General features: G+C 62.6%; 57 protein-coding genes, 1 pseudogene and 1 riboswitch (2 of these 59 running past the window's edge). Of the genes and pseudogenes, 39 read left to right on the top strand and 19 right to left on the bottom strand.

Features of this window, described 5'->3' with window-relative positions; all coding sequences use genetic code 11:
• Positions 1–1,489, top strand: partial view of a tetratricopeptide repeat protein gene (locus tag NKH97_RS01605; RefSeq protein ID WP_352795297.1) — the 3' portion only. The gene continues 287 nt to the left of window position 1, outside the view; the window shows 1,489 of its 1,776 coding nt (coding positions 288–1,776); its start codon lies beyond the left edge, outside the window; its stop codon occupies positions 1,487–1,489.
• Between the two features lie 78 nt (positions 1,490–1,567).
• Here the strand turns inward: NKH97_RS01605 and NKH97_RS01600 are convergent, their stop codons facing one another.
• Positions 1,568–2,029: a GNAT family N-acetyltransferase gene (locus NKH97_RS01600; protein WP_023808656.1), complete on the bottom strand. Its 462-nt coding sequence runs from the start codon at positions 2,027–2,029 to the stop codon at positions 1,568–1,570.
• Positions 2,030–2,247: 218 nt separating this feature from the next.
• On the opposite strand from NKH97_RS01600, the gene NKH97_RS01595 reads away from it, so the two are divergent.
• Positions 2,248–3,168: a glycine--tRNA ligase subunit alpha gene (locus tag NKH97_RS01595; RefSeq protein ID WP_352795296.1), complete on the top strand. Its 921-nt coding sequence runs from the start codon at positions 2,248–2,250 to the stop codon at positions 3,166–3,168.
• A gap of 3 nt (positions 3,169–3,171) precedes the next feature.
• Here NKH97_RS01595 and NKH97_RS01590 read toward each other — a convergent pair whose 3' ends face one another.
• On the bottom strand, positions 3,172–3,348 hold the full coding sequence (locus tag NKH97_RS01590; protein ID WP_164755492.1) for a hypothetical protein: 177 nt from the start codon (positions 3,346–3,348) through the stop codon (positions 3,172–3,174).
• Between the two features lie 195 nt (positions 3,349–3,543).
• Here NKH97_RS01590 and glyS point away from each other — a divergent pair, with 195 nt between their 5' ends.
• Complete coding sequence (gene glyS, locus NKH97_RS01585; RefSeq protein WP_352795254.1) at positions 3,544–5,919, top strand: glycine--tRNA ligase subunit beta; 2,376 nt, start codon at positions 3,544–3,546, stop codon at positions 5,917–5,919.
• Between the two features lie 109 nt (positions 5,920–6,028).
• Positions 6,029–6,331 (top strand): ATPase, encoded by a 303-nt coding sequence (locus NKH97_RS01580; RefSeq protein WP_128302476.1) that lies wholly within the window; start codon positions 6,029–6,031, stop codon positions 6,329–6,331.
• A gap of 106 nt (positions 6,332–6,437) precedes the next feature.
• On the opposite strand, the gene NKH97_RS01575 is transcribed toward NKH97_RS01580, so the two are convergent.
• Together NKH97_RS01575 and NKH97_RS01570 are read right to left on the bottom strand one after the other, a co-directional pair.
• Positions 6,438–6,827 carry a hypothetical protein gene (locus NKH97_RS01575; RefSeq protein WP_023808652.1) on the bottom strand — a complete coding sequence of 130 codons (390 nt, stop codon included), beginning with the start codon at positions 6,825–6,827 and terminating at the stop codon, positions 6,438–6,440.
• A gap of 178 nt (positions 6,828–7,005) precedes the next feature.
• Positions 7,006–7,488: a hypothetical protein gene (locus NKH97_RS01570; protein ID WP_128302477.1), complete on the bottom strand. Its 483-nt coding sequence runs from the start codon at positions 7,486–7,488 to the stop codon at positions 7,006–7,008.
• A 192-nt stretch (positions 7,489–7,680) separates the two neighbouring features.
• Here NKH97_RS01570 and NKH97_RS01565 point away from each other — a divergent pair, with 192 nt between their 5' ends.
• The 3 genes from NKH97_RS01565 to NKH97_RS01555 all read left to right on the top strand — a co-directional run bounded on the left by NKH97_RS01565 (position 7,681) and on the right by NKH97_RS01555 (position 10,848).
• Positions 7,681–8,655 (top strand): L-threonylcarbamoyladenylate synthase, encoded by a 975-nt coding sequence (locus tag NKH97_RS01565; RefSeq protein ID WP_164892811.1) that lies wholly within the window; start codon positions 7,681–7,683, stop codon positions 8,653–8,655.
• A gap of 9 nt (positions 8,656–8,664) precedes the next feature.
• On the top strand, positions 8,665–10,095 hold the full coding sequence (locus tag NKH97_RS01560) for an FAD-binding oxidoreductase (RefSeq protein ID WP_023808649.1): 1,431 nt from the start codon (positions 8,665–8,667) through the stop codon (positions 10,093–10,095).
• A gap of 186 nt (positions 10,096–10,281) precedes the next feature.
• Positions 10,282–10,848, top strand: a complete 567-nt coding sequence (locus NKH97_RS01555; RefSeq protein WP_023808648.1) for a DUF6101 family protein — start codon at positions 10,282–10,284, stop codon at positions 10,846–10,848.
• 36 nt (positions 10,849–10,884) lie between these two features.
• On the opposite strand, the gene ubiA is transcribed toward NKH97_RS01555, so the two are convergent.
• Both ubiA and NKH97_RS01545 read right to left on the bottom strand, forming a co-directional pair.
• A complete protein-coding gene (ubiA, locus tag NKH97_RS01550) occupies positions 10,885–11,868 on the bottom strand; it encodes a 4-hydroxybenzoate octaprenyltransferase (protein ID WP_023808647.1) in 984 nt (327 codons plus the stop codon).
• Between the two features lie 68 nt (positions 11,869–11,936).
• Positions 11,937–12,848 (bottom strand): LysR family transcriptional regulator, encoded by a 912-nt coding sequence (locus NKH97_RS01545; RefSeq protein ID WP_352439997.1) that lies wholly within the window; start codon positions 12,846–12,848, stop codon positions 11,937–11,939.
• 89 nt (positions 12,849–12,937) lie between these two features.
• Here NKH97_RS01545 and NKH97_RS01540 point away from each other — a divergent pair, with 89 nt between their 5' ends.
• A complete protein-coding gene (locus tag NKH97_RS01540) occupies positions 12,938–13,753 on the top strand; it encodes a phytanoyl-CoA dioxygenase family protein (RefSeq protein ID WP_352439996.1) in 816 nt (271 codons plus the stop codon).
• A 156-nt stretch (positions 13,754–13,909) separates the two neighbouring features.
• Positions 13,910–15,187: a phosphoribosylamine--glycine ligase gene (gene purD / locus NKH97_RS01535; RefSeq protein WP_128302482.1), complete on the top strand. Its 1,278-nt coding sequence runs from the start codon at positions 13,910–13,912 to the stop codon at positions 15,185–15,187.
• Between the two features lie 14 nt (positions 15,188–15,201).
• Here the strand turns inward: purD and NKH97_RS01530 are convergent, their stop codons facing one another.
• From NKH97_RS01530 to NKH97_RS01510, 5 genes are all read right to left on the bottom strand, one after another.
• Complete coding sequence (locus NKH97_RS01530) at positions 15,202–16,311, bottom strand: glycoside hydrolase family 25 protein (protein WP_352795295.1); 1,110 nt, start codon at positions 16,309–16,311, stop codon at positions 15,202–15,204.
• Positions 16,312–16,482: 171 nt separating this feature from the next.
• A complete protein-coding gene (locus NKH97_RS01525; RefSeq protein ID WP_352439995.1) occupies positions 16,483–16,674 on the bottom strand; it encodes a type II toxin -antitoxin system TacA 1-like antitoxin in 192 nt (63 codons plus the stop codon).
• Positions 16,675–16,715: 41 nt separating this feature from the next.
• Entirely contained in the window at positions 16,716–16,934 is a 219-nt protein-coding gene (locus NKH97_RS01520; RefSeq protein ID WP_352439994.1) for a hypothetical protein, read from the bottom strand.
• A 409-nt stretch (positions 16,935–17,343) separates the two neighbouring features.
• Entirely contained in the window at positions 17,344–18,453 is a 1,110-nt protein-coding gene (locus NKH97_RS01515) for a glycosyltransferase family 9 protein (protein ID WP_352795253.1), read from the bottom strand.
• Between the two features lie 334 nt (positions 18,454–18,787).
• Positions 18,788–18,955: a hypothetical protein gene (locus NKH97_RS01510; protein WP_023808640.1), complete on the bottom strand. Its 168-nt coding sequence runs from the start codon at positions 18,953–18,955 to the stop codon at positions 18,788–18,790.
• Positions 18,956–19,291: 336 nt separating this feature from the next.
• Between NKH97_RS01510 and NKH97_RS01505 the strand changes: the two genes are divergently transcribed.
• Positions 19,292–21,061 (top strand): acyl-CoA dehydrogenase family protein, encoded by a 1,770-nt coding sequence (locus tag NKH97_RS01505; protein ID WP_352439991.1) that lies wholly within the window; start codon positions 19,292–19,294, stop codon positions 21,059–21,061.
• A gap of 20 nt (positions 21,062–21,081) precedes the next feature.
• On the top strand, positions 21,082–21,834 hold the full coding sequence (locus tag NKH97_RS01500; RefSeq protein ID WP_352439990.1) for a crotonase/enoyl-CoA hydratase family protein: 753 nt from the start codon (positions 21,082–21,084) through the stop codon (positions 21,832–21,834).
• A 9-nt stretch (positions 21,835–21,843) separates the two neighbouring features.
• Here the strand turns inward: NKH97_RS01500 and pdxH are convergent, their stop codons facing one another.
• Complete coding sequence (gene pdxH, locus NKH97_RS01495; RefSeq protein ID WP_352439989.1) at positions 21,844–22,461, bottom strand: pyridoxamine 5'-phosphate oxidase; 618 nt, start codon at positions 22,459–22,461, stop codon at positions 21,844–21,846.
• Positions 22,462–22,538: 77 nt separating this feature from the next.
• Between pdxH and NKH97_RS01490 the strand changes: the two genes are divergently transcribed.
• The 4 genes from NKH97_RS01490 (at position 22,539) to NKH97_RS01475 (ending at position 25,620) form a co-directional block, all read left to right on the top strand.
• Complete coding sequence (locus tag NKH97_RS01490) at positions 22,539–23,000, top strand: RT0821/Lpp0805 family surface protein (RefSeq protein WP_352439988.1); 462 nt, start codon at positions 22,539–22,541, stop codon at positions 22,998–23,000.
• Between the two features lie 132 nt (positions 23,001–23,132).
• A complete protein-coding gene (locus NKH97_RS01485) occupies positions 23,133–24,062 on the top strand; it encodes a DnaJ C-terminal domain-containing protein (protein ID WP_352439987.1) in 930 nt (309 codons plus the stop codon).
• 105 nt (positions 24,063–24,167) lie between these two features.
• Positions 24,168–24,986, top strand: a complete 819-nt coding sequence (gene fabI / locus NKH97_RS01480; RefSeq protein WP_023808634.1) for an enoyl-ACP reductase FabI — start codon at positions 24,168–24,170, stop codon at positions 24,984–24,986.
• A 46-nt stretch (positions 24,987–25,032) separates the two neighbouring features.
• A complete protein-coding gene (locus NKH97_RS01475) occupies positions 25,033–25,620 on the top strand; it encodes a histidine phosphatase family protein (RefSeq protein WP_352439986.1) in 588 nt (195 codons plus the stop codon).
• Positions 25,621–25,686: 66 nt separating this feature from the next.
• Here the strand turns inward: NKH97_RS01475 and NKH97_RS01470 are convergent, their stop codons facing one another.
• Positions 25,687–25,947 carry a DUF1344 domain-containing protein gene (locus NKH97_RS01470; protein WP_027035965.1) on the bottom strand — a complete coding sequence of 87 codons (261 nt, stop codon included), beginning with the start codon at positions 25,945–25,947 and terminating at the stop codon, positions 25,687–25,689.
• A 280-nt stretch (positions 25,948–26,227) separates the two neighbouring features.
• Between NKH97_RS01470 and aroC the strand changes: the two genes are divergently transcribed.
• On the top strand, positions 26,228–27,337 hold the full coding sequence (aroC, locus tag NKH97_RS01465) for a chorismate synthase (RefSeq protein ID WP_352439985.1): 1,110 nt from the start codon (positions 26,228–26,230) through the stop codon (positions 27,335–27,337).
• A 111-nt stretch (positions 27,338–27,448) separates the two neighbouring features.
• Positions 27,449–28,549, top strand: a complete 1,101-nt coding sequence (gene ribB / locus NKH97_RS01460) for a 3,4-dihydroxy-2-butanone-4-phosphate synthase (protein WP_127268178.1) — start codon at positions 27,449–27,451, stop codon at positions 28,547–28,549.
• Positions 28,550–28,586: 37 nt separating this feature from the next.
• Here the strand turns inward: ribB and NKH97_RS01455 are convergent, their stop codons facing one another.
• Positions 28,587–29,810, bottom strand: a complete 1,224-nt coding sequence (locus tag NKH97_RS01455) for an MFS transporter (RefSeq protein ID WP_128302485.1) — start codon at positions 29,808–29,810, stop codon at positions 28,587–28,589.
• A gap of 121 nt (positions 29,811–29,931) precedes the next feature.
• Here NKH97_RS01455 and NKH97_RS01450 point away from each other — a divergent pair, with 121 nt between their 5' ends.
• Positions 29,932–30,540 (top strand): TetR/AcrR family transcriptional regulator, encoded by a 609-nt coding sequence (locus NKH97_RS01450; RefSeq protein WP_027035960.1) that lies wholly within the window; start codon positions 29,932–29,934, stop codon positions 30,538–30,540.
• A 289-nt stretch (positions 30,541–30,829) separates the two neighbouring features.
• The gene (locus NKH97_RS01445; protein WP_245486021.1) at positions 30,830–31,813 is read left to right on the top strand and encodes a hypothetical protein; all 984 of its coding nucleotides are present in this window, start codon (positions 30,830–30,832) and stop codon (positions 31,811–31,813) included.
• Between the two features lie 122 nt (positions 31,814–31,935).
• Here the strand turns inward: NKH97_RS01445 and bluB are convergent.
• Positions 31,936–32,553 (bottom strand): annotated as a pseudogene (gene bluB / locus NKH97_RS01440) (5,6-dimethylbenzimidazole synthase); the annotation flags it as partial.
• A 111-nt stretch (positions 32,554–32,664) separates the two neighbouring features.
• A riboswitch (cobalamin riboswitch) is annotated at positions 32,665–32,844 on the bottom strand.
• Between the two features lie 121 nt (positions 32,845–32,965).
• Here bluB and NKH97_RS01435 point away from each other — a divergent pair.
• The 6 genes from NKH97_RS01435 to NKH97_RS01410 all read left to right on the top strand — a co-directional run bounded on the left by NKH97_RS01435 (position 32,966) and on the right by NKH97_RS01410 (position 37,971).
• Entirely contained in the window at positions 32,966–33,892 is a 927-nt protein-coding gene (locus NKH97_RS01435) for a histone deacetylase family protein (RefSeq protein ID WP_127290880.1), read from the top strand.
• 3 nt (positions 33,893–33,895) lie between these two features.
• Entirely contained in the window at positions 33,896–34,147 is a 252-nt protein-coding gene (locus NKH97_RS01430) for an exodeoxyribonuclease VII small subunit (RefSeq protein ID WP_127268720.1), read from the top strand.
• Between the two features lie 111 nt (positions 34,148–34,258).
• A complete protein-coding gene (locus NKH97_RS01425) occupies positions 34,259–34,525 on the top strand; it encodes a DUF2277 domain-containing protein (RefSeq protein ID WP_027035955.1) in 267 nt (88 codons plus the stop codon).
• Between the two features lie 39 nt (positions 34,526–34,564).
• A complete protein-coding gene (locus NKH97_RS01420) occupies positions 34,565–35,485 on the top strand; it encodes a pirin family protein (protein ID WP_352795252.1) in 921 nt (306 codons plus the stop codon).
• A 130-nt stretch (positions 35,486–35,615) separates the two neighbouring features.
• Positions 35,616–37,529, top strand: coding sequence for a 1-deoxy-D-xylulose-5-phosphate synthase (dxs, locus tag NKH97_RS01415; RefSeq protein ID WP_352795251.1), 1,914 nt, complete (start codon positions 35,616–35,618; stop codon positions 37,527–37,529).
• Positions 37,530–37,677: 148 nt separating this feature from the next.
• Positions 37,678–37,971 carry a hypothetical protein gene (locus NKH97_RS01410; protein WP_023808620.1) on the top strand — a complete coding sequence of 98 codons (294 nt, stop codon included), beginning with the start codon at positions 37,678–37,680 and terminating at the stop codon, positions 37,969–37,971.
• An 89-nt stretch (positions 37,972–38,060) separates the two neighbouring features.
• Here the strand turns inward: NKH97_RS01410 and NKH97_RS01405 are convergent, their stop codons facing one another.
• Entirely contained in the window at positions 38,061–39,212 is a 1,152-nt protein-coding gene (locus NKH97_RS01405; RefSeq protein WP_023808619.1) for a GNAT family N-acetyltransferase, read from the bottom strand.
• Complete coding sequence (locus NKH97_RS01400) at positions 39,209–40,204, bottom strand: sterol desaturase family protein (protein ID WP_023808618.1); 996 nt, start codon at positions 40,202–40,204, stop codon at positions 39,209–39,211. The genes NKH97_RS01405 and NKH97_RS01400 overlap by 4 nt, the downstream gene beginning before the upstream one ends.
• 325 nt (positions 40,205–40,529) lie before the next feature.
• On the opposite strand from NKH97_RS01400, the gene NKH97_RS01395 reads away from it, so the two are divergent.
• A complete protein-coding gene (locus tag NKH97_RS01395; protein WP_352795250.1) occupies positions 40,530–41,294 on the top strand; it encodes a TlyA family RNA methyltransferase in 765 nt (254 codons plus the stop codon).
• Complete coding sequence (locus NKH97_RS01390; protein ID WP_023808615.1) at positions 41,291–42,532, top strand: class I SAM-dependent RNA methyltransferase; 1,242 nt, start codon at positions 41,291–41,293, stop codon at positions 42,530–42,532. The genes NKH97_RS01395 and NKH97_RS01390 overlap by 4 nt, the downstream gene beginning before the upstream one ends.
• Positions 42,533–42,728: 196 nt before the next feature.
• On the opposite strand, the gene tldD is transcribed toward NKH97_RS01390, so the two are convergent.
• The gene (gene tldD / locus NKH97_RS01385; RefSeq protein ID WP_127811002.1) at positions 42,729–44,141 is read right to left on the bottom strand and encodes a metalloprotease TldD; all 1,413 of its coding nucleotides are present in this window, start codon (positions 44,139–44,141) and stop codon (positions 42,729–42,731) included.
• Positions 44,142–44,298: 157 nt separating this feature from the next.
• Positions 44,299–44,853, bottom strand: a complete 555-nt coding sequence (locus tag NKH97_RS01380; protein ID WP_023808613.1) for an invasion associated locus B family protein — start codon at positions 44,851–44,853, stop codon at positions 44,299–44,301.
• 376 nt (positions 44,854–45,229) lie between these two features.
• Here NKH97_RS01380 and coxB point away from each other — a divergent pair, with 376 nt between their 5' ends.
• The 12 genes from coxB to rnhA form a co-directional block, all read left to right on the top strand.
• The gene (coxB, locus tag NKH97_RS01375) at positions 45,230–46,129 is read left to right on the top strand and encodes a cytochrome c oxidase subunit II (protein ID WP_127257085.1); all 900 of its coding nucleotides are present in this window, start codon (positions 45,230–45,232) and stop codon (positions 46,127–46,129) included.
• A 38-nt stretch (positions 46,130–46,167) separates the two neighbouring features.
• Positions 46,168–47,820 (top strand): cytochrome c oxidase subunit I, encoded by a 1,653-nt coding sequence (gene ctaD, locus NKH97_RS01370; protein WP_023808611.1) that lies wholly within the window; start codon positions 46,168–46,170, stop codon positions 47,818–47,820.
• A gap of 75 nt (positions 47,821–47,895) precedes the next feature.
• Positions 47,896–48,840: a heme o synthase gene (locus NKH97_RS01365; RefSeq protein ID WP_023808610.1), complete on the top strand. Its 945-nt coding sequence runs from the start codon at positions 47,896–47,898 to the stop codon at positions 48,838–48,840.
• A complete protein-coding gene (locus NKH97_RS01360; protein ID WP_024503613.1) occupies positions 48,837–49,001 on the top strand; it encodes a cytochrome c oxidase system small membrane protein in 165 nt (54 codons plus the stop codon). Before NKH97_RS01365 ends, NKH97_RS01360 begins: the two co-directional genes overlap by 4 nt.
• Complete coding sequence (locus NKH97_RS01355) at positions 49,001–49,633, top strand: cytochrome c oxidase assembly protein (RefSeq protein ID WP_023808609.1); 633 nt, start codon at positions 49,001–49,003, stop codon at positions 49,631–49,633. Before NKH97_RS01360 ends, NKH97_RS01355 begins: the two co-directional genes overlap by 1 nt.
• Position 49,634: 1 nt before the next feature.
• Positions 49,635–50,516, top strand: a complete 882-nt coding sequence (locus NKH97_RS01350; protein WP_023808608.1) for a cytochrome c oxidase subunit 3 — start codon at positions 49,635–49,637, stop codon at positions 50,514–50,516.
• Between the two features lie 92 nt (positions 50,517–50,608).
• A complete protein-coding gene (locus tag NKH97_RS01345; RefSeq protein ID WP_127320373.1) occupies positions 50,609–51,100 on the top strand; it encodes a L,D-transpeptidase family protein in 492 nt (163 codons plus the stop codon).
• Between the two features lie 20 nt (positions 51,101–51,120).
• Positions 51,121–51,507, top strand: a complete 387-nt coding sequence (locus NKH97_RS01340) for a DUF983 domain-containing protein (RefSeq protein ID WP_023808606.1) — start codon at positions 51,121–51,123, stop codon at positions 51,505–51,507.
• The gene (locus NKH97_RS01335) at positions 51,504–52,259 is read left to right on the top strand and encodes an SURF1 family protein (protein WP_023808605.1); all 756 of its coding nucleotides are present in this window, start codon (positions 51,504–51,506) and stop codon (positions 52,257–52,259) included. Before NKH97_RS01340 ends, NKH97_RS01335 begins: the two co-directional genes overlap by 4 nt.
• A gap of 71 nt (positions 52,260–52,330) precedes the next feature.
• Positions 52,331–53,341, top strand: coding sequence for a 4-hydroxy-3-methylbut-2-enyl diphosphate reductase (ispH, locus tag NKH97_RS01330; protein WP_023808604.1), 1,011 nt, complete (start codon positions 52,331–52,333; stop codon positions 53,339–53,341).
• Positions 53,342–53,346: 5 nt separating this feature from the next.
• On the top strand, positions 53,347–54,309 hold the full coding sequence (locus tag NKH97_RS01325) for a homoserine kinase (protein ID WP_352628644.1): 963 nt from the start codon (positions 53,347–53,349) through the stop codon (positions 54,307–54,309).
• Positions 54,310–54,319: 10 nt separating this feature from the next.
• Positions 54,320–54,636: the 5' portion of a ribonuclease HI gene (rnhA, locus tag NKH97_RS01320; RefSeq protein WP_352795248.1), read on the top strand. 214 nt of this gene lie beyond the right edge of the window; the window shows 317 of its 531 coding nt (coding positions 1–317); the start codon lies at positions 54,320–54,322; the stop codon falls past the right edge of the window.

Below are 54,636 nucleotides of genomic sequence, written 5' to 3'. Positions count from 1 at the left end.
CGACAAGCTCAAGGAAGTGCCTGACGTCGAGCGTTTCTCGCGCTTGGCGCTCGCCGTCGATTCCTTCCACAAGAAGGATTTCACCAAGGCGCAGTACTGGCTCAAGCTGTCGCTGGAATCCGATCTCGACCGGTTGATCTCCGGGGTGATGTCCGGCTGGGCGCAGCAAGGCGCCGGCGAGCCTGCCGATGCGATGGCGTCCATCGACAAGCTGCAGGGGCCGGATTGGTTCGGCCTGTTCAAGTCGTTCCACCGCGCCCTGATCGCTGATGCATCCGGCATGCCCGAAAAGGCCGAGGCGATCTATGCCGCGACCATGCAGGATACCGCCGCCGGCGGTGCCGCTCCCGAAACCTGGATGCGCAATGCCCAGGCCTACGCCTCGTTCCTGGTCCGCAAGGGCGACAAGACCAAGGCGCTGTCGGTGCTCGACCAGGCCGAGGCGTTTTCGCCGGGCAAGCTGGAAATCGTCGCCTTGCGCGACCGAATTGCAAAAGGCGACAAGATTGCGCCGCTGGTTGCCGGTCCATCCGATGGCGCCTCCGAAATCCTGCTCGACCTCGCCACCGCGCTCAACCGTGGTGGCGGCGAGCCCTTCGTCCGCCTCTATCTGCAATATGCGCTTGCTTTGAAGCCAGATAGCGACGCTGCCCTTGTGCAACTCGCCGCCGTGTCCGAGCAATTGAAGGACGGCGAAGGTGCCATCGCGCTCTATCGCCGGATTCCCGCCGCTTCGCCGCTGAAGGAGCTTTCGGACCTGCAACTCGGCCTCAATCTTGCCGATCTCGACCGTCACGAAGAAGCGATCACCCATCTGAAAGCCTTGGTCGACGCCCATCCCAGTGACATGCGCGCCTATCTGGCGCTCGGTGGCGTCTATTCCTCGAAGGACGATTTCCGTTCGGCCGCCACTCTCTACGATAAGGCCGTCGAGGTGCTGAAGGCGCCGACCGCGGCCAACTGGAACATCTTCTACCAGCGCGGCATCGCTTATGAGCGCCTGAAGGAATGGCCCAAGGCCGAGCCGAACTTCCGCAAGGCGCTGGAACTGTTCCCCGACCAGCCGCAAGTGCTGAACTATCTCGGCTATTCCTGGGTCGACATGAACATGAACCTCAAGGAAGGCCTGGCGATGATTCAAAAGGCCGTCGACCTCAGGCCGAGCGACGGTTACATCGTCGATTCGCTGGGTTGGGCCTATTTCCGCCTCGGCAGGTTCGATGACGCGGTGCGCGAAATGGAACGCGCCGTGTCGCTGAAGCCGGAAGATCCGGTTCTCAACGATCACCTCGGCGACGCCTACTGGCGCGTCGGCCGCAAGCTGGAAGCCACCTTCCAGTGGAACCAGGCTCGCGACCTGAAGCCGGATCCCGATGTGCTGGCCAACTTGCAGCAGAAGCTGATGAAGGGCCTGCCGCCGATCGAATCCAACACGGCGCAGGAGACCCCGAAGGTCAAGCCGGAGCCGGTGCCCGCCCCGAAGGGATGAAGTCAGCCATTTGAATTCAACGCAAGCGGGGCTCTTTCGGAGTCCCGTTTTCGTTTGAACCGTATTAGGCTGGCTGTCTCAGAAGAGCTTGCGATAGACGACGAAGCCGGAGTGTTCGGCGACCTTGTCGTAAAGCTTCATCGCCGTGTGATTGGTCTCATGCGTCAGCCAGTACACGCGGCCCGAGCCGGCCGCCTGGGCGCGCTCGTAGACGCCCTCGATCAGCGCCCGTCCGATGCCTTTGCCACGCGATGCCTGCGTGGTGAAAAGGTCCTGCAGATAGCAATTCGGTGCGATCGCCGTGGTGCTGCGATGGAAGAGATAGTGCACGAGGCCGAGAAGCTGTCCCTCGCCTTCGGCCACCAGCGCGTGGACCGGCTCATAGGCATCGAAGAAACGAGACCATGTCATCTGGGTAATCTCACCCGGCAGGGCCGTTTCGCCCGAGCGGCCATAAAATGCATTGTAGCCATCCCACAGCGGCAGCCATTGCTCGAAATCCTGTCGCGCGACAGGGCGGATGACGATCGGGCTGGGCATGGCTGAAACCTGTTGTCGTTGCTGCACAGGCGAACAGAGCGCAGGCCCGAGAGATGGGCAATGGGCCAGCCCCTGCAAAGCTTTCAACATTGTCCATAATGTCGGCGCGACCGCATCGGCGTGCCTTGCTTGACGCTTCGATGCCGTGTCTCTAGGACGTGCCGGCAAGCTAGCCTGTGCTGTCGAGGCCACCCGTGACAATTGAAATCCCCGCCCATATGCATCCCAGCCGCTCGTTCCAGGGGCTGATCCTGGCCTTGCACAACTATTGGGCGGCCTATGGCTGCGTTATCCTGCAGCCCTACGACATGGAAGTCGGTGCAGGCACCTTTCATCCGGCAACAACGCTGCGCGCGCTCGGCCCAAAACGCTGGAACGCTGCCTATGTCCAACCTTCGCGTCGTCCCAAGGATGGCCGCTATGGCGAGAACCCGAACCGGCTGCAGCATTATTACCAGTACCAGGTGATCCTGAAGCCGAACCCGCCCAATTTGCAGGAACTCTATCTCGGCTCGCTGGCGGCGATCGGCGTTGATCCGCTGCTGCACGACATCCGCTTCGTCGAGGACGATTGGGAAAGCCCGACGCTGGGCGCCTGGGGTCTCGGCTGGGAATGCTGGTGCGACGGCATGGAAGTCTCGCAGTTCACCTACTTCCAGCAGGTCTGCGGCATCGAATGCGCGCCGGTGGCCGGCGAACTCACCTACGGGCTGGAGCGACTGGCCATGTATGTGCAGGGCGTCGACAATGTCTACGACCTCAATTTCAACGGCCGCGAAGGCGCCGACAAGGTCACCTATGGCGATGTCTTCCTGCAGGCCGAGCAGGAATATTCGCGCCACAATTTCGAATACGCCAACACGGCGATGCTTCTGCGCCACTTCGAGGACGCCGAGGCCGAGTGCAAGGCGCTGCTCGACGCCGGCGCGCCGGCATCGAACGACAATCTCCCGATGCACCGCATGGTTTTCCCGGCCTACGACCAGTGCATCAAGGCCAGCCATGTCTTCAACCTGCTCGACGCACGCGGCGTGATTTCGGTCACCGAGCGGCAGAGCTATATCCTGCGGGTGCGCAATCTGGCCAAGGCTTGCGGTGAGGCATTTTTGAAGACGCAGGCGGGTGGCTTGGCGGCCTGAGTCTCAGGCCCGCTTCATCATCTCGAAGGAAGCTTTGATCGGCAGTATGTTCTGGCTGCTGGCACCGTCGATCGTGCGCAATGCCTGTCGAACGCCTGGCATCGAGAAGGCACCGTGAGCCTGCGCGGTGAAGCAGGCGCCGAGTGCGAGGATCTGCAGAAGTCTGGATGCCGTTTTCATGATCGTTGAGCCAAATGTTCCCTGCCTGAGCGTGGGTCGCTTCAGCGCTGCGTTCGGTTCATGGAAATCTTTGATCCAAGGACGGGTGGCGTGGTCTCGTCCCGACAGGGCGGTCAAAATTTGTGTAAAGGGTGACAGCAGCCAGCCGAGTTGCTATGCCCCGCCCGGACCACTCTCCCGCATGAGCTGACCCCGATGCCTGACCTGCTTCTAGAACTTCGCTCCGAGGAAATCCCTGCGCGCATGCAGCGCAAGGCGGCGGGTGATCTCAGGAAGATGCTGACCGACGGTTTGGTCGAGGCGGGACTGACCTATGAGGCGGCGCGCGAGTACTGGACGCCGCGGCGGCAGACCCTCGACATCAGGGGCCTGACCGCGCGCTCGAAGGATATAAGCGAAGAGATCAAGGGGCCTTCGACATCGGCGCCTGAACAGGCGGTCCAGGGTTTCCTGCGCAAGGCCGGACTTTCCTCGATCGCCGAGGCGCATGTCCATTCCGATCCGAAGAAAGGCGATTTTTATGTCGCCCACATTTCGAAGCCGGGCAGGGCGGCGGAGGAGATCATCGCCGAACTGGTGCCGGGCATCATCCGCAATTTTCCGTGGCCGAAATCGATGCGCTGGGGGCCGGCCTCGGCCAAGCCCGGTTCACTGCGCTGGGTACGGCCGCTGCAATCGATCCTGTGCACCTTCGGCCCGGAAACAGAGGAGCCTGTCGTGGTCGATTTCGAGATCGACGGCATCCGCTCCGGCAACATCACCTATGGCCACCGCTTCCATGCGCCGGATGCCATCACGGTGCGCCGCTTCGACGACTATGTCTCCAAGCTGGAAGCGGCCAAGGTCGTGCTCGATGCCGACCGGCGCAAGGAGATCATCCTTGCCGATGCCCGCAATCTCGCCTTCGCCAACGGGCTTGATCTGGTTGAGGACGAAGGGCTGCTGGAGGAAGTGTCCGGGCTGGTCGAATGGCCGGTCGTGCTGATGGGCGAGTTCGAGGAGGCATTCCTCGCCATTCCAGCCGAAGTGATCCGGCTGACCATTCGCGCCAACCAGAAATGCTTTGTGACGCGGCCGCAGGGTTTCGACGACGCGCTTTCCAATCGCTTCATCCTCACCGCCAATATCGAAGCGAGGGATGGCGGCAAGGAGATCGCCCACGGCAATGGCAAGGTGGTGCGCGCCCGCCTGTCCGATGCGCTCTATTTCTGGACGACCGACCAGGGCGACTTGCCTGACCTGCGTGAGCTCGAGGCATCGGCGGAAAAATTCGGGCTTGATCTCAAGAAGCCGCTCGACCAGCGCATGGCCCGCCTCGACCATCTCGGCGTGACTTTCCACGCCAAGCTCGGCACGCAAGGCGAACGGGTGGAGCGGATTGCGCGGCTTGCCGAGGAACTGGCGCCGATCATCGGCGCCGATCCGGCACTGGCGCGGCGCGCTGCCGTCTTGGCCAAGGCCGATCTCACCACCGAAGTCGTTGGCGAGTTCCCAGAACTGCAAGGCGCTATGGGTCGCAAATATGCGCTGCTTCAGGGCGAGCATGCATCGGTCGCCGCTGCAGCGGAGGAACACTACAAGCCGCAGGGCCCGTCCGATCGCGTACCGAGCGATCCAGTGTCGGTCGCTGTCGCGCTCGCCGACAAGCTCGATACGCTGGTCGGCTTTTGGGCGATCGATGAAAAGCCGACCGGGTCGAAGGATCCCTACGCACTGCGCAGAGCTGCTCTTGGGGTGGTGAGGCTGGTGCTGGATAACGAGACGCCGGTAAGCCTTCTTTCGATCGTAGCTGAACATCGAAGAATCATTGAAGACCAGATCGACCGCCGGCACGCTGAAGAGCAGGTCAAGTTGGGTGGCGACTATGTGAGTGCACGGGCGCACGCCGGCGACGGAAAGTCTGGGGATCGCGACCTCCTGGCCTTCTTCCACGATCGCCTAAAGGTCTACCTCCGCGATCAAGGCGCTCGGCACGACCTGATCGATGCGGTGCTGGCGACAGGTTCGCGCCCGATCTCCCCCCTAGAGGGGGAGATGTCGGCGAAGCCGACAGAGGGGGGCGCTGTCCCGCCGTCCTCTCAGCGCCAAGTACCCCCCTCTGCCCTGCCGGGCATCTCCCCCACAAGGGGGGAGATTGGCCAATCGTCCAATGACGACCTGCTGCAGATCGTGCGCCGGGTCGAGGCGCTGGGCTCCTTCCTCGACACCGAGGATGGCAAGAACCTGCTCGCCGGCACCAAGCGTGCGGCCAACATTCTGGCCGCCGAGGAGAAGAAGAAAACGGTGGTCGCCGAAACCGTTAAGTCGGCACTCTTGCGCGAGGATGCCGAGAAATCGCTGTTTGCGGCGGTGAATCAGGCTGAGAAGCAAGCCGGCGAAGCGATTCAAAACGATGACTTTTCCGCCGCCTTGCTGGCGCTTAGCGTGTTGCGCGAACCGGTTGATTCATTCTTTGAGCATGTTCTTGTAAACGATGAGGATCAGGCGGTGCGTGCCAACCGCCTGGCGCTGCTCGCCCGCATCCGCGCGGCCACCGGCCAGGTCGCGGATTTCTCGAAGATCGCAGGTTAAGGCGAAGAAAATATTCTTTGCCGCCGGCCGTTCGAGCCGGCTTACAGTCATATGGCGATGATCTCTCCGTGGCAAAAGGGACATGTTCCCCAACCCCACGGAGGCTTCTATGAATTCCGATCACGACATCGAAGTGACAGAAGAAACCCCGGCTTCCGCCGAGGCGCTTGAATCCGCTTCCGAAACCATCCTCGATCATGCCGCCGCCGCAGCGGTCGAAGCCGCTGACCTGTCTGATGACGACGAAGACGGCGACGATGAAGATGGCGAAGAGTCCACCGAAACTGCCACGCTCTCGGATGACGACGAAGATGAAGACGACGAGGACGAAGACGAAGACGACGCCGAGGATAGCGTGAAGGCTGAAGGCGACGAGTCCGAAGAAGACGATGACAAGGAAAAAGCGGCCTGATTTTTCAGCCGCCGGTTCCATCGATGGCAAGGCGGTGCTGAGGCGCCGCCTTTTCCTGTCAGTCGTCCCCGAAGCCGACTGTCAGCCGCCCCGGGCGACGGCCCGGTCAGTTCTCGAGAATGCTGACGCGCACGCTGTTTTCGTAGACATCGACCTGGATCAGCGGTTCGCCATTGACGATGGCGCGCTTGGTCGAGGAACTCATCGCGCCGCCGCGTTCCAGCATGCGTTGCAGGTCGGCGCGCTGGCCGTTGGTCCTGAACCAGCCATCACCCTCGTCGTCGCTGTCACGGCGGTGGAATTTGTGCCAGTTGGCGCGGTCCTGCCGCACCATCTGCGCGGCATTGTCCAGCGCATAGCCGTCACTCGCCTGATGGTCGCGATCGGAAATGCGCGCGACATAAGATCCCAGCATGTCGTCGGCGTGAGCTGCGACGACGCCAAGCAGTGACGCCAGCAGAAGGCCAGCCCCGGTTACGATTCCAGCTTTTCTCATGGTCCCCCCTTTACCCCCTAGTGATGAAATCCCGTCTGCCAAAACCGCCTGGCGAAATACAGGCGATGGCGTCCTGCGGCTGACATAAACCGAAACGGGGTTTGCTTGGCAATGGTGCGCCGGTCGCCAGACCGCCGTCAAGTCACGCCATCGATGTCAGCCTGTCTTCAAGCCGGGGCTATTTGGTGTAGCCGTTGGGAGGCATGCGCTGACCTGCAGCCGGCGCCGGGGGACTCGGCGGGGTGGGTTGGTTCTCGGTCCCCGAAGGGGCTGCGGAGGCGGTGGCCGTTGCCGGCGCCGTGCCAGCGGCCGGCGCAGTACCTGTCGCTGGTGCAGCGGTTGGCGCCGGTGCCGGGAAGTCGGGACCGGTAACGCCGCCACGAATGACCATCGGGCCCGGCTGGAAGCCGTGCCCGGTCGCGGGCTTGTCCGGGATCGCCGCCACCTTTTCATCGGTGACGTCGGGCTGCGCTTCCCCTTTTGCCACCACCGACCGCGCATCGCTGGCGTTGACTGCATCGGCGGTTCCAGGCTGGTTGGGGGCGCCGATCCTGACGATCGATGGTGTGGAGGATGGCGTGCCTGGAAAAACCAGGGATGACGCCTGGGCTTCGCCGGCCGCAGCAGCAAGAATGATACCCAGCAAGATACGCGCAGACACTGATATCGCTCCCCTTTGCCCAGAAGCTGTTCGATAGCAGGCCGGAATTGATGCCGGCTTTCGTGGAAACATAGCATTTTAGGGATTGATAAATCGCCAATGCTCCTGCTCGCCAACAATCGGTTACCCAACAGCCGACTTGCCCAACGGCCGCCATCGTACTACGCACCCCGCATCTGTGAGGTGACGAGAGTGGCTGAAATACTTGGCTCGGGCGAGGCGCTGGAGCGGGCGCTGGCGCTGCTCAGGGAGGGCGATGTCGTCGCCATCCCGACGGAAACCGTCTACGGGCTGGCCGGCGACGCCACCAACGGCATCGGCGTGGCGCGCATCTTCGAGGCCAAGGGCCGGCCACGCTTCAACCCGCTGATTGCCCATGTCGCAGACATGGCGATGGCAGAGCGCCTCGCGATGTTCGATCCGCTGTCCAGGAAACTGGCGCTGGCATTCTGGCCAGGTCCGCTGACGCTGGTGCTGCCGCAACGGCCCGGCAACGGCATCCATCCGCTGGTCACCGCCGGGCTCGATACGATTGCCTTGCGCATGCCGAGGGGCTTTGGCGGCGACCTGATCGCCAGGCTCGGCCGCCCGCTTGCCGCGCCCAGCGCCAATTCATCCGGCAGGATCAGCGCGACGACCGCGCAAGCGGTGGCGGCCGATCTCGGCGCGCGGATCAAGCTGGTCGTCGATGGAGGCGCGACCCCGATCGGGCTGGAATCGACCATCATCAAGGCCGAAGGAAACAGATTGCGGCTGCTGAGGCCCGGCGGCATCGCCGCCGAGGAGATTGAGGCGGCTATCGGCATGGAGCTGTTGCGCGGCGGCACCGCCGGTATCGAGGCGCCGGGCATGCTTGCCTCGCACTATGCGCCAGGTGCTGCGATGCGGCTCCATGCCGGCACGGTCGGCGAGGGCGAGGCTTTGCTCGGCTTCGGCAGCCAGAGGGCGCAAGGCTGGCGCCGCGCCGAAGCCTTCCTCAATTTGTCCGAAACCGGTGACCTGCGCGAAGCGGCGAGCAATCTGTTCGCCTATATGCAGGAGCTTGACCGCAGCGGCGCGCGGACCATCGCCGTCGAGCCGGTTCCCTTCGACGGGCTCGGCGAAGCGATCAACGATCGGCTGTCGCGTGCCGCCGCCCCTCGTGACATCCCACAACCCGCAACATAGTTTTTCCCCATGACCGAAATCACAGAGACACTCGATCCCGCTCTCATCGATCGCTTCACGGCGATCGTCGGCGACAAATATGCGCTGCGTGAAGAGCAGGATATCGCGCCTTACCTCGTTGAACGGCGCGGGCTCTGGCACGGCGCGACATCGTTGGTGCTGCGGCCGGGCAGCGTCGACGAAGTCAGCCGGATCATGCGGCTGGCGACCGAGACAGGCACGCCGATCGTGCCGCAAAGCGGTAACACCGGCCTGGTCGGCGCCCAGGTGCCGGACAGGTCCGGGCGCGAAATCGTCCTGTCGCTGTCGCGGCTGAACCGCATCCGTGAAATCGATGTCTTGTCCAACACGGTGACGGTCGAGGCCGGTGTCATCCTGCAGACGCTGCAGGAGGCGGCCGACGCCGCCGACCGGCTGTTTCCACTGTCGCTGGCCGCGCAAGGCTCCTGCCAGATCGGCGGCAATCTTTCCTCCAATGCCGGCGGCACCGGAGTGCTTGCCTATGGCAATGCGCGCGAACTCTGTCTCGGTGTCGAGGTGGTGCTGCCGACCGGCGAGGTGTTCGACGACCTGCGCAAGCTGAAGAAGGACAACACCGGCTACGATCTGAAAAACCTGTTCGTCGGTGCCGAAGGCACGCTCGGCGTCATCACCGCCGCCGTGCTCAAGCTGTTCCCGAAGCCGAAGGGGCGCGAAGTCGCCTTCGTCGGCCTGTCGTCGCCCGAGGCAGCACTTTCGCTGTTCAGCCTGGCCATGGACCGTGCCGGGGCAGCACTCACCGCTTTCGAACTGATCGGCAAGCGGCCCTATGATTTCACGCTGGCGCATGCCCAGGGCGTGGTGCGGCCGCTGATCGAGGACTGGCCGTGGTACGTGCTGATGCAGATTTCGTCCGGTCGTTCATCGGAGGATTCGAGAGCCTTGATCGAGGACGTGCTTTCGGCCGGCCTTGAACAGGAATTCGTCGGCGACGCCGTCATTGCCGCGAGTCTCACGCAGGGCGATGCCTTCTGGAATTTCCGCGAGCTGCTGCCCGAGGCGCAGAAGCCGGAGGGCGCCTCGATCAAGCACGACATTTCGGTGCCTATTGCATCGATTCCGCGTTTCATCGCGGAGGCTGCCGGCGCCGTGGCGTCGGTGAGCGCCGGTGCCCGCGTCGTCTGCTTCGGCCATATGGGCGACGGCAATCTCCACTACAACATTTCGCGGCCCGTCGACGGCGACGATGAGGCGTTCCTCGCTCTCTATCATCCCATGAACAAGGCGGTGCACGATGTGGTGCGCAGCCTGCACGGTTCGATCTCGGCCGAGCACGGCATCGGCCAGTTGAAACGCGACGAACTGATCGCCACCGCGCCGCCGATGGCGATCGATCTGATGCGAAGGGTTAAGGCCGCTTTCGACCCGGCCGGCATCATGAATCCGGGTAAGGTTATCTGATCCTTTCGACATCTTGTGGCTGGTGGGATTCCGATAACCATCCCTGAGATCAGCAAAATTTAACCGACTTTCTTAAGCGGGGCGGTAAGGAGCCCGCGCTACTGTCTCCATACAAACGAGGCCGGAAAAACCGGCCCGGAGAGAACCGGACACCGGCTCTCAGGAGACAGACAGGAAGGCCACTCTATGAACACCGGACTGAAGCCAGTCTGGGCGGGACGCAACATGCGTCTCGACCCATTCCGCCTGCCGCAAGTGGTGAGCTACGCGACTCGCGACGACTACGGCGATGTAACCTTCACCATCGACCAGCGCGGCGCCGTGATCCGCCGCCTGCTCGAGATGAGCGGCCTGCCCGCAATCATCGTTCTGCCCGCCAATGCGTTCCGCGGCGTTGCCGCCCGCGCCATGGAAGACCCGGACGGCAATGTCACGGTGACCCTGGAACTCCTGCACAACGACCCGATGCTGTCGGTGCCGCTGCTTGTGGCCGACGATCTCGACGATGTCGCAGCCGACTGGCGCGCCTGGGCCGACGCTTACCGTCTGCCGATGCTGCTGATCGAATCGGACGGCGTTGCCCGCACCCTGGAAGAATCGCTCGGCGCCGCCATCAAGACGCTGCCGCCGCAGGATAGGCGCAAGGGGCGGATTTCGAACACGCGCCGCCCGCGTTTCCTCGCTCGCCGCAGAGCGGGCGCCCTCGGTCTCAGGCTGGTCATCGACGGCCAGGAGATTATTTCGCGCGACTGAGCATGATCCCGCTGGGAATGCTGAGACGGGAAGCCGCTAAACCAGCGGCTTCAGCGCCACCCACACAGCGCCGCCGATCAGGCCGAGGAAGATCAGCCAGCCGACCTGGTTGTTCGACCTGAACAGTCGCAGGCATTGGTCCGGATTGTCGATATCCAGAACCGCGATCTGCCGCGCCATATGGGCGCCGGCGGCAATCAGCCCGGCCAGCGCCACCACCGGCGCCTGCGCCGACGCGAAGGCGATCGCAAAACAGATCAGCGCGCCACCATAAAGCCCTGCCAGCCACGACTTGGTGTTGTCGCCGAACAAGCGTGCCGTCGAGCGCACGCCGACGATGGCGTCATCTTCCTTGTCCTGATGCGCGTAGATCGTGTCGTAGCCGATCACCCACAGGATCGAGCCGATATAGAGCATGATGGCAGGCCCATCGAGATCGCCGAACTCGACCGCCCATCCCATCAGCGCGCCCCAGGAAAAGGCAAGGCCAAGCACCAGTTGCGGCCAGTTGGTTATCCGCTTCATGAATGGATAGATGGCGATGACCGCCAGTGAGCAGATGCCGAGCAGGACGGCGAAGCTGTTGAACTGGATGAGCACGACGAGGCCGACCAGAGCCTGCAGGACGAGAAACAGCCATGCCCGCCGGCGGGTCGCCTTGCCCGACGGCAGCGGTCGCGAGCGCGTGCGCTCCACCTGGCTGTCGATGTCCTCGTCGACGAGGTCGTTGTAGGTGCAGCCGGCGCCACGCATGGCGATGGCCCCGACCAGGAAAAGCACGAGATACACTGGTGCCGGCAGCAGTGAGAGCAGCGGGTCGCCGGGACGCGGATAGGCGCTTGCCGCCAAGGCCGCCGACCACCAGCACGGCCACAGCAGCAGCTGCCAGCCGATCGGCCTGTCCCATCGGGCAAGCTGCGCATAGGGCCATATCGAGCGCGGCAGCACGCGGTAGACCCAATGGCCGTTCGGAGCATCGGCGACACGGCCCTGGGCCGCTTTCGACTGGATGTTTTCCATGTCCATGGAGTGGCAGCAGCGGCAGAAACCGTCAAGCGGCAAGCGGGAGAGTGGTGCACGTCAGCCTTTCACAAGGCAAAGATGTCGCGGGTGGCGAACCAGTCCCTGGCCATCTCGACGAAGGCCAGCGCTGCATTCGACACACGCTGATGCGTGTCATAGGTGAGCAGGATCCGCTGCATGGGCAGCGGATCGGATAGCGGCTTGCAGATCAGCGGCAGCCCGTCATAGCTGCGGTCGCCGTGCGGGCGGGTATAGCTGACCGCGACGCCGAAGCCGTTGGCGACCATGCTGCGCTGCAGTTCGAACGAGCTCGTCGTCGTATCGGCCACCGGCGAAAGGCCGCGGCTGCGAAACAGGTCGAGCATGTGCTGCCAGCTGTGCGGCTGGTCCGTCGTGATCAGCGGATAGGCGGCCAGATCGGCAAGACTGACCATTGGCCGGTCCGCCAGGGCATGGCCTGCCGGCAACAGCGCGTGCGGGCGAAGTTCGCGCAGCAGGATGCGGGCGAAATGCGTCGGCAGGCTGAGATCATAAGTCAGGCCGAGATCGATGGCCGCATCACCCAGCCGTCGTCCCAGGGTCTCGAACGTCTCGTCGCGAACGACGATTTTGACGGCCGGATAGCGTTCGGAGAAGGCGCGGATCAAAGCCGGCGCGAAGAAAGGCGCCAGATCCTCGAAGCATCCCAGCACCAACTCACCGCTGACAGCCGATTTGCTTGAACCCAGGCCGACGAGTTCGTCCGTTTCGGTGAGAACCTGCCTTGCCTTGGCCACGACGGCGCGGCCGAACGATGTCGGCGACACGCCGCTTCCGCGCTGGCGGACGAACAGCTTCTGGCCGAAATTCTTTTCGACCGCGTCGATCGCCACCGAAATCGACGGCTGAGAGACGTTCAGCATCTTTGCCGCGCCGGTGACGCTACCGTGACGCGCCACGGCAACCAGATAGCGCAGCTGCGTGAGGGTCACACTCATAGGAGTACTCTATATGTCGGATGGAAAGTTATTATTTTACTGAATGAATTGATATTGCGATAATGGCTTCATTCCAAGAGGAGAACGCCATGGCTTCCCAGACTGCCACCCTCGATGCCACCATGATCGGCGCGTCCACGATTGCCGACTATCAGCGTGACGGCGCTGTCTGCATTCGCGGCGCCTTCAAGGGCTGGGTCGACACGATTGCCGCCGGCATCGAACGCAACATGCAGAACCGCAGCGCCACCGCATCCGACATCGCCAACGGCCGCGGCAGTTTCTTCGACGACTACTGCAACTGGGAGCGCATCCCCGAATTCGTCAGTCTGGTGCGGGGTTCGCCAGCCGCCGAACTGGCGGCTGCGGTGATGCAGTCGCGCACCGCGCAGTTCTTCCACGATCATGTGCTGGTCAAGGAGCCCGGCACGCAGAAGCCGACGCCCTGGCATCAGGACATCCCCTACTATTTCGTCGATGGCCGGCAGACGGTGAGCTTCTGGATACCCATCGACCCGGTGAAGGAAGCGACGCTGCGTCTGATCGCCGGCTCGCACAAATGGGACAAGATGATCCTGCCGGTGCGCTGGCTCGACGATAGCAACTTTTATGCCGGCGAGGGCGACTATCTGCCGGTGCCCGATCCCGACAAGGATCCGTCGATGAAGGTGCTCGAATGGGAAATGGAGCCGGGCGACGCCATCCTGTTCGACTTCAGGACCGCGCACGGCGCCCGTGGCAATATGACCGCGGCGCGGCGCCGGGCGCTGTCGCTGCGCTGGGTCGGTGACGATGCGCGCTATGTCGAGCGGCCGGGCCGCACCTCGCCGCCCTATCGTGGCCATGGCATGCAGCCGGGACAGAGGCTACGCGAGGACTGGTTTCCGGTGGTTTTCTCCGCCTAGTCGAATCGCCAGAAAATCGGCGGCGGTGTCCGCCGCCATTTTCGGCGGGGGATAACGTTCCCGTGCGCAATCGCGATCTAAACACCCTGATGCCTTGACCCGTCCTGCAGAGAGCAATAGCGGGTTCTTTTTTAGGGACAGCATCAAGAGGTGGCCATGAACGTTCTTCTTCTCGGCTCCGGCGGCCGCGAACATGCGCTCGCCTGGAAGATTGCCGCATCACCGCTGCTGACAAAGCTCTATGCGGCTCCCGGCAACCCGGGCATCGGCAGCGAGGCTGAGCTGGTGAAGCTGGATTTAGCCGACCACGCCGCCGTGGCCGCGTTCTGCCGGGAGAAAAAAATCGACCTCGTGGTGGTCGGTCCGGAGGGGCCGCTGGTCGCCGGCATTGCCGACGATCTGCGCGCCGAAAATATCCGCGTCTTCGGTCCCTCCAAGGCTGCCGCACAGCTGGAAGGTTCGAAGGGATTCACCAAGGACCTCTGTGCCCGCTACGACATCCCGACTGCCGCCTATGGCCGCTTCAGTGATCTGGCCTCGGCCAAGGCCTATGTCGAAAAGACCGGAGCGCCGATCGTCATCAAGGCCGACGGGCTCGCTGCCGGCAAGGGCGTCACCGTCGCCATGACGCTCAGTGAAGCACAGGCAGCACTCGATGCCTGTTTCGATGGTTCCTTCGGCGCCGCCGGCGCGGAAGTTGTGGTCGAGGAATTCATGACCGGCGAGGAGGCGAGCTTCTTCTGCCTCTGCGACGGTACCACTGCGCTGCCCTTCGGCACCGCGCAGGATCACAAGCGCGTCGGCGACGGCGACACCGGTCCGAACACCGGCGGCATGGGCGCCTATTCGCCGGCACCGGTGATGACGCCGGAACTGGTCGAGCGCACCATGCGCGAGATCATCGAGCCGACCATGCGCGGCATGGCCGAACTTGGCGCGCCGTTCTCCGGCGTGCTGTTTGCCGGGCTGATGATCACCGACAAGGGACCGAGGCTGATCGAATACAACACCCGTTTCGGCGACCCGGAATGCCAGGTGCTGATGATGCGGCTGAAGGACGATCTGCTGGTCCTGCTCAACGCGGCGACCGACGGCCAGCTTGCGCATACTTCGGTGCGCTGGCGCGACGAGGCGGCACTCACCGTGGTGATGGCGGCGAGAGGCTATCCCGGCACGCCGGAAAAAGGCTCGGTCATCCGCGGCGTCGAAGACGCGGCGAGCGACGGTGTCGAGATCTTCCACGCCGGTACCGCCATCAATGGCGGCGCGCTGGTTGCCAATGGCGGCCGCGTCCTCAACGTGACGGCATCAGGCGCCACGGTCGGCGAGGCACAGAAACGAGCCTATGCTGCCCTCGACCGCATCGATTGGCCGGACGGGTTCTGCCGCCGCGATATCGGCTGGCAGGCCGTGGCGCGCGAACAGGGAACCTGAAGTTCCGCGTTGGCTCACCGCTGGCCGCGATCGAGTTCGGTGGAAGCGGTGCTGAGCGGATCGGACAAGGCAAAGGCAGCGTCGAGTTGTGCGGGCGAACGCCGCTCGGTCCGCTTCCAGGCGACATATTGGACAATGCCGAAACTCGGTCTCCGGGGCACCGTCTTCACGACTGGCATGCGGAAGCCGTCGCGGAAACGGGACCAGCGTGTGCCCAACGCTGCAACCATGTCCTCGAAAGTCGGCGGCGCGGCCACAGACGCATAGGTGATGGTGACATTGCCGGCGAGGCCGGCCTCGCGTGAGACCGGTAGCGGTATCGAGGCGAGATAGTCCGGCGGCACGTCGATAAGCCCACCGAACGGCCATTGCGCGCGCAGCGTGGCGGCGTCTGTCGGCGCGACATTGACGTCTATGTCGTTAGGCGTGCCGGCAACCCTGTAAGGGCAGCGGAAACGGCCGCAATTGGCTTGCGCCGAAAACTGCCAAAGTGCGTAGCCTTGCCAGTTGCCCATCGGGAAATGCACGTCGATGTCGTTGGTGTAGCGCGCATACCAGAGCGGCAGCCGCGACAGGAGCCGGTATCGGTAGCTGTTTTCGGCAATGTACTGGGCGGTCTTGCCGTTGGTGTACAGCACCGGGAAACGGCCGATGCGCCGATGCACATGGCGTACGAACTCCTCGGCATCGTCGAGCGACATCCATTGCGAGGGATCATTGCCCTCGATGTCGAGAGCCATGAGATCGTCCGGCGCAGGCTCGGCGAAATCGAGGAAATTGTTGGCCTGCTCGACCGGATTGCCGGGGCGGGCGAGGTGATAGGCGCCCCATTTCAGGCCGAGTGCCTTGGCGACCACCCGGCGCGTCTGGAACAGTTCGCGCGTCACCGCATGACGTTTCCACAGCGCCTTGCAAAGCTTCACCTCAATGTCGTTGCCCAGGCAGAAATAGGACGGCGGCATGCCGTCGGAGGCCTTGTTGATGAAGCCGACGACCCGCTTGTCGGTGGCGAGCTGGGCCCAGTCGATGGAATTGTATTCGTAGGCATCGACGACCAGAGCGCGGTCGGCGTTCTTCCACGGCTCGGAAAAATCCGAGGCCGTTGCCGCCGTCGAAAGCGCCATCGTCGCCGCAAGAGCGAGGAGCGCTGTGCGGCGAAGAAGGCGCACCGTACTTTTCAAAACAGGGAATCCCCGTTGATCAAAGGCAAATCCTGAACCGCCATGGTTAAGGATTTGCTTCGGCGGGAGACACGGCTGAGGTGGCCTTTGGTGGATCGACGATCAGGGTGAGATTTACCGAGATTCAACGACAAGCCGTTTGTAAGCATTCGCGGCTTTGCGTAGCGCTTCATTCGGCTCCGGCGGGTTCACAATCGCTGCCACCAAGGCGATCTGGTTCTCGATTGAAAGGCGGATGGCGGCAGCCTCGTCAATGGAGGGCTGCGCTGCTTCGGTGTGGGCAATACCGGTCTGTTCGTTTGGCATTATGATCACCTTTGGTCGAGCGTTCAGCGCCGGCTGAATGGCTAGAATTCAAACGGGTCCGGCGCCGGCTCTTGCCGCAGCGTGCCTTCGGCGGCGCGTTTGCGGTGGTGGGCGAGCGAACATTGCGGCGAGCACAATATGCCGCGATCCGACCAGTAGGCGGCACCGTGGTCCAGTCTGCCCCCATCGTAGCAGAACCCCTCCGCTCGATAGGGCAGGCCGCATTCGATGCAGCGGTAAGCGTCGGGTCTGGCAAGCATGGGCGGTTCCGGTTGCTGGTTCTGATCTCGCGCCGGTCGATCCGGCATGGCTTGAACTTAATACGCGCCGCCCCGATTGCAAAATCCGCGTGACAAATTTGAGGCTTACAAAAAATGTGCGCGCCATGACCATCCTCCGGGAGCAGCTTGCCTCCGTATCGGGATGCGGCGTACATCTTCCTAGCGGCTCGCGAGGCGCGAAGCCAAGCACTGTCAGGACCGGCATCCTGCATCTGACGCCCGGCGACGTGACCGTTCATGGGTTCAGGTCGAGCTTGCACGAGTATCTTGGCGACGAGACGGACGTGAGCTACGAGACGGCCGAAGAAACGATCTCGCATCGCGTGGGTGATCGAACGGCATCGAGGGGCACGTCAGTTCGATGACGTCGCGGATCAATGCTAGGTAATTACGCGCATCGTAGTTTGGGTCGGTCGAGAGCCGCTTGTCTCAATGAAATCGAGTGTCGCTTCTGCGACTTCAGCAACCTGAAGCCGCTGAACACAATAGACCCCACCGGGGTTGTATTCTTTACAAACACCTGGAACGATACATGGACAAGGCATGGGCGGCCGGAGCGTTTTGTTGGGGATACCAAACGGCCCCATAGATCAGGAGACTGCAGACCGAACAATCCCACCGCCGGAGTTTCAACAGAGGCTGCAACGTGCATCGGGCCGCTGTCATTGCCAAGGAAAATTGCCGCTTCTGTCAACAACGCGACAAGGACTTCAAGCGAGGCCTTTCCGACGACAGTGGCCACCGGCGATGTTGCCGCTTCAATTATGCTTTGCGCAACGGGCCTTTCGTCAGGCCCACCGATGATCAGAGACCGCAGCCCGGTTTTGGCGTAGATCTCATCAATGACGGCGGCAAAATGTTGCGGCGGCCAACGACGCCCCTCGGACCTCGCGCCCGCATGCACAGCCACGTATGATTTCTTCGCCAAGGCGTTTTCGAAAAGAAGCCTGGCACACTCCTCTTGGGCAATCTTGGTGGGCTGCAGCCGAGGGGTTGGGTTTTGAATCGCTAACCCGAGGGCGCCCAATGGAGACAGGTATCTGTAGAGATAATGGGAGCCACCATGGCCGAACGGCGGCGCGAGGACGTTTGCCATCTGAATTTCCCAGAACTTAAACGGACGCTCGGGAGGATCGAAGCCAACCCGAAGTGGGGCGCCGGCCAAACGGTGCATGATCCGTGAGGTTTTTGTATCGGTAAGATCGATGCTGAGATCGAATTTTTGACGCCGCAGAGCAGAAATAAGGGCATAATAGTCGGTCAATCGCTTAAGCGGAGTCCTTCCTCTGCCCCCGGTTTCAAAGCCAACCGCCACGTCGGCAATCTGTTGCGCGACAATGAATTGCTTAAGGCCAGGCGCGCATATCATTGTTATCGAAGCGTCGGGATAGGCGAGGCGTAGATTGCGGACCAAAGCAGATGTCAGCGTGACATCACCCAGGAATTTTGTTTGGACAATGCATATCGAGCGAATTTCATTGCCAGATTTTGGGCTCATGATCGCGTTGCAGTCCATTTTGACTTTGTCACGATCTCACCTATCCGCCGAGATAACGGCGCCATGGAATAAGAGCCGTACTCCCTTTCGAATCATAGGAACCGATACAAGCCCTTGCCGCATCGGTCTTTAAGGTTTTGCGGTGCGCGAAGCAACATTGATCGAAACCAGCAATTGCTATCGTAAATAGGGCTAGTCTTATAGGTTCTGGCGCTTTCAATGCATGTCGGTGCGAGCAGATCGAAGTTTTGTTGGATTGGATCACCCACAAGTAGTCCCCCCTGATCGCGAGCCATGTTCTCGCTGTGTTCATCGCATGGCTTGGACGTTCGGCTCATTGATAAAGGCAGTGATGCAGATCATGGCGCATCGCCTCCAAGTACGGCGCGGATGCTCCGCCATGGCCACCGATCTCGCGCCACGAAACGGCGGCACGGCCCGCCAACGGCGCCGTCGGATCGAGCCACACGCCCGACGTCAGGAAGCATTCGGGCATGGGCATCGCGAACGCCGAACAATAGCGCGATGGGCGCGTGTTTGTCCTTGGAGCGATCTCGTGTCGCGACTATCGACTCGATCCCATGTGCTGACGCTGTGTGACGTAGCGCGGGGAGATCAGGCAGGCGCCGATCATTCGCCCGGCTCGAGCTGACGCGCTGTGGGGAAACGTGTAGGGGCGAGCCATTAGCGAGGGCGGCGATGTTTTGGTAGTCCCGGCATCGCGGGCCTTAGTTGCCGTTTTTGAGGAAAGGTGGGAGACCGCTGATACGGCGGGTGGTTTTGCAGCGGCACCGGCTCTAGGGTTGGGCGGGCCGATGCATCAGGAGGAGTGAGCGGCATGTATAGGGCACCGGTCGAGGATATCGCCTTCACGCTCAAGCACGTGGCCGGCATGAAGTCGGCGCTCGATGCCGGCACCTTCGGCGATCTCGGCGAGGATCTGGTCGATGCCGTTCTTGGCGAGGCCGGCCGTTTCGCCACCGAAGAGGTCGCACCGCTCTACACGATCGGCGATCGGCAGGGTGCGGTGCTGAACGGCGCCGCCGTCACCACGCCGCCCGGCTGGAAGGAACTCTATCGCCGCTGGATCGATGGCGGCTGGAACGCGCTCTCCGGGCCTGCGGAATATGGCGGCCAGGCGCTGCCGACCATGCTCGGCGTGGCCGCGCTCGAAATGTGGAACTCCGCCGCCATGGCCTTCGGCATCGGCCCGACGCTGACCATGGGCGCGGTCGAGGCGCTGGACAAACACGCCTCCGACGACCTCAAGGCCAAATATCTCGAAAAGCTCGTCTCCGGCGACTGGATGGGCACGATGAACCTGACCGAGCCGGAAGCCGGTTCGGACCTCGCCGCCTTGCGCGCCCGTGCCGAGCCGGCGGGTGACGGCAGCTACCGCATCTTCGGCCAAAAAATCTTCATCACCTATGGCGAGCACGATTTCACCGACAACATCATCCATCTGGTGCTGGCGCGGCTGCCCGATGCGCCGGCCGGCACGCGCGGCATATCGTTGTTCCTGGTGCCGAAATTCCTGGTCGGCGACGATGGCGCGCTCGGCGGCCGCAACGACGTCTTCTGTTTCGGACTTGAGCATAAACTCGGAATCCATGCCTCGCCGACCTGCACCATGATCTATGGCGACGGCTTCGAAGGGGCCGAACCCGGCGCCGTCGGCTGGCTGATCGGCGAGGAGAACAAGGGGCTAGCCTGCATGTTCACCATGATGAACAATGCGCGGCTTTGTGTCGGCATGCAGGGGGTGGCGGTCGCGGAAGCCGCAACGCAGAAGGCGATCGCCTATGCCAATGAGCGCCGGCAGGGCAAGGCCTCGAGCTACACTGGCACGGGTATGGCGCCTATCGTCCATCACCCCGATGTCCAGCGTAGCCTGCTGACCATGAAGGCGCTGACCCAGACCGCACGCGCCATCAGCTATTCCTGTGCCCACGCCATCGACATGGCCCGTGTCTCCGCCGGTGACGAGGCGGCACACTGGCGCGACCGCGCCAATCTGCTGACGCCGCTGGCAAAGGCGTTCTCGACCGATATCGGCGTCGAAGTTGCCTCACTCGGCCTCCAGGTTCATGGCGGCATGGGTTTCATCGAGGAGACGGGAGCGGCCGCCTTCTATCGTGACGCGCGCATCGCGCCGATCTACGAGGGCACCAACGGCATCCAGGCGATCGATCTGGTGATGCGCAAGCTGCCACTCGGCGGTGGCGACCATGTGCATGGTTACATCGCCGAACTGGCTGATATGGCCGCAGCGGTGCGGACCTCGAACATGAAGGGTTTCGGCCGCACCGCCGACGCTCTCGACGCGGCACTTGGCGATCTCAGCGAAGCGACCCGCTTCCTGCAAAAACTGACGGCCGATGGCCGGTCGGAAGAGGCGCTGGCAGGCGCCACGCCCTATCTCAGGCTGATCTCGCTTGCCGCCGGCGGCGCCTATCTGGCGCGCGGTGCTCTTGCCGATCACAACCGCATAGCGCTTTGCCGTTTCTTTGCCGAAAACCTGCTCGGCGAGGTCAGCGCCTTGAGGGCGCGCGTCATCGATGGCGCCGAAAGCCTCGCCGCTGCCGGCAAGACGCTCGTCTCCGCCTGACGTTTCACAAGGAAGACACCGTGACAGACCATATCCTCGTCGAGCGCCAGGGCGCCATCCAGATTATCCGCATGAACCGGCCGGACAAGAAGAACGCGCTGACGCGCGCCATGTATGCGAAAATGTCAAAAGCCCTGGCTGAAGGCGACGCCGATCCCGCGATCCGCGTCCATGTCTTCCTCGGCGTGCCCGGCGCTTTCTCCTCCGGCAACGACCTTGCCGACTTCATGGTCGTCGCCACCGGCGGCGACGGCGGCACCGAAGTCTGGGATTTCCTGATGGCCCTGGCCAAGGTCGAAAAACCCTTGGTCTCCGGCGTCGACGGCATCGCGGTCGGCATCGGAACCACGCTCAACCTGCATTGCGACTTGACCTTCGCCACGCCACGCACCGTGTTCAGGACGCCTTTCGTCGACCTTGGCCTGGTGCCTGAGGCGGGATCGAGCCTTCTGGCGCCGCGCATCCTCGGGCAGCAGGGTGCCTTCGCGCTGCTCGGCCTCGGCGAAGGCTTTTCGGCTGAACGGGCGAAGGCCGCCGGCCTGATCTACGAGGTGGTCGAGGAAGCAGCGCTGGAGGCCTCGGTGCTGGCGGCGGCCGGGCAGATCGCGGCCAAGCCGCCGCAGGCGCTGAAGATCGCGCGCGACCTGATGCGTGGCTCGCGAGACGACCTCGTCGCCCGCATCGGCGAGGAAAGCGAGCATTTTCGCGAGCGGCTGAAGTCCGATGAGGCCCGCGCCGCGCTCACCGCGTTCATGACGAGAAAGAAGGCCTGAGCCTCTCCTTCAGGGATAAAGCCTCGTCTTATCCCAGGCGCCTTTCGCGTCGCGGCTGAAGACGAGCCGGTCGTGCAGGCGGAACGGCCTGTCGTGCCAGAACTCGATGGTGCTCGGCACGATTCGGAAGCCGGACCAGTGCTTTGGCCGGGGGATCTCGCCGATCGGATAGCGTGCCGTGTATTCTGCCACCGCCTTTTCCAGCGCAAAGCGGCTTTCCAGTGGTCGCGACTGTTTCGAGGCCCAGGCGCCGATGCGGCTGCCGCGTGGCCGCGTCGCGTAATAGGCGTCGGCTTCGGCGTCGCTGACGATCTCCACCGGTCCGCGAATGCGCACCTGGCGGCGCAGCGACTTCCAATGGAAACACATCGCCGCCTTCATGCTGCCAAGAATCTCCTGGCCCTTGGCGCTCTCGAAATTCGTGTAGAAGACAAACCCGCCTTCATCGAATCCCTTGAGCAACACCATACGCACATCCGGCATGCCGTCGGCATCGACGGTCGCCAGAGCCACGCCGTTGGGGTCGTTCGGCTCGCTTTTCGTTGCGTCGTCCAGCCATGCGGCAAAGAGGCGAAACGGCTCGGCAGCCTCGGTAAAGTCACCGCTTGTTAACTCAGTGTCACTCATAGTTTTTCTCAAATTGTCACGAAGCCAAGATTCTTACAAAACCAAGATTCTTAACGAAGCAAGGGGGAGGCTGCCGATTGTCGCGTATCGCGCAAGCTTTTGACAGCAGGCAATGGAGCGTTATCGCTTCGGCCAGCGCGAAAGCCGCGATCGTGGCGGTCGCCTTGCCGCTTGCCGCGTGTGGCGCCGGCGGCTTCAGCCTGGAAAAAGCCGAAGTCGACCGCTCGATCCTGACCAGCAGCACATCGGCCTCGGCCGCGCCGGCCAATTTGGATCGCGACTCCGACCAGACGACGATCGGCAATGCGGTTTCCTCGGCCGATATCGAGCAGCTCGGCGGGCAGGCCGTCCCATGGGCCAATGCCGGCACCGGCTCGCGCGGTACCATCACCGATCTGGCGGAATTGAAGGACAACGGCCAGACCTGCCGCCGCTTCAAGGCCTCGCGCGAAAGCTTTGACGGCGTTGCCATGTTCGAAGGCGAACTGTGCCTGGCCAGCGCCGGCGGCTGGCGCATGCAGGACTTCAAGGCACTCTGAGCCTGATCCGCAAGTCGATCGGACCGGCTCTGATTTCCGCGTCTGATATGCGGCTCCAGCACTGGAATTTCTTCCTATGCGAGCGCATATAGGGGGCAACCAGAGACTCAACTCTTCTCCAGGGCAGTAAGCATGCGCGACCCCTATGAGGTGCTGGGCGTTGCCAAGAACGCATCGGCCAAGGATATAAAATCGGCGTACCGGAAACTCGCCAAGAAGCATCATCCGGATCAGAACCCGAATGATCCCAAGGCGAAGGACCGTTTTGCCGCGGCCAACCAGGCCTATGAGATCGTCGGCGACGAAAAGAATCGCGCCGCTTTCGATCGCGGCGAAATCGACGCCGACGGCAAGCCGCGATTCCAAGGCTTTGAGGGCGCTGCCGGTGGCGGCGATTCCTTTGGCGGCTTTCGCCGGCAACAGGGTCCGGGCGGTTCGCGGTTCGAATTCCGCTCCGGCCGACCGGGTGGCGATCCGTTCGACGGCAACAGCGACATCTTCAGCCAGATTTTTGGCGACACTTTTTCGGGCGCGCGCGGTCCCGGCACGGGCGATCGCCGCCAGCAGGCGACAGCAGCCGATCTGAACGTCACGCTCGACGTCACCATCGAGGAAGCGGCGACCGCCGAAAAGGTGACGGCGATGTTCCCCGACGGCCGCAAAGTGGCGGTCAAGCTGCCGGCCTATGTCGAGGATGGCCAGACCATCCGCCTCAAAGGCCAAGGCGAGCAGGGGCCGGGCCAGCCAGGCGACGCGCTGGTCAAGATCCATCTGCGCCGACATCCACGCTACCGCATCGAGGGCCGCGACCTGCACGCCGATCTGCCGGTGGCGCTGGCGGATGCGGTGCTCGGCGCCAAGGTGCCGGTCGAGACGCCGACCGGCAGGCTCGCGGTCAACATTCCAGCCTGGTCGAGCTCCGACAAGGTCCTGCGGCTGAAGGGCAGGGGCCTGCCGGAAAAGGCCGGCGGCCACGGCGATCTCTACGCTCATGTGCGCATCATGCTGCCGGAAGACGGTGATAGCGCGCTCGAAGCGCTGTTGCGCAGCCAAAAAGGCTGATCGGCGGCTTTTGTCCCCTGAACTGTCCGGTTTGAGCGCTTGAAGGGGCTCTGTGCCTGTGCGATAGGGCAACCCACAAAGCTGAATCTTGCGGAGAGCGCTGACATGGCGGGTGGACAGGGCCTAATGGCCGGCAAGCGCGGCCTCATTCTTGGCGTCGCCAACAATAGGTCGATCGCCTATGGCATCGCCAAGTCGTGCGTCGACCATGGCGCCGAGATCGCGCTGACCTATCAGGGCGAGGCGTTCAAGAAGCGCGTCGAGCCGCTGGCGGCGGAACTGGGCGCCTTTGTCGCCGGCCATTGCGACGTCACCGATCCGGCGAGCCTGGACGAGGTTTTCGCCAATGTCGCCAAACATTGGGGCAAGCTTGATTTCCTCGTCCACGCCATTGCCTTCTCCGACAAGGACGAGCTGACCGGCCGCTATGTCGAGACGACGCGCGACAATTTCCTGCGCACCATGGACATTTCGGTCTATTCCTTCACCACCATTGCCAAGCGCGCCGAGGCGCTGATGACCAATGGCGGCTCGCTGTTGACGCTGACCTACTACGGCGCCGAAAAGGTGATGCCGCACTACAACGTCATGGGTGTCGCCAAGGCGGCGCTCGAGGCCAGCGTGCGCTATTTGGCGGTCGACCTCGGCGCCAAGAAGATCCGCGTCAACGCCATTTCGGCCGGTCCGATCAAGACGTTGGCCGCCTCCGGCATCGGCGATTTCCGCTACATCCTGAAGTGGAACGAGTACAATTCGCCGCTGAAGCAGACGGTCACGCAGGAGGAAGTCGGCGATTCCGGCGTCTATTTCCTGTCCGATCTGTCGCGCGGCGTCACCGGTGAAGTGCATCACGTCGATTCGGGCTACCACGTCGTCGGCATGAAGGCGGTCGACGCACCTGATATTTCGACGGTCAAGGACTAACGCCCGGCCAACCGTCGTCCGTCCCGATCCCGCACCGGAAGACCTGATGTACCCGCTGGTTTATATCGCGCGCCACGGCCAGACCGCGTGGAACGCCGAATTCCGGCTTCAGGGGCAGGCCGACACCGATCTCAACCCTCTTGGCCGCGAACAGGCGACCGGAAACGGGCTTCGGCTAGCCGCGTTGGTCCCAAACCCCTGGGAATTCGATTTCCTCGCCAGTCCGATGAAACGGACGCGCGAAACGATGCAGCGTATTCGCGCCGCGATGGAGCTCGATCCGGGTGCCTATCGAACCGATCCGCGCCTCGTCGAAGTCAATTTCGGCGACTGGCAGGGATTTACCTTTCCCGAGCTCGAGACACGGTATCCCGGAGCGAGCATGACGCGGGCTCTGGACAAGTGGAACTTTCAGCCGCCCGGCGAAGGCGCCGAGAGCTATCAGATGCTGCTCGAACGGGTGAGGCCATGCTTCGACGAGATCGAACGCCAGACGATATGCGTGACCCATGGCGGCGTCATGCGCACCTTGTTTCGCTTCGTTCTGGGGCTGGCCGAGGACGAGGCAGCGAACCTGGAAATACCGCAGGATCGCCTGCTCAAGCTCGAAGGCAAGAGTCTGGAGTGGCTTTAGGCCAGTTCGCACACGGCTCGGCGAAAGCTGAACCGCAAATACTGCATTCAATTGAGGTTGGAAGCTCTAGTTGGCAGAGCTGTCCGGCAGTTCCATGTCGGTGACGATGTTTTCGCCATTGGTCACATCGTAGGCGATGACGATGTCCATGCCCGGCTTCAGCGCGTCGAGATCAGTCTCTGCGTTCAGCTTGTAGGACTTGCCGTCATCCAGCGTCAGCGTCGCCGTGTCCTTGTCGATCTTTTTGATCAGGCCTTCGGTCTGGCCGGCGAAAGCGGCGGTGGAAAGCAGCAGCGTGGCGGCAATGGCGCCAATCAGGGTACGCATGATCGTTCCTCTTTATCATTGCGCCGGCATGGCGGCGGGCGTTCAACGGCGGATGGAGCAGAGCAGAAACCAACCGAATGTGTCAAAACTAAATCCGCCAGATCACAGTTTGACCCCTGTGAAAAACGCCAATAGAAGGCAACCTACAGCCCCGCGCGTCCTCTTGGACGCGAGAAGGACGCTGTAGCATTGTTGATTTTGCGCATAATCCTTTCCGAAAATCGCTCCGATTTTCGGGGTCATGCGCCAAGCCGGCTCCGCTGCCGGGCAGGGTCATTTCATGTCTCACAACACGTTCGGCCACCTTTTCCGCGTCACCACCTGGGGCGAAAGCCATGGCCCGTCGCTCGGCTGCGTCGTCGACGGCTGTCCGCCCGGCATCCGCTTTACTCTGCGAGACATCCAGGCCGAACTCGACAGGCGCCGGCCGGGGCAATCACGTTTCGTGACGCAGCGTCGCGAACCGGATGAAGTGAAGGTGCTGTCCGGCTTCATCCTCGACGAGGACGGCGAGACGATGATCACCACCGGCACGCCGGTGTCGATGCTGATCGAGAATGTCGACCAGCGTTCAAAGGATTATGGCGAGATCGCCCGCCAATACCGGCCGGGCCATGCCGATTACACCTATGACGTCAAATACGGCGTGCGCGATTATCGTGGTGGCGGCCGCTCCTCGGCCCGCGAGACGGCAGCCAGGGTGGCGGCCGGTGCGTTGGCGCGCAAGGTGGTGCCCGGCGTGGTGGTGCGCGGCGCGCTGGTGTCGATGGGCGAAAAATCCATCGACCGCGCCAACTGGAACTGGAATTTCATCGGCGATGCCGAAAATCCGTTCTTCACCCCCGATCCGGCGTCCGTTCCTGTCTTCACCAGATATCTCGACGGCATCCGCAAGGCGGGCTCCTCGGTCGGTGCGGTGATCGAAATCGTCGCCGACGGCGTTCCGCAAGGCCTCGGCGCGCCGATCTATGCCAAGCTCGATCAGGACATCGCCTCCGGCTTGATGTCGATCAACGCGGTCAAGGGCGTCGAGATCGGCAACGGCTTCGAGGCCGCCCGCATCACCGGTGAACAGAATGCCGACGAGATGCGCATCGGCAATGACGGCAAGCCGGTGTTCCTGTCCAACAATGCCGGCGGCATCCTTGGCGGCATCTCGACCGGCCAGGCGATCGTCGCCCGTTTCGCCGTCAAGCCGACCTCGTCGATCCTGACGCCGCGAAAGTCGATCGACAAGGACGGCAAGGACGTCGAGATCATGACCAAGGGCCGCCACGATCCATGCGTCGGCATCCGCGCCGTGCCGATCGGCGAAGCAATGGTTGCCTGTGCGATCGCCGACCACTATCTGCGGCATCGGGGACAGACGGGGAGGGGAATAGGGGAATAGGGGAATAGGGCAATATGTTGCGCTCTTAGTCCGGCCGGCCAAATCTTTTTGCTTTTCCCTACTCCCGTACTGCCCTACTCCCTTATTCCCCTGCGAGCGAAGCGAGTACCCATGCCTTACGACCAGAAAAAAATCGTCGAAGCCCTGCGTGCTTTCGAACGCGGCGAGATCGTCGTCGTCATGGATGATGACGGGCGCGAGAACGAGGGCGACCTGATCGTCGCCGCCGTCCACTGCACGCCCGAAAAAATGGCGTTCATCGTTCGCCACACGTCCGGCATCGTCTGCACGCCGATGCCGCGCGAAGAAGCCAAGCGGCTTAACCTTGCGCCGATGGTCGCCGACAACGATTCCGCCCACACCACGGCTTTCACCGTCAGCGTCGATTTCAAGCATGGCACCACCACGGGCATCTCGGCCGAAGATCGCACTTTGACCGTTCGCAATCTTGCCAACGGCAATGTCGGTGGCTCGGATTTCGTCCGGCCCGGCCACATCTTCCCTTTGATTGCGCGCGAAGGCGGCGTGCTGATGCGCTCCGGCCATACCGAAGCCGCGGTCGACCTGTGCAAGCTCGCCGGCCTGCCGCCGGTCGGCGTCATTTCCGAGCTGGTCAATGATGACGGCACCGTCAAGCGCGGCCCTCAGGTGCAGGCTTTCGCCGAGGAGCATGGGCTGAAGCAGGTTTCGGTCGCCGACCTCATCGCCTACCGGCAGCGCAAGGAAACTCTGGTCGAACGCGTCGCGTGCTCGGAAATCGACACGCTCGGCGGCAAGGCACAGGTCTTCACTTACACGCTGCCGTGGGACTCCATGCATCACGTCGCGATAGTCTTCGGCGACATCCGCGACGGCGAGGAGGTCCCGGTGCGTCTGCATTCCGAGGATGTGGTGACCGATGTCTTCGGCACCAGCCACCGGCTCGACGCCATCATGAAGGCGATGGGTGAGCGCAGGCGCGGCGTCATCGTCTATCTCAGAGAAGGCTCCGTCGGCGTTGCGCATCAGGAACGCAAACGGCCGGCCAGCGGCGACCGCGAGGATCACGAAGAGGCTCGCCGCCGCGAAAACGAGTGGCGCGAGATCGGGCTCGGCGCGCAGATCCTCAAGGATCTCGGCATCTCCTCGATCAACCTGATCGCCTCGCGCGAACGCCACTATGTCGGCCTCGAAGGTTTTGGCATCCACATCGCCAAGACCGAGATCCTCTAGGCAGCTAGCGCCCGGCTCGAAACCGGGCGCTATCTGATTATTCCGCGGCAATCGCGGCCGCTTCACATACGTCCATCTCGCACTCAGTCGTGGCAAGGCTGCGTTGGCCAAGCAGCACCGTGGCCAGCGCGATCGTGCCTGAAGCCACCGACACCCAGAACCCGTTCGGTGCACCGAACGCATCCACCACCGCGCCGGCCGCGAACGAGCCCAGCGCCATGCCGATGCCGATGCCGGTCATGACCCAGGTGATGCCTTCGGTCAGCATCGCTTCCGGCACATGCCGCTCGATCAGGCCGAAGGCCGTGATGAAGGTCGGCGAGATCGCCACACCGCTGATGAACACGGTCAGCGCCAGCAGCGGCACGGTGTCGGCGGCGAGCGGCAACAGCGTGCCGAGCGCGACGAGGGCGACTGCGATGGCGAGCTGGCGTTGCAGCGGCGCCTTCAGGCTGAGCGCGCCGACGATGATGCCGAGCACGAACGATCCCAGCGCATAAACGCCGATGACAAGGCTGGCGGCGCCGGGTTGGCCAAGCTCCTTGGTGATCGCCACGGTGGTCACTTCCGTCGTCGCGAAGGTTGCGCCGACGAAGATCAGGGCAAGCGTGATGATCTGAACCGGCCGCAGGCGGATCGCCGAGCCGCTTGAGTTATGGTCGACCGGCCGCACCTGGGGCTCGGTCGAGCGTTGCAGGATGAAGGCCGCTGATCCGAATGCGAGAAATAATGTGCTCACCAGAACGCCGGCTTCCGGGAATAGGGCGGCACTCAGGCCGACCGATAACGATGCCCCGGCGATATAGACCAGTTCATCGGCCACGGACTCGAAGGCGAATGCGGTGTTCATCTGCGGTCGTCCTCGGAAAATCTCTGTCCAGCGCGCCCGCACCATCGCAGGTATGCTTGGCATGGCGGCGGCCAGGAGTGCCGACACGAACAGCGTCCACACCGGCCAGTCCTGGTTGGCCGCCGCTATGAGGACGGCGAAAGCCAGCACCGCGATGATAGTGGTGGGCACGACGATTCGTGTCTGGCCCAGGCGGTCCACCAGTCTCGATATTTGCGGCGCGACGAAGGCGTTGGCCAGCGCGTATGTCGCCGAGACGGCTCCAGCCAGCCAGTATTCGCCGCGCGCCTGCGACAGCATCGCCACGATGCCGATGGGCGCCATGGCGATCGGCAGGCGCGCTAGGAAGCCGGCGGCCGCAAAGCCCTTGGCGCCGGGGGCACGAAAGATTTCCGCATAGGGATTTTGCATCGGTTGGTTCCTCGACAAAGGACGATTGGACAATTACATACGGAGCGTATGATTATTAGATAGAGCATACGCCGCGTATGTCAATTAGCATACGAAGCGTATGTGAATAGGTCCAGGACACATGCACAAACCCCGCAAGGAGATGATCGCCGAGACGCGCGCAAAGCTTATTGCGGCGGCCCGTCATGCCTTCGGCACAACAGGCTATGCGGAAGCCTCGATGGATGATTTCACCGCTTCGGCCGGGCTGACGCGCGGTGCGCTCTATCATCATTTCGGCGACAAGAAGGGGCTGTTGCAGGCGGTCATAGCCCAGATTGACGGCGAGATGGCGGCGCGCATCAATGAGGTCGCGTCGAGAGCGCCGACCCGTTGGCAACATTTCGTCGACGAATGCTCGACCTATATCGAGATGGCGCTGGAGCCGGAAATCCAGCGCATCATGTTCCGGGATGGCCCGGCCGTGCTGGGGGATCCAGCGCAATGGCCGAATTGCAGTGCGTGCATCGCTTCAATGACCGACCATCTGACCGCGCTGCAGGAGGAGGGGGTCGTTGTCTCCAGCCTCGACCCCGAGACGGCCTCGCGATTGATCAACGGAGCGAGCAGCCAGGCAGCGCAACGGATCGCCAATTCGAGCGACCCCGAAGCGACGTCGAAGAAGGTGGTGACGGCGTTCAAGCAACTGCTCGAAGGCCTGCTCAAGAAGCCGGACCCGCAGTCGAATTGAAGTTCCCACCGGAGCTTTCGTGCCCGGCAGCTGTTCCCGATAGGAATTTTTTCTTGACTCGGTGACCTCAGCTAAGGTATATATTCGTCCATGGTGCTGATTTGCGCCAGTGACCCGCCGCACAGGCGGGTTTTTCGTTTGATGCTCCGTCAGCCGCGCGCCGGCGAAAGGCTCCGAAAGAAAACCGTCAGCCCGAATTCGTTGCCCTTCGGCGTCAAGGCCGGCAATTGACAATCGCCGGGTTGAGCCCATCCTCTTCCACCATCTCTGAGGCGGAGATTCGGGGCACATGTGGGATTTCGAGATCGGCCGGTCGGTGTCCATCATGATGCGGACCTGGCCGTTCATCGTCTTTCGCATGATCGTCTATTTCGGCATCACACTGGCCTACATCATGGCGACCGGCACCGGTGCCTCGGTCGGCTATGGCGTCGGCCATATCTCCACCGATCCCGACGGGCCCATGTCCTTTGCCCTGTGGGGCGGCGTGGTCGGGTTTGGCATCGTCTCGATCGCGGTCTACTGGATCCGCGAATACATCCTCTACATCGTCAAGGCCGGCCACATCGCCGTCATGGTTCATCTGATCGACGGCCGCGACATTCCCGGCGGTCAGGACCAGATCGCCTACGCCAGGGATATCGTGACCCAGCGTTTTGCCGAGGCCAACACCCTTTTCGTCGTCGACCAACTCGTCAAGGGTGCCATCCGCGCCATCACCAGCCTGCTCGGCGGTATCGCCGCCTTCCTGCCGATACCGGGCCTGAGCGGCCTGGTCTCCTTCATCAACACCGTGATCCGCCTGTCGCTGACCTATGTGGACGAGATCATCCTCGGCTACAACATCCGCATCAATTCAGCCTCGCCGTTCGAGACGGCGCGCCAAGGCGTCGTGCTGTATGCCCAGAACGGCAAGGTCATGGTCAAGAACGCCGTCTGGCTGGCGGTCATCATGTGGGGCGTGTCATTCATCATCTTTCTGATGATGCTGGCGCCTGCTGGCGCAATTCTGTTCCTGATGCCTGGTCAGCTCGCCGGCTGGGCTTTTGTGCTCGCCATCGTCTTCGCCTGGGCATTCAAGGCGGCGTTCATTGAACCCTTCGCCATCGCCTGCTTGATGCAGGTCTATTTCAAGACCATTGCGGGCCAGGTGCCGGATCCCGCCTGGGACGCCCGGCTGGCCGAGGCGTCGTCGAAGTTCAGAGAGCTCAAGGACAAGGCGCTGGCCTCCTTCGGCGGTTCGCGCTGGGGTACGGCCGGCGCCACACCCTGATCCGCTGGGCGGGTGATGTCTGGTGAGGCAGAAACGGTGTTGAGGCGCGCCACGGTGGATTTGAGCTGTGTCTCGCCTTGCCCGGAAAAGGTCTCGCTCATGATCAGCTCCGGCAGCGGCAGCCGCCGTCCCCAGCCATGCGTTTCAAGGTCCGGTTTGGGAGCGAACTCGGAAACACGGCCGACGCAGAGATAGGCGATCGGCGTTACGTGGTCCGGAATGGCCAACAGCCGCTTCAGCGCCTCAGCCTCGATGATGCTCACCCAGCCGACGCCAACGCCCTCGGCACGCGCGGCCAGCCAGAAATTCTGCACCGCGCAGACGGTGCTGTAGAGATCCATCTCCGGATTGTGCCAGCGTCCCAGCGGCGAACCCTTCGAGCGCTGCCGGTCGCAGGTGATGCAGATGTTGAGCGCGCTCTCGCAGATGCCTTCCAGCTTGAGCTTGCGGTACAGCGCCTGTTTTTCCGCCTCGATCGCCGGCAGTTCCTGTTCTCGCGCGGCCAGGAACAGGTCGCGCACCTCCGCCCGTCGTTTGACATCGCGAATGACAATGAAATTCCATGGCTGCATGAAGCCGACCGATGGCGCGTGATGGGCGGCAAGCAGCAGCCGTGCCAGCACGTCGTCATCGATCGCGGTGGGCAGGAAATGGCTGCGCACGTCACGCCGCGTGAACATGGCGCGGTAGACCGCATCGCGCGCATTCTGGTCAAATCCATCGTCAATGGCAGCGGTCATGTGTTCCGGCATCGCTTGTCCCCTTGCGATTGCAGATTCAAAACTGACAGAGCGTACTTTGTGCGTCCAAGTAGACGCACGTCGCTCTGATGCCATCCGCCTGACCACGCGGATGACAATGCCTGCCAGGCCGGTCTTCTGGCTCGGGATCAACCCGCGTCCGGTGCCTTCCCGTCATCGACAGTGGCATTTACCGGCGCGGTCCCCCTCACAGCGTTGGGCACGCCACGGAATTCAACCGTGTTCCCGATTCTCCCGCTTGCGGCGGGCACCAGGCAGTACCAGGGACCTTACGCCGAAGCGCCCGCGGGGCCAATGCCTGCGGCGACGCGAATGGACGCAGTCGCGATTTTCCCCAGTCATCGGCCGCCCGTGCATGGCCTTTGTCGATCCGGGTCACTAGATTAGGACGATGACCACCCGTCTCTACACCCATCCGATCTTCCTCGAGCATCTCACGCCGCCCGGACATCCCGAGCGGCCCGACCGCTTACGCGCCATCGAGCGCGTGCTCGACGACGAAGCCTTTGCCGGGCTCGATCGTATTCAGGCGCCGGAAGGCGACGAGGCCACCATCCTCTACGCGCATCCCGCCGATTTCGTCGCCCGCGTGCGCGCCGCCATCCCCGACGAGGGGATTGCCCGCATCGATGCCGACACCACTGCCAGCCCGAAGAGCTGGCAAGCGGCGATCACCGCGATCGGCGCCGCCAACGCCGCCGTCGATGATGTCTTTTCGGGCCGCGCCGACAACGTCTTCGTCGCCGCCCGGCCGCCCGGCCATCATGCCGAAAAGACCACGGCGATGGGCTTTTGCCTGTTCAACACGGCGGCGATCGCGGCGCGTTATGCGCAGAAGAAACACGGTGTCGAGCGCGTTGCCGTCGTCGACTGGGACGTGCATCACGGCAATGGCACGCAGGATATTTTCTGGGACGATCCGTCGGTGCTCTATTGCTCGACACACCAGATGCCGCTTTATCCCGGCACCGGAGCGAAGACCGAAACGGGCGCCGGCAACATCGTCAACGCACCGCTGGCGCCGCAGACCGGCAGCGAAGTGTTTCGCGATGCCTTCCTGTCGCGCGTCCTGCCCGCGCTCGACAATTTCGCGCCCGACCTGATCATCATTTCGGCGGGGTTCGACGCGCACCACCGCGATCCGCTGGCCGAGATCAATCTGACCGAGGATGATTTCGACTGGGCGACCGGCCAGCTGATGCAGCGCGCGGCACGCCACAGCGGCAACCGGCTCGTCAGCCTGCTCGAGGGCGGCTACGATCTGCAGGGATTGGCATTTTCGGTCGCCGCCCATGTCGGGCGACTGATGAAAGGATGAATGATGGCCGATGAGACCAACGAAGACGTCAAGGCGATGAGCTTCGAGCAGGCACTCGATGCGCTGGAGAAGATCGTCGATGATCTGGAGCGTGGCGACGTGCCGCTCGACCAGTCGATCAAGATCTATGAGCGTGGTGAGGCGCTGAAGGCGCATTGCGACCGGCTGCTGAAGGCCGCCGAGGACAAGGTCGAGAAGATCAGGCTGTCGCGCGACGGCAAGCCGGTTGGAACGGAGCCACTCGACGCGGATTGAGGCTCGGTCCGAACGATGGCCTCGCCTCACCGGTTTTTGGACATGATCATGATCGAGGATATAACTCGTTCCGATTGAAACAGCTCAAGGACAAGAGGAGATACGGAAGCGATGTGCAGAAACATCAAGACCCTGTTCAATTTTGATCCGCCGGCAACCAATGACGAGGTGCGCGACGCGGCTCTTCAGTTCGTCCGCAAGCTGAGCGGAACCACGCGACCCTCGAAGCAGAACCAGCACGCCTTCGACCATGCCGTCGAAGCCATCGCCGCCTCGGCGCGCGAACTGCTCGATTCCCTGGAAACCCACCAGCATCCGCGTAATCGCGAAGAGGTGGCGGCCAAGCTGCGGGCAAAGGCGGCGATCCGCTTTGCCTGATGCGGCCAGGCGGCCTTCGACCACCGACAAGGAGAGTCGATGAGCTTCTTCCCCGGGAAAGACCCTGAGGCAGGCGATGCCTTCGCCAGCGATCAGATCGAATTGATGGTCATACCCAACGCCAAGGATATCGGCGGTTTTCAGGTGCGCCGTGCCCTGCCGACGGCAAAAAGGCGGCTGGTGGGGCCTTTCATCTTCTTCGACCGCATGGGGCCCGCGGTCCTGCGCGCCGGTCAGGCACTGGATGTCCGTCCGCATCCGCATATCGGCCTGTCGACGGTCACCTATCTGTTCGACGGCAAGATCCGGCACCGCGACTCACTCGGCACCGAAATGGTCATTCAGCCCGGCGACGTGAATTTGATGACCGCCGGCCGCGGCATCGTCCATTCGGAGCGTACACCGGAGGAACTGCGTGGCGCGCCGATGTCGGTATCCGGCCTGCAGACATGGCTGGCGCTGCCGGACGACAAGGAAGAGGTGGCACCGGTTTTCGAGAATACCGCAGCGCTTCGGCTTCCCGAGATCGAAGCCGAAGGCGTCAACGGGCGCCTCATCATCGGCGATTTCCAGGGACTGCGGTCCCCGGTCAGGGCCGACACGGAGACGCTCTACGCCGACCTGCGCCTGGCGCCCGGCGCCAGCGTGAAAATCCCTGCTGATGCGGAAGAACGCGCCATCTATACGCTGGAAGGCGAGGTCTCAATTTCGGGTGATGTATTCCCAGCCGAACGGCTGCTGGTGTTCCGTCCCGGTGACGAGATCGTCGTGTCGTCGCAGACCGGGGCGCATTTCATGCTGTTCGGCGGCGCCTCTCTTGGTTCGAAGCGTTACATCTGGTGGAATTTCGTCTCGTCGTCCAAGGAGCGCATCGAACAGGCGAAAGAGGAATGGAAGACGGGCCGCTTCGACATCGTTCCCGGAGACGAGGAACGGTTTATTCCGCTGCCGGAAAGCTGATGCCCTGTCACCCAAAAGTGGCAGAACGAAATGCATAGACAAAAGACTAGGGCCTGATCCGCGTCACTGACACACATTTACTTTCGCCGGCCGGCGGCCTATTCGCCCATCAACCGAAAGCCCGAGCACCGTGAACGCAACGCCGCATACGCCGCTTCTCGACAAGGTCCGCATCCCGGCCGACCTGCGCACGCTTGCCGAAAGTGAACTGCCGCAATTGGCGTCCGAGCTTCGCGCCGAGCTGGTCGACGCCGTGTCCCGCACGGGTGGTCATCTGGGCGCAGGGCTTGGCGTGGTCGAGCTGACAGTGGCGCTGCACTATGTCTTCAACACCCCCGACGACCGGCTGATCTGGGATGTCGGCCACCAGGCCTATCCGCACAAGATCCTGACCGGCCGCCGCGACCGTATCCGCACGCTGCGCCAGGAAAGCGGTCTGTCCGGCTTCACCCGCCGCGCCGAGAGCGAGTACGATCCCTTTGGCGCCGCCCACTCCTCGACGTCGATATCGGCCGGCCTCGGCATGGCCGCCGCCCGCGATCTCTCCGGCGGCCGCAACAACGTCATTGCCGTCATCGGCGACGGCGCCATGTCTGCCGGCATGGCCTATGAGGCGATGAACAATGCCGGCGCGCTCGATGCACGGCTGATCGTCATTCTCAACGACAACGACATGTCGATCGCGCCGCCGACCGGCGCGATGAGCGCCTATCTGGCGCGGCTGGCCTCCGGCAAGGCCTATATCGGCCTGCGCGATTTCGGCAAGAAACTGACGTCCTATCTCGGCAAGCGCGCGGATCGTGCGATCACAAGGGCAGTCGAGCATGCACGCGGCTACGTCACCGGCGGCACGCTGTTCGAGGAACTCGGCTTCTATCACATCGGCCCGATCGACGGCCACAATCTGGAGCATCTGATCCCGGTCCTGAAAAACGTCCGCGACAATGGCGAAGGCCCGGTGCTCATCCATGTCGTCACCCAGAAGGGCAAGGGCTATGCGCCGGCCGAAGCCGCTGCCGACAAATATCACGGCGTCAACAAGTTCGACGTCATCACCGGCGCGCAGGCCAAGGCGCCAGCCAACGCACCGGCCTACACCAAGGTGTTCGCCGAAAGCCTGGTCCAGGAGGGCCGCGAGGACGACCGTATCGTCGCCGTCACCGCAGCCATGCCGAGCGGTACCGGCCTCGATTTGTTCGGTGAAGCGTTCCCGTCGCGCACCTTCGATGTCGGCATCGCCGAACAGCACGCGGTGACCTTCGCCGCCGGCCTTGCCACCGAAGGCTACAAGCCGTTCGCGGCCATCTATTCCACCTTCCTGCAGCGCGCCTACGACCAGGTCGTCCACGACGTCGCCATCCAGAAATTGCCGGTGCGCTTTCCCATTGACCGGGCCGGCTTCGTCGGCGCCGATGGCGCCACCCATTGCGGCGCCTTCGACACCACCTTCCTGGCGACACTGCCGGGTTTCGTCGTCATGGCCGCCGCCGACGAGGCGGAGCTGCGCCACATGGTGCGCACCGCGGCAAGCTATGATGACGGCCCGATCGCCTTCCGCTATCCGCGCGGCAACGGCGTCGGCGTCGACATGCCGGAGCGCGGCTCGGTTCTCGAAATCGGCAAGGGCCGCGTCGTCAAGGAGGGCACCAAGGTTGCATTGCTGTCCTTCGGCACGCGGCTGCAGGATTGCCTGATCGCCGCGGAGGAGCTAGGGGCTGCCGGGCTGTCCACGACGGTCGCCGACGCCCGTTTCGCCAAGCCGCTCGACGAGGATCTGATCCGGCGGCTGGCCCGCTCGCATGAGGTGCTGGTGACGGTGGAGGAGGGCGCAGTCGGCGGCTTCGCCAGCCACGTGCTGCAGTTCCTCGCCCATGAAGGCCTACTGGAAAGCGGCCTGAGGGTGCGCCCGCTGGTACTGCCCGACGCGTTCACCGACCACGCCAAGCCGGAAAAGATGTATGCCGATGCCGGGCTCGATGCTGCCGGCATCGTGCGCACCGTGTTCGTGGCACTCGGGCACACAGTCCACGCCCAGCGCGCCTGAATCAAAGTCTCAATGACTTGAATCGGTTTGCCGGCCAACCATCTTAACGCGTTGTTTACGCTGACGTTTGGCGCTTTGCTTACCGTGTCTGTTGGCCGTTTTTCAATGGCGCCCTGCTAGATCGTGATCAGGCAGGGAGACAACAACAATGAAAACGCTTCTGTGCGGTGCAGCGCTTTGCGCCGTCATCGTCGCGCCGGCCACAGCCGAAACGCGCTATGATCGCAGCCTCGAAAAGGCGGCGATGGGCATCATCGCTGGCAAGATGGGCGACATCCGCGGCGGCTTTTCATTCAAGCAGGTGCCGCAACTGGTGGTTCTGCCGGCCCCTGTTTCCGCGCCTGCGGTTGCCATCGAGCCTGCACGCGAGCAAGCTTCAGGAGGGCGTGAGGATGGGTTGTCTCCAGCCGTCGAGCGTCCGGTTCCGCGAAGCGTATTCTGAGCTGGAGAGCAGCAAGCCTTGATCGGGATTGCCCGATCGTTTCAATGTGCTTGCCGCTGTGCGGGTGATCTAAGAAGGCGCTGGCAATGCTACTCCGCCGCAACCAACTCCGCTTGCTGCGCCGGTTTCTCGGGGCGCCAGGATTGCGCCGCGTGGCGGGCGCGGTCTGCCAGGGCGGCTAGGCGTCCGCGCAGGTTTCGTCCACCCACCACCGACGACAAGGTCACCGAATGCGTCGCAAAGCGGCGCTTGAAATCCTCGCCGCCGCAGAGAAAATCGATCGTGGTCAAGCCCCGGTCAAACGACCACTGGATGTAATCCATCATCAAGACCATGCCTGGCGAGGCCCGTTCGAAGGCCGGATCATAGGTGGTGACGAAAGCCATCATCGTTCCATGCTGCTCGAAATTGATCGATATGGCGATGATCTCGTCTTCGCGTTCGAGCACGAAGATGCGCAGCAATCCAAGCTTGGCCAGAACGGATATGAGTGCCGCCAGCGCGGGGGAACCTTCGTCGAAGAGGTCCGAAACGCGGCCGTGTTTTGCAAGCCATACCCGCTTCAGTGCCGCGACGCGCTCCAGCACCGGCTCGCGGGCTTCGTGCGCGTCCATCAGGCGGAAACGCAGCGCGCCGCCTTCCTCCATGAATTTGTAGCCACGGCGATAGTTTTGCCGGGTTTTTTTCGACTGGCTTTCAAACCATTGTGCGCCGCGTTGCCCGGCGCCGGAAACTCGATAGCTGACCTCGCTGCGGTGGCTTGGCTGCAAGATATTGTCTTGGCCTGGGGCGGCGGGACCGAGCAGGGTCCGGAATCGGGCATCGGGCAACAGACGATTGAGGTAGGCAAGATCGAAGCCGCCATCGTCGAGGATATGTTGCCAGAGTTGCGGCAGGATCTGTGGCTCGGCATCGGGAGCAAGCAGGACATCGCCATAGTCGCAGTGATCTTTCGCCGCCCACTCCAGCATACGGATGCCCGAGCGCCAGAAGGTCGCGAGCGCAATGACGGCCTCGAGGCGCTCGCCGCTCCAGACCATGCCGATCCTGAGACCGCGGCGGTCCTGATGCGGTGTGGTGTGCCACCAGGCCGAGATCCAGTCGGGATGCTGGAAAACGAGGCCGCCGGCGCGTTGCCAGAGCGCTGCCCAGGCGGGCGCGATTTCTGCCAGTCGCGCTGACGACGTCGCAATTTCGATCCGGTGCGTTCGCGGCATCCGGAACACGGCGGGTCCGTTCATGGCTTGCCCCCTTGCGGCGATTGCTGTGGCTCGGGCTTGTCGGTGCGGAAATGTCTGGCGATCTGCCGCCACATCCGCTTCAGCGGCAGAACATAGAGGCCTGCGAGCGACTGGTAGTCGCGCACGTTGCGTTCGATCAAACCGAACTTGAAGTCCTCGTCGGGTCTGGGAACGCATAGCGTTCCGAAGAGCCGATCCCAAAACGAGAAGAGCAGCCCGAAGTTCTTGTCGTAGTGGCGCGGGTCGGTGCTGTGGTGCAATTGATGCCAGTGCGGACACAGGATCAGATTGTTCAATGGTCCAAACGAGATCTTGAAATGCGTGTGCCTGACGAAATCCATCATCAGGATGTTGCGTATGATGTAGACGTTGACGCCGAAGACCGTCAGCTCGACGAGGTTCAGCGACACCAGCGACCAGATCCCGAAGCAGATGCCGGGAATGACGCCGTCCCAGGCCCGGTTCATCAATTCGTCGAGCGGGTGGACGCGATCCTTGGTGATGCCGACCATCACCTCGGCCGAATGGTGGACCTTGTGCAGTTCCCAGAGCACCGGGTAGCGGTGCTGGGCGACGTGATAGAGATAGTACGAAATGTCGTAGGCAAGCAGCATGGTGATGGTGAAGATCGTCACCGTCACCGGCCCTGCCGGTCCTTTGATCAGGGGCGGCTGGATTGCCAGCAGCGTGGAGAGCAACCAGTTCGTCGCATAGCCGACGGCGCTGACGAAGACGACGCCGGCGGGCAGCATGAGGAATGGCATCAGCGCCTTCCGCGTCACCCAGAACAAAAGGTCGGCTTTCGCCGAGGGATGCGTGATGACCTCATGCGGGACTGCGAACTCGAAGAACTCTTTCCAGCTCTTTTTCTCGACCGTGCGCCAGTAGGCGACCAGGGCGCTGACCAAAGCAGTCAGCAACAGAAGTCCGGTCGCCAGCAGGCCGGCGCCGGAAATCCGGTCAAGAACCTTGTAGACGATATCGCTGGCCATTTCCAAGGTTGCCGCCTCTCCATCCGGGTTTTCCGGTCGTCGCGGTCATAACATTGAAGTCCTCAAGCAAATGCGATGAAAATTGGTTAAGAAATCATGAGGCTTTCTAGGTGTTTGGTATTTATCCGCAGGCGGCGAGACCCCATGCTTCGGCGGTCATCCGTCTCAACGGGCGTAACGCATGGATATTCATAAGGATGGTCGGCGGGACGGAACGCCTCACCATCGTCACGGTGCAAGATGCTGGGTGTGACGATGGAACGGGAGACGAAATGCTTCCATCTGGCGCTCTTGCCATCGTCGTCGGCTTTCGCCATGAAGGCCGATGAATTCGCCTTTGCCAGCCAGCGCACGCCAGCGGCTCGACGACCTGCTCGTCCAGCGCGGGCTGTTTGCCAGCCGCTCACGTGCCCGCGACGCGGTCGAGCGTGGCACGGTGACCGTCGACGGCGTCATTGCGCGCAAGCCCGGCCTGAGCGTTTTGCCGCAATGCCTTGTTACCATCGATGATCCGGCGCAAGGCTATGTGTCGCGCGCGGCACTCAAGCTGATCGGTGGGCTCGATCATTTCGGCCTCGACCCTGCCGGCTGTGAAGCGCTCGACATCGGCGCCTCGACCGGCGGCTTCACCCAGGTGTTGCTCGAGCGCGGCGTGGCCCATGTCACCGCGGTCGATGTCGGTCATGGCCAGATGCATCCTGATATCGGCGGCGACCCGCGTGTGACGGTGATCGAAGGACTGAACGCCCGCGACCTCGCTGTTGCCGATCTCAGCGGGCGTATTCCGGATTTCATCGTGTCCGACGTCAGCTTCATCTCGCTGAAACTGGCGCTGCCGCCGGCGCTTGGTCTGGCGAAGGCTGGCGCCAAGGCCATGTTTCTGGTCAAGCCGCAATTCGAGGCGGGCCGTGATGCGATCGGCAAGGGTGGTCTGTTGAAAGATCCCTACGACGCCTCTCGTGTCGCCGGCCTGCTGCAGGATTGGCTGGACTCCGTTCCCGGTTGGCGCTCGCTGGGCCTGCATTTGTCGCCGATCGAGGGCGGCGACGGCAATCGCGAATTCCTGCTCGGTGGGATCAAGGACCGATGAGCGCGCGCTTCAGCATCAGGAAACTTGGCGCTCAGGGCGACGGTGTCGCCGAGACCGAGACAGGGGATCTGTTCATTCCCTTCACACTGCCCGGTGAAACGGTTACCGCCGCGCGCGAAAGGGATCGCGCCATGCTGATGGCGGTGCTGGAATCATCGCCGCTGCGCATCGATCCCGCCTGCCACCATTTCACCGAATGCGGCGGTTGCGCGCTCCAGCATTTCGAAGCCGAAGCCTATCGCCAGTGGAAACGCGAAAAGGTGGCGCACATCCTAAAGGGCAAAGGCATCGATTGCGAGATCGGTGACCTGGTCGCCTGCGCGCCGCAGACGCGCCGCCGTGTCGTGCTTGCCGCCCGCCGCACCGATACAGGCATGCTGCTCGGCTTCCATCGCCATCTGTCGCCAGAGATCATCGCCATATCGGAATGCCCGATCTCGCTGCCGGAGATCGTCGCTTCGCTCGATCGGTTGAAGGCGCTCGCCGAATTGGTCTGCGCAACCACCAAATCGTTCCGGCTGGCGGTCACCGTGACCGGTTCGGGTCTCGATGTCGCGGTTCATGAATCCGGCAAGCTGGGGGAGCATCAGCGCCGCATCGCTGCCAATTTCGTCATGGCGCAGGGCTTTGCCAGGCTGTCCATCGATGACGAAATCATCATCGAGCCGAGGAAGCCGGTGGTCATGTTCGGCAGCGTCGCTGTAGCCTTGCCCCCGGGCGCGTTCCTGCAGGCAACCGAGGCCGCCGAACAGGCGATGGCCGATATCGTCGGCGGGCATCTGAAGCGTGCCAAGAAGGTGGCGGATCTTTTCGCCGGTTGCGGCAGTTTTGCTCTGCGCCTGGCCGCGAAGTCGGAAGTCCATGCGGTGGAGGGCGATGCGGCAGCCCTTTCGGCCCTCGACCGTGGATCGCGTTTCGCCACTGGCCTGAAGCGGGTGACGGGCGAACGCCGCGACCTGTTCCGCCGGCCGCTGACGTTCAAGGAGTTGAATGCGTTCGACGGCCTGGTGTTCGATCCGCCACGCGCCGGCGCCGAGGACCAGTCGAAGCAGATCGCCCGCTCGGATGTTCCCTACGTTGCGGCGGTGTCCTGCAATCCGGTGACGCTCGCGCGGGATTTGCGCATCCTGCTCGACGGTGGCTACACCTTGAAAAGCGTCACCCCGATCGACCAGTTCCTGTGGTCGCCGCATGTCGAGGCAGTGGCGCTGCTGGAGAAGCCGAAGAAGAGGCGGTAGATCATTCGCTGGTTTGGCGACGCCGTGCTTCCGCGAGCACGCCCGTTTCTATTTCTCTCAATGTTTTCGACTTGCCTCTGTTGGGCAGCGACCCGAACACATCCTCGGGTCGCGTTGGGGGAAAGACCGGAGCAGGCCGTGTGAGCTGATCGGCGGTTGACTGGAGGCAACGGATTTTTCTCCAGTGGCCATCGCATCAGACCCGCGTGCCGCCGACCGTCATCTGATTCATGCGCAGATGCGGCTGGCCGACGCCGACGGGCACGCCCTGTCCGGCCTTGCCGCACATGCCGATGCCGGTGTCGAGCTTCATGTCGTTGCCGATCATCGACACGCGGTGCATGGCGTCCGGGCCGTTGCCTATCAGCATCGCGCCCTTGATCGGCTGCGTCACCTTGCCGTTCTCGATCATGTAGGCCTCGGTGCAGCCGAACACGAATTTGCCAGAGGTGATGTCGACCTGGCCGCCACCGAAGGAGACAGCATAAATGCCGTTCTTGACCGAGGCGATGATTTCGTCCGGCTCCATGTCGCCTGATGTCATGTAGGTGTTGGTCATGCGCGGCATCGGCTGGTGGGCGTAGCCTTCGCGACGGCCGTTGCCGGTTGCCTTCATGCCCATCAGCCGGGCGTTCTGGCGATCCTGCATGTAGCCGACCAGCTTGCCGTCTTCGATCAGCACATTGCGGGCCGAAGGCGTGCCTTCGTCGTCGACGGTCAGCGAGCCGCGCCGCTCGGGCATCGTGCCGTCGTCGACGACGGTCACCCCCTTGGCGGCGACCTGCTGGCCTAGCAGGCCGGCGAAGGCCGAGGTCTTCTTGCGGTTGAAATCGCCTTCCAGCCCATGGCCGACGGCCTCGTGCAGCATGACGCCCGGCCAGCCGCTGGACAAGACGATGTCGAAAGTGCCGGCCGGGGCCGGTATGGCCTCGAGATTGACCAGAGCTTGCCTGAGCGCCTCCTTGGCGGCGTGCTTCCAGCTGTCCTCGACCAGGAATTCGCCAAACGCCTTGCGGCCACCCATGCCGTAGGAGCCGCTCTCCTGGCGGTCACCATCGCCGACCACGACGGAGACGTTGATGCGGACCAGCGGGCGGATGTCGCGCACCATTTGGCCATCAGCGCGCACGATCTCGACATGCTGCCAGGATGCGGCGAGCGATGCCGAAACCTGCCGCACGCGCGGATCCTCGGCGCGCAGCCAGGCATCGATTTCCTGCAAGAGCTTTGCCTTGGCCTCGAAGGAAGGCGAGGGGATCGGGTTCTCTTCGCCATAGAGATGGCGGTTGGTGCGGGCGGGTGCGGCGGCAAGCGTCCCGGAATAACCGCCCTTGACGGTTGAAACGGCATCGGCCGCGCGCAGCAGCGAAGCTTCGGAGAGGTCGCTGGAATGGGCATAGCCGCTGGCTTCGCCGGCAACCGCACGCAGGCCAAAACCCTGGTCGGTGTTGAAGTTGGCGGTCTTCAGCCGGCCGTTGTCGAACATCAGCGCTTCGCTCTCGCTATATTCGAGGAACAGCTCGCCGTCATCGGCGCCGTTGATGGTCTCAGCGACGATCTGCTTGATGCGATCGTCTGAAATGTCGAATTGGCCGATCAGGCTGTTCATGGCGCGTCCGTTCACAGGAGGAATGGGTCTTTGCCACGATGTAGGCGCGAAGGTGCGCCGAGACAATCGTTCTGCCGCATTGTGAAGACAAAAGCGGTTTGCCAGCAGCCCGCCGATGTCACTTCTGGTTGATGAAGTCGGTGATGTCGCCGGGCTGTCAGGGGAGCGCGGCGAAGCCGTCGGCAAAACCCTTGAGGTCGACCGGGATGCCGATGCCTTCTTCCGGGGTCTGGAAGACGATGAAGGTGGCCGACGTGCCGGTCTTCAGCGTGTCGAGAAGCGGCTTTTCGAGAATGACCTCGGCATAGCAGCCGTCCTGGAAGCAGCGCACGAAATAGGCGCGGCCGATATCCTTGCCGTCGACATTGAGGCCGAGCCCGTTGGGCAAAAGCACGCCGAGCGGCGCCAGCACGCGCAGGATCTCCGCCTTGTTGTCAGCGGTGCGCAGCACCACGACCGACAATCCCATCTCGGGACGGTCCTCGGCGACGACGTTCTGCATCATCACGCATTGTTCCGAGGTGGCGCCGGCCGGTGTGTCGCAGATGATCGACCATGCGCCATGCGTCGAGCGCACGGTGCCGCTCGGCTGCGCGGCGTTGGCCGTGCCGGACACGATCGCGGACAAGCCGATGCCAGACAGGGCGGCGAGAAAGATGACCTTCGCCCAGTTTCTCGAAAACCGAGAGTTTCTCGAAAGCCAGTAATTCATGACGGCTCCATTGCGAATCACGGCACTTTAAGCCGCGCCAAAGCCAAGTAAAGGACGAGACCGCACCAGGTCTGCCCCGAAAAAGCCAATAGGGCGCTTTTCCCTGCCAATTTCGCCCGAATTGCGACGTTCGGCACGTGCGGCCCGCGGGAATGCTGCTGCGGGCTCACTGTAGGCGATTCGGTGCTGCCGCGGCTGCCGCCAAAGGCACATCCGGGCTTGCGCGCAAAAATGCCGCACGGTTTCGTCCGCTCCTTTCTTGCGGAGGGAAAAAGAGTATGGTTTGAACCAGCTTGAAACTGTCGGGATTCCCGTCCCGGCATTGTTCGTTATTCTCGTGAGTACCGCAGCGAGGAACTGGGAGACGATGAGGGCGATGAGAAATTTCCTGGCAAACGCCAAGGTTCCAGCAAGTGCCAAGTTTCTAAGTGCTTGTGCCGCTATCACGTTTTTCGCCGGCGCATCCGCCCATGCCGACCAGCCCAAGAACTGGGAGACAACCTTCCAGGCGCCGGCGACCGACATGATGCGGCAGATCGAGTGGTTCGGAAACTACACAATGTGGTTCATCGTCCCGATCACCATCCTGGTGCTGCTTCTGCTCGCCTACTGCATCGTCAGATTCCGCGCGAGCGCGAACCCGGTTCCGTCCAAGACCAGCCACAACACGCTGATCGAGGTGATCTGGACTGTCGGTCCGGTCGTGATCCTGCTTTGCCTGGCAATTCCCTCGTTCCAGTTGCTGACCGCGCAATATACGCCGCCGGAAGAAGCAAAGCTGACCGTCAAGGCGACCGGCAACCAGTGGAACTGGGACTACGAGTACCAGACCGAAAACACGCTCTCCTTCAACTCCGCAATCCTCCAGGACGGTGATCGGGCCGGCGCCGGCAAGGAGGACCGCAAGGTCTATCCGCGCCTGCTAGCCGTCGACAACGAACTGGTGGTGCCGGTCAACACCATGACCCGCGTGCTCGTCACTGCGACCGACGTGATCCATTCCTTTGCCATGCCGTCGTTCGGCATCAAAATCGACGCCATTCCGGGCCGCACCAACGAGACCTGGTTCAAGGCGGAGAAGGAAGGTATTTTTTACGGCCAGTGCTCGCAGCTCTGCGGCAAGGACCATGCCTTCATGCCGATCGCCATTCGCGTCGTCTCCGACGCGCAGTTCAAGACCTGGCTGGCGGCAGCCAAGACCGATCTGCCCGGCGCCAACAAGACGCTGATGGCCGAGGTCGACGGCCAGAACAAGGTAGCGGCCGCCGGCAACTGATGCCGCGGGTTAGCAAGATTTAGGGAACGGAGCGGAACATGGCAGACGCTGCAGCTCACGACGGGCACGACCACAAGCCTTATCACGGCTGGGTCCGCTGGGTTTATTCGACCAATCACAAGGACATCGGCACGCTCTACCTGATCTTCGCGATCATGGCCGGCATCATCGGCGGTGCCTTGTCGGTCGCCATCCGCATGGAGCTGCAGGAGCCTGGCATCCAGATCTTCAGCGGCCTGGCGCAGATGGTCTATGGCATGAACGGTGACGCCGCGATCGACGGCGGCAAGAGCATGTACAATGCCTTCGCCACCGCGCACGCCCTGATCATGATCTTCTTCATGGTCATGCCGGCGCTGATCGGCGGTTTTGCCAACTGGATGGTTCCGATCATGATCGGTGCGCCCGACATGGCGTTCCCGCGCATGAACAACATCTCCTTCTGGCTGCTGCCGCCGGCCTTCATCCTGCTGCTCACCTCGATGTTCGTGCCGAGCGCGCCGGGCGCCTTTGGCGTCGGTGGCGGCTGGACGCTCTATCCGCCGCTTTCGACCTCGGGCCAGCCCGGGCCGGCCATGGATCTGGCGATCCTGTCGATCCACATTGCCGGTGCGTCGTCGATCCTCGGCGCCATCAACTTCATCACCACCATCTTCAACATGCGCGCGCCTGGCATGACGCTGCACAAGATGCCGCTGTTTGCCTGGTCGGTGCTGATCACCGCCTTCCTGCTCCTGCTGTCGTTGCCGGTTCTGGCCGGCGGCATCACCATGTTGCTCACCGATCGCAATTTCGGCACCACCTTCTTTGCGCCCGACGGCGGCGGCGACCCGATCCTCTTCCAGCACCTGTTCTGGTTCTTCGGTCACCCTGAAGTGTACATCCTGATCCTGCCGGGCTTCGGCATCATCAGTCACGTCATCTCGACCTTCTCGAGGAAGCCGGTGTTCGGCTATCTCGGCATGGCCTATGCCATGGTGGCGATCGGCGCCGTCGGCTTCATCGTGTGGGCGCACCACATGTACACGACCGGCCTGTCGCTCGACACGCAGCGCTATTTCGTCTTCGCCACCATGGTCATCGCGGTGCCGACAGGCGTGAAGATTTTCTCCTGGATCGCGACGATGTGGGGCGGGTCGATTTCGTTCAAGACGCCGATGCTGTGGGCGCTGGGCTTCATCTTCCTGTTCACCATCGGCGGCGTCACCGGCGTCCAGCTGGCCAATGCCGGCCTCGACCGCTCGCTGCATGACACCTATTTCGTCATTGCCCACTTCCACTACGTGCTGTCACTGGGCGCGGTGTTCGCCATCTTCGCCGGCTGGTACTACTGGTTCCCGAAGATGACCGGCTACATGTATTCGCCCGTCATCGCCAACACCCACTTCTGGGTCACCTTCGTCGGCGTGAACCTGATCTTCTTCCCGCAGCACTTCCTCGGTCTCGCCGGCATGCCGCGCCGCACCATCGACTACCCCGATGCGTTTGCCGGCTGGAATTATGTGTCGTCCATCGGCTCGTATATCTCGGCCATCGGCGTCCTGATCTTCCTCTATGGCGTGTTCGAGGCCTTCCAGAAGAAGCGGATCGCCGGCGCCAACCCATGGGGCGAGGGCGCAACGACGCTCGAATGGCAGCTGCCTTCGCCGCCGCCCTTCCACCAGTGGGAACAGCTGCCGAAAATCAAGTAAGGCGGCTGCCCGCTCGAATACGAAACCGCCGGTCCGCCGGCGGTTTTGGCCAACGGATGATGGACTTAAGTACGCATGGCCCTTGTCGACGACCCATTGATTGACGAAGCGGGCTTTCGCATGTCGGAAGCGACGGCGGGCGATTTCTTCGCGCTGCTGAAGCCGCGCGTCATGTCGCTGGTGGTGTTCACCGCCTTTGTCGGCCTTGTCGCCGCACCCGTGACCATCAACCCTCTGCTGGCGGTGATCGCCATCCTGGCTATTGCAATAGGTGCTGGTGCCTCCGGCGCGCTCAATATGTGGTACGATGCCGACATCGATGCCGTGATGACCAGGACCGCCACCCGCCCGGTCCCGGCCGGTCGCATCCAGCCGCACGAAGCGCTGACCTTCGGGCTGGTGCTGTCGGTGCTGTCGGTGATGACGCTCGGCGTACTGGTCAACTGGCTGGCGGCGACGCTGCTTGCCTTCACCATCTTTTTCTACGCCGTCGTCTACACGATGTGGCTGAAGCGCTGGACGCCGCAGAACATCGTCATCGGCGGCGCCGCCGGCGCCATTCCGCCTGTGATCGGCTGGGCCGCGGTGACCGGGACAGTCAGCCTCGAAAGCATTGTCCTGTTCCTGATCATCTTCCTGTGGACGCCGCCGCATTTCTGGGCGCTGGCGCTGTTCAAGTCCGAGGACTATGCCAAGGCCGGCATTCCGATGATGCCCAACGTCGCCGGCCACGCTTCGACCCGCCGCCAGATCTTCGCCTATGCGCTGGTGCTGGCCCCGGTCGGCGTGCTGCCGTGGCTGCTTGGCTACACCACGCCGTTCTATGGCGTGGCCGCCCTGCTTCTGGGAGTCGGTTTTGTCTGGTACGCGTGGAAAGTGCTTGGCATGGCCGACGATGACGGCGTCATGAAACCGGCCAAGGCCCTGTTCGCCTATTCGCTGCTTTACCTCTTCGCCATCTTCGCTGCCTATCTGGCCGACAGCGTTGTCGAACGCGCGCTTGCCATGGGTGGAGCATGACCATGATCGAGGAAAAGCTCGAGACCGTCACGTTGACCGAGCGTCAGAAGAAGGCGCAGCGCAGCCGTTCTATCGCCATCGGTGTGGCGCTGGCGCTGCTGGTGGTCATTTTCTACATCGCGACGATCGTGAAGTTCGGCCACAATCTGGGCACGATGTGATGAGCGTCGAGACCTCAAAAAAAACGGCTGGCAAGAACGGCAACGTCATCGTCGCGGCTGTCTGCCTCGCCTTTTTCACCGGCATGATCGGCATGGCCTATGCCGCGGTGCCGCTTTACAAAATGTTTTGCCAGGCCACCGGCTATGGCGGCACGACGCAACGTGCCGAGAAGCAGTATGCCGGCCGCGTGCTCGACCGCGAGATCACTGTCCGCTTCGATGCCAACATCGCTGGCGTGCCGTGGGAGTTCCAGCCGGTCCAGCGCTCGATGACGATGAAGATCGGCGAGACCGTGCAGGCGCACTATCAGGCGACCAACAAGTTCGATCGTCCCGTGACCGGCCGCGCTACCTTCAACGTGCAGCCTGAACTGGCAGGTCCCTATTTCAACAAGGTCGAGTGCTTCTGCTTCACCGACACGACGCTGAAGCCCGGGGAGACGCTGGACATGCCGGTGCTGTTCTACGTGGACCCCGACATCGTCAATGTGCCGGAGCTCAAGGACGTGAAGACGATCACTCTGTCCTACACGATGTTCCCGGTCGAGAAGACCAAGCCGGTCGCCTCCTCGGAGCCGGCCGAGGGCAACAGCAAGACAATTTCGAATACCGAAGCAAATCTCGGGGGTTGATATGGCAGACGCGCACGCAAAACCACAGCATGACTATCATCTCGTCGACCCGAGCCCGTGGCCTTTCCTGGGATCGGTAGGCGCACTTGTCACCGCCTTTGGCGGCGTCTGCCTGATGGAGTACCTGAAGGGCGGCTCGTTCCCGATCTTCGGCTTCAACATCGCCAATCCATGGCTGTTCTTCATCGGCCTCGTGATCATCCTCTACACCATGTTCGCCTGGTGGTCGGACACCATTAAGGAAGCGCATGAGGGCCATCACACGCGTGTCGTGTCGCTGCATCTGCGCTACGGCATGATCATGTTCATCGCCTCTGAGGTGATGTTCTTCGTTGCCTGGTTCTGGGCCTATTTCGATGCCAGCCTGTTTCCGAGCGAAGCCCAGCAATATGCCCGCACCGCGTTTACCGGCGGTGTCTGGCCGCCGAAGGGCATGGAAGTTCTCGATCCTTTCCATTTGCCGCTCTACAACACCGTCATCCTGCTGCTGTCCGGCACCACGGTGACCTGGGCGCACCATTCGCTCATCCATGGCGATCGCAAAGGCCTGATCAACGGCCTGGTGCTGACTGTTGGCCTCGGCATGCTGTTCACCATGGTGCAGGCCTACGAGTACATGCATGCTCCGTTCGCCTTCAAGGATTCCATCTATGGCGCCACCTTCTTCATGGCGACCGGCTTCCACGGTTTCCACGTCATCATCGGCACCATCTTCCTGTTGGTCTGCCTGATCCGGGCGATGAAGGGTGATTTCACCCCCAAGCAGCATTTCGGCTTCGAGGCGGCCGCCTGGTACTGGCACTTCGTCGACGTGGTCTGGCTTTTCCTGTTCGCCTCGATCTACGTCTGGGGATCGGTTGGCGCGGTGATCGAGGGCCACTGATCCTGGCCTGAGGAGTTTTCGTTTCGAGAAGGCCGCCGCGGCAACGTGGCCGCCTTCTTCTTTTTGGCGCAATGATCGCTGATCGATAGCCGATGCGGCTGACAATTTTCCGGGCCATTTGCGCATTGATGATCGCGGCACTCCCGGCCTTTGCCGGCGAGAAGGTGGATCTGGTGCGTGTCCACAAAGCCGAACGCCGGCTGGAACTCATCGGCGACGGCAAGATCCTGCGCAGCTACGGCATCGCACTCGGCGGCGATCCTGTGGGGCATAAGCACCAGGAGGGCGATCAACGCACGCCCGAGGGGAACTATGTCCTCGACTGGCGGAACCCGAACAGCATCGCGCACAGGTCGATCCATATTTCCTACCCCAACACCGACGATCTGGCGGCCGCCAGGGCGCGCAATGTCGACGCGGGCGGCATGATCATGATCCACGGCCAACCGAATGGTTATGGCTGGTGGGGCTGGCTGCTTCAATTGGTCGACTGGACCGACGGCTGCATTGCGGTTACGGACTCCGATATGGACGAAATCTGGGCGATGGTGGCCGATGGCACACCGATCGAGATCGAGCGGTAAGCATGAGCGACGACGCTCCCATGAGTGAAGACAGGGCGATCTGGCCGCCGATCGATCCGATCTCGGCCGGCCTGCATGGCCGCTGCCCGCGTTGCGGCGAGGGGCGGTTGTTCTCCGGCTTCCTCACCGTCGGCAAGCGATGCGTCAATTGCGGCCTCGATTATTCCTACGCTGATGCCGGCGACGGGCCGGCGGTGTTCGTGATCCTGATCATCGGCTTTATCATCGTCGGCCTGGCGCTCTGGGTAGAAGTCACGCTCAGCCCGCCGCTCTGGCTGCATCTGCTGGTCTGGATTCCGCTGGCTGTCGTGCTGTGCTTGACGGCGCTGCGGCTGATCAAGGGCGTGCTGCTGACGCTGCAATACCGCAACAAAGCGGCCGAGGGCCGGCTGGATCGCGGCGAATGAGCGAGGCTTCCGTTAAAACTGACGGTCGTTCGCGACCGCGATCGGCATTGCTGCTCGGCCTTGGCCTTATGCTGTTCCTGATCCTGCTGGTGCTCGGCACCTGGCAAGTGCAGCGCCTGTATTGGAAGGAAGGCCTTCTGCAGACCATCGACCAGCGTACCCATTCGGCGCCCTTGCCGTTGGTTGCGGTCGAGAAAGAGTTCGCCGCCACCGGGGATGTCGACTATACGCCGGTTACCGTCACCGGCACGTTCCTGCATCAAGGCGAACGCCATTTCTACGCAACCTGGGAAGGTGACGCCGGCTTCAATGTCTACACGCCGCTGGCGCTCGACGACGGCCGCTTCGTCCTGATCAATCGCGGCTTCGTGCCTTACGATCTGAAGGACGCCGCCAAGCGCGCCAAGGGACAGGTGACTGGCAGAGTGACAGTCACCGGGCTGGCACGCAACCCGCTGCCGGCGAAGCCGTCGATGATGCTGCCCGACAACGACGTGGCGAAGAACATCTTCTACTGGAAGGACCGCGACGTGATGGCTGCGAGCGCCGGTCTGCCGGCGGGCGCCGCGCTGGTGCCGATCTTCATCGACGCAGACAAGACGCCAAACCCAGGCGGCTTGCCGGTTGGCGGCGTCACCATCATCGACCTCCCGAACAGCCATCTGCAATATGCGATGACTTGGTACGGGCTTGCCGCGGCGCTCGCAGCCGTGCTCATCCTGCGGCTTCGCCGTCCCGCGAAAGACGAATGAACGCGGCTGATGCCCTTGACAGGGCAGGGGTGCGCACCTCATTTCGGCTTTGATCAACCGGCCCGGATTTAATGCTTCAGACAACCACCAAACCACCTCTGACGATCCGGCTCTGCCAGCCGCGCGGTTTCTGCGCCGGTGTCGACCGTGCCATCCAGATCGTCGTGCTGGCGCTGAAGAAATATGGCGCGCCGGTCTATGTCCGCCATGAGATCGTGCACAACCGCTACGTCGTCGAGGGGCTGCAAAGCCTTGGCGCCGTCTTCATCGAGGAACTCTCCGAGATACCGGCCGAACATCGGCAGTCGCCCGTCGTGTTCTCGGCGCATGGCGTGCCGAAATCGGTGCCGGCGGATGCGAAGGCGCGCAATCTCTTCTATCTCGATGCCACCTGCCCGCTGGTGTCGAAGGTCCACAAGCAAGCGATGCGCCATCAGCGGCTCGGCCGTCATGTGCTGTTGATTGGTCACGCCGGACATCCCGAGGTGATCGGCACCATGGGCCAGCTGCCGGACGGAGCAGTGACGCTGATCGAAACCGAAGCCGATGCCGCAAAGCTCTCGCCCGCCGATCCGCAGGCGCTCGGCTTCGTTACCCAGACCACATTGTCGGTCGAGGACACCGCCGGCATCATCCGCGCCTTGCAGGATCGCTTTCCGGCGCTGCAGGCACCGGCGGCGGAATCGATCTGCTATGCCACCACCAACCGCCAGGAAGCCGTCAAGGACACCGCGCCGGGCGCCGATCTCTATCTGATCGTCGGCGCGCCGAATTCCTCCAATTCGCGACGACTTGTCGAAGTCGCGGAGCGTGCAGGCGCCACCATGTCGCTTCTCGTGCAGCGCGCCGCCGAGATTCCGTGGAATGACATCGGCAACATCTCGACGCTCGGCCTGTCGGCCGGCGCGTCGGCGCCCGAAATCATTGTCGACGAGATCATCGACGCGTTCCGGCAGCGCTTCGATGTCACGATCGATCTGGCCATCACGGCCACGGAAACGGAGGATTTTCCGGTCATGCGGGTATTGCGCGATGTCGAACTGACGCGGGCCGACATGGCCTTCGTCAATGGAGCCGCGTAAGCCACATGGCGGTCTACACCGACGTTGCGGAAGGCGAACTCGGGGCATTCCTGAAAAACTATCCGGTCGGCGATCTCCTGTCCTACAAGGGCATCGCCGAAGGTACCGAGAACTCGAACTTTCTGCTGCACACCTCCAGCGGCTCCTACATCCTGACGCTCTATGAGAAGCGCGTCGAAAAGGCGGATTTGCCGTTTTTCCTGGGGCTAATGGGCCATCTCGCCAACAAGGGCGTGTCCTGCCCGCTGCCGGTGACCGCGCATGACGGCAGCGTCATCGGCACGCTCGCCGGCCGGCCGGCGGTCATCATCACCTTCCTGGAAGGGCTTTCGTTGCGGCGGCCCACAGCAACGCATTGCGCCGAGGTCGGCAAGGCGCTGGCGCAATTGCATCTGGCCGGCGCCGATTTTTCGATGACGCGCCCCAATGCACTGGCCATCGACGGCTGGCGCAAGCTCTGGGATGCAGCGCGCGATCGCGCAGACGAGGTCGAGCCGGGCCTGGCGGCCGAGGTCGATGCCGACTTTGCCGATTTCGAGCGCAACTGGCCCAAAGACCTGCCGCAAGGCATCATCCATGCCGATCTTTTCCCCGACAACGTTTTCTTCCTCGGCGAAAAACTGTCCGGCCTGATCGATTTCTATTTCGCCTGCGACGACCTCTACGCCTACGATGTCGCCACCTGTCTCAACGCCTGGTGCTTCGAGAAGGATTTTTCCTTCAATCTCACCAAGGGCAAGGCGCTGCTCGCCGGCTACCAGAGCCTCCGGCCCCTGAGCGACCAGGAAAAGGCTGCGCTGCCGATGCTGGCGCGCGGTTCGGCGTTGCGCTTCATGCTGACCCGGCTGTACGACTGGTTGACCGTTCCCGATGGCGGGCTGGTGATGAAACGCGATCCGACCGAATACATCAGAAGGATGCGGTTCCACCGGGCGATCAAATCGTCTTCGGAATATGGATTGGCCTGATATGGGTATCATGAGCAAACAGGTTGAGATCTTCACGGACGGCGCCTGTTCGGGCAATCCCGGCCCCGGCGGCTGGGGCGCGATCCTGCGCTTCAACGGCACCACCAAGGAGCTTTCCGGCGGCGAAGCCGAGACGACCAACAACCGCATGGAACTGTTGGCCGCCATTTCGGCGCTGAACGCGCTGAAGGAACCGTGCACGGTCGACCTTCACACCGACAGCAAGTATGTGATGGACGGTATTTCCAAGTGGATCCACGGTTGGAAGAAGAACGGCTGGAAGACCGTCGACAAGAAGCCTGTGAAGAACGGTGAACTCTGGCAGGC

Origin of the sequence: Mesorhizobium sp. M0870, assembly GCF_040319775.1 — a bacterium.
In the GTDB taxonomy this organism is placed as follows: domain Bacteria; phylum Pseudomonadota; class Alphaproteobacteria; order Rhizobiales; family Rhizobiaceae; genus Mesorhizobium.
Note: the sequence above shows the minus strand (reverse complement) of the source record. Positions and strands in the feature narration are given on the sequence as shown.

What these genes read in the sequence shown, in the direction of transcription:
- NKH97_RS01600 (WP_023808656.1), bottom strand. Translation starts at nt 2,029, where the DNA reads ATGCCCAGCCCGATCGTCATCCGCCCTGTCGCGCGACAGGATTTCGAG.
- NKH97_RS01595 (WP_352795296.1), top strand. Translation starts at nt 2,248, where the DNA reads ATGCATCCCAGCCGCTCGTTCCAGGGGCTGATCCTGGCCTTGCACAAC.
- NKH97_RS01590 (WP_164755492.1), bottom strand. Translation starts at nt 3,348, where the DNA reads ATGAAAACGGCATCCAGACTTCTGCAGATCCTCGCACTCGGCGCCTGC.
- glyS (WP_352795254.1), top strand. Translation starts at nt 3,544, where the DNA reads ATGCCTGACCTGCTTCTAGAACTTCGCTCCGAGGAAATCCCTGCGCGC.
- NKH97_RS01580 (WP_128302476.1), top strand. Translation starts at nt 6,029, where the DNA reads ATGAATTCCGATCACGACATCGAAGTGACAGAAGAAACCCCGGCTTCC.
- NKH97_RS01575 (WP_023808652.1), bottom strand. Translation starts at nt 6,827, where the DNA reads ATGAGAAAAGCTGGAATCGTAACCGGGGCTGGCCTTCTGCTGGCGTCA.
- NKH97_RS01560 (WP_023808649.1), top strand. Translation starts at nt 8,665, where the DNA reads ATGACCGAAATCACAGAGACACTCGATCCCGCTCTCATCGATCGCTTC.
- NKH97_RS01555 (WP_023808648.1), top strand. Translation starts at nt 10,282, where the DNA reads ATGAACACCGGACTGAAGCCAGTCTGGGCGGGACGCAACATGCGTCTC.
- ubiA (WP_023808647.1), bottom strand. Translation starts at nt 11,868, where the DNA reads ATGGAAAACATCCAGTCGAAAGCGGCCCAGGGCCGTGTCGCCGATGCT.
- NKH97_RS01545 (WP_352439997.1), bottom strand. Translation starts at nt 12,848, where the DNA reads ATGAGTGTGACCCTCACGCAGCTGCGCTATCTGGTTGCCGTGGCGCGT.
- NKH97_RS01540 (WP_352439996.1), top strand. Translation starts at nt 12,938, where the DNA reads ATGGCTTCCCAGACTGCCACCCTCGATGCCACCATGATCGGCGCGTCC.
- purD (WP_128302482.1), top strand. Translation starts at nt 13,910, where the DNA reads ATGAACGTTCTTCTTCTCGGCTCCGGCGGCCGCGAACATGCGCTCGCC.
- NKH97_RS01530 (WP_352795295.1), bottom strand. Translation starts at nt 16,311, where the DNA reads ATGGCGCTTTCGACGGCGGCAACGGCCTCGGATTTTTCCGAGCCGTGG.
- NKH97_RS01525 (WP_352439995.1), bottom strand. Translation starts at nt 16,674, where the DNA reads ATGCCAAACGAACAGACCGGTATTGCCCACACCGAAGCAGCGCAGCCC.
- NKH97_RS01520 (WP_352439994.1), bottom strand. Translation starts at nt 16,934, where the DNA reads ATGCTTGCCAGACCCGACGCTTACCGCTGCATCGAATGCGGCCTGCCC.
- NKH97_RS01515 (WP_352795253.1), bottom strand. Translation starts at nt 18,453, where the DNA reads ATGAGCCCAAAATCTGGCAATGAAATTCGCTCGATATGCATTGTCCAA.
- NKH97_RS01510 (WP_023808640.1), bottom strand. Translation starts at nt 18,955, where the DNA reads ATGCCCATGCCCGAATGCTTCCTGACGTCGGGCGTGTGGCTCGATCCG.
- NKH97_RS01505 (WP_352439991.1), top strand. Translation starts at nt 19,292, where the DNA reads ATGTATAGGGCACCGGTCGAGGATATCGCCTTCACGCTCAAGCACGTG.
- pdxH (WP_352439989.1), bottom strand. Translation starts at nt 22,461, where the DNA reads ATGAGTGACACTGAGTTAACAAGCGGTGACTTTACCGAGGCTGCCGAG.
- NKH97_RS01485 (WP_352439987.1), top strand. Translation starts at nt 23,133, where the DNA reads ATGCGCGACCCCTATGAGGTGCTGGGCGTTGCCAAGAACGCATCGGCC.
- fabI (WP_023808634.1), top strand. Translation starts at nt 24,168, where the DNA reads ATGGCGGGTGGACAGGGCCTAATGGCCGGCAAGCGCGGCCTCATTCTT.
- NKH97_RS01475 (WP_352439986.1), top strand. Translation starts at nt 25,033, where the DNA reads ATGTACCCGCTGGTTTATATCGCGCGCCACGGCCAGACCGCGTGGAAC.
- NKH97_RS01470 (WP_027035965.1), bottom strand. Translation starts at nt 25,947, where the DNA reads ATGCGTACCCTGATTGGCGCCATTGCCGCCACGCTGCTGCTTTCCACC.
- aroC (WP_352439985.1), top strand. Translation starts at nt 26,228, where the DNA reads ATGTCTCACAACACGTTCGGCCACCTTTTCCGCGTCACCACCTGGGGC.
- ribB (WP_127268178.1), top strand. Translation starts at nt 27,449, where the DNA reads ATGCCTTACGACCAGAAAAAAATCGTCGAAGCCCTGCGTGCTTTCGAA.
- NKH97_RS01455 (WP_128302485.1), bottom strand. Translation starts at nt 29,810, where the DNA reads ATGCAAAATCCCTATGCGGAAATCTTTCGTGCCCCCGGCGCCAAGGGC.
- NKH97_RS01450 (WP_027035960.1), top strand. Translation starts at nt 29,932, where the DNA reads ATGCACAAACCCCGCAAGGAGATGATCGCCGAGACGCGCGCAAAGCTT.
- NKH97_RS01445 (WP_245486021.1), top strand. Translation starts at nt 30,830, where the DNA reads ATGTGGGATTTCGAGATCGGCCGGTCGGTGTCCATCATGATGCGGACC.
- NKH97_RS01435 (WP_127290880.1), top strand. Translation starts at nt 32,966, where the DNA reads ATGACCACCCGTCTCTACACCCATCCGATCTTCCTCGAGCATCTCACG.
- NKH97_RS01430 (WP_127268720.1), top strand. Translation starts at nt 33,896, where the DNA reads ATGGCCGATGAGACCAACGAAGACGTCAAGGCGATGAGCTTCGAGCAG.
- NKH97_RS01425 (WP_027035955.1), top strand. Translation starts at nt 34,259, where the DNA reads ATGTGCAGAAACATCAAGACCCTGTTCAATTTTGATCCGCCGGCAACC.
- NKH97_RS01420 (WP_352795252.1), top strand. Translation starts at nt 34,565, where the DNA reads ATGAGCTTCTTCCCCGGGAAAGACCCTGAGGCAGGCGATGCCTTCGCC.
- NKH97_RS01410 (WP_023808620.1), top strand. Translation starts at nt 37,678, where the DNA reads ATGAAAACGCTTCTGTGCGGTGCAGCGCTTTGCGCCGTCATCGTCGCG.
- NKH97_RS01405 (WP_023808619.1), bottom strand. Translation starts at nt 39,212, where the DNA reads ATGAACGGACCCGCCGTGTTCCGGATGCCGCGAACGCACCGGATCGAA.
- NKH97_RS01400 (WP_023808618.1), bottom strand. Translation starts at nt 40,204, where the DNA reads ATGGCCAGCGATATCGTCTACAAGGTTCTTGACCGGATTTCCGGCGCC.
- NKH97_RS01395 (WP_352795250.1), top strand. Translation starts at nt 40,530, where the DNA reads ATGAATTCGCCTTTGCCAGCCAGCGCACGCCAGCGGCTCGACGACCTG.
- NKH97_RS01390 (WP_023808615.1), top strand. Translation starts at nt 41,291, where the DNA reads ATGAGCGCGCGCTTCAGCATCAGGAAACTTGGCGCTCAGGGCGACGGT.
- tldD (WP_127811002.1), bottom strand. Translation starts at nt 44,141, where the DNA reads ATGAACAGCCTGATCGGCCAATTCGACATTTCAGACGATCGCATCAAG.
- NKH97_RS01380 (WP_023808613.1), bottom strand. Translation starts at nt 44,853, where the DNA reads ATGAATTACTGGCTTTCGAGAAACTCTCGGTTTTCGAGAAACTGGGCG.
- coxB (WP_127257085.1), top strand. Translation starts at nt 45,230, where the DNA reads ATGAGAAATTTCCTGGCAAACGCCAAGGTTCCAGCAAGTGCCAAGTTT.
- ctaD (WP_023808611.1), top strand. Translation starts at nt 46,168, where the DNA reads ATGGCAGACGCTGCAGCTCACGACGGGCACGACCACAAGCCTTATCAC.
- NKH97_RS01365 (WP_023808610.1), top strand. Translation starts at nt 47,896, where the DNA reads ATGGCCCTTGTCGACGACCCATTGATTGACGAAGCGGGCTTTCGCATG.
- NKH97_RS01360 (WP_024503613.1), top strand. Translation starts at nt 48,837, where the DNA reads ATGACCATGATCGAGGAAAAGCTCGAGACCGTCACGTTGACCGAGCGT.
- NKH97_RS01355 (WP_023808609.1), top strand. Translation starts at nt 49,001, where the DNA reads ATGAGCGTCGAGACCTCAAAAAAAACGGCTGGCAAGAACGGCAACGTC.
- NKH97_RS01350 (WP_023808608.1), top strand. Translation starts at nt 49,635, where the DNA reads ATGGCAGACGCGCACGCAAAACCACAGCATGACTATCATCTCGTCGAC.
- NKH97_RS01345 (WP_127320373.1), top strand. Translation starts at nt 50,609, where the DNA reads ATGCGGCTGACAATTTTCCGGGCCATTTGCGCATTGATGATCGCGGCA.
- NKH97_RS01340 (WP_023808606.1), top strand. Translation starts at nt 51,121, where the DNA reads ATGAGTGAAGACAGGGCGATCTGGCCGCCGATCGATCCGATCTCGGCC.
- NKH97_RS01335 (WP_023808605.1), top strand. Translation starts at nt 51,504, where the DNA reads ATGAGCGAGGCTTCCGTTAAAACTGACGGTCGTTCGCGACCGCGATCG.
- ispH (WP_023808604.1), top strand. Translation starts at nt 52,331, where the DNA reads ATGCTTCAGACAACCACCAAACCACCTCTGACGATCCGGCTCTGCCAG.
- NKH97_RS01325 (WP_352628644.1), top strand. Translation starts at nt 53,347, where the DNA reads ATGGCGGTCTACACCGACGTTGCGGAAGGCGAACTCGGGGCATTCCTG.